Source organism: Plantactinospora veratri, assembly GCF_036421995.1.
Classification (GTDB): domain Bacteria; phylum Actinomycetota; class Actinomycetes; order Mycobacteriales; family Micromonosporaceae; genus Plantactinospora; species Plantactinospora veratri.
In genome coordinates this window covers 1-57,671 of sequence record NZ_JAZGQL010000040.1, presented here as the reverse complement: position 1 = coordinate 57,671, position 57,671 = coordinate 1, and the positions used below count along the sequence as shown (strand labels likewise).

Sequence of the window (57,671 nt, the reverse complement as noted above, 5' to 3'; positions counted from 1 at the left end):
GCTGGCCGTCGCCGGTGAGGTCGAACTCGGACTCGACGACCATCCGGGGCCGGGGCAGGGCCCGGTCCAGCCGGGTGGCCGCGGCGGCCCGGAGCGCGTCCAGGAAGGCCGGACCGCGCGCCTCGGTGCGGAGCGTCCCCAGCACGCCACCGCGAACCGGGCGCAGCAGCACGTCGTGGACCAGGTCCACGACGGCCGGCAGGGCACCGTGCGGGCTGCCGGAGCGGGGAGTGCCGGGCGGGTCGGGGAAGAGGCCGAGGCTGACCGGCTGCCGGTGGATCCGGCGTCGGGCGGCCGGATCGGGCAGCAGCGCCGGGGTGGCCGCGCCCGCCGCCAGCAGGACCACCGAGGCGTCCGAGGCGGGACCGTCGGTGGTGCGGAGCCGCCAGCCGTCCGGGATCGGGCTCAGCGCGCGTACCCGGGTCAGCCTGAGCGCGCCGCCCGCCCGCAGGAAGGCCCGGACCAGGGAGAGCAGCACGACCCGCGGGTCGGCGCAGCCGGAGTCGGGCTCGTACCAGGCCACGCCGGCCCCCGGGTCGTACCCGCCGGGGACCTGGGCCCGCTCGCACCGGCGCGGCCGGCTCCCAGAGCGCCCGGCGGCGGCCCGCCCGGCCCGGTCCGCCGCGTCGGCGGCCTCCGGCGGGGTGACCACGACGACGCCGCAGCGCAGCACGGCGGCCAGGGCCGGCGGCACCTGGTCGCTCCACCGCCGGTACCAGGAGAGCCCGTCGGCGGCCAGCTCCGGTTCGTCGCAGAGCGTCCGGAGCACCGCGGCCGACCCGGCGGTGGTGCCGCCGACCAGTCGTTCGCCCAGCAGCAGCACCCGGTGGCCCGCGGTCTGCAGCCGCCAGGCGGTGAGCGCCCCGATGATGCCGGCGCCGACCACCGCTACGTCGGCCCGTCCGGTACGCCGGTCCAGCGCCATCGGTCCCTCCCCACCGTCGAACCCTGGCCGTCGCAGCGGCCACTGAGCAGAATGCGGGTTACCGCGACTGTCGACAATCGCATCGGTGGTGTTCAGCATGGTGGTTCCGGCCCGGCCCGGCGATGCTCCGGCGAGGTGGCGGTGATCCGGGTGGTCGTGCTCGGCGGCACGGGTTTCGTCGGCGGTGCGATCGCCCGGCGGCTCGGCACCGGCGGTCGACCGGAGCCCGGGGTGGTGGCCGTCGGACTGCCGGGCAGCGGCGCGGCGGGTCCGCGTGGTGTGCCGGTGGTCGAGCGTGACCTGCTCGCCGACCCGGAGTCGGGCGAGGAACTGCTCCGGGGTGCCGACGCGGTGGTCTACGCGCTCGCGCCGGCCGGGCCACGCCGTACCGCCGGGGAGCGGATGGTGGAGGCCGCCGGCCGGCTCGCCTCGGCGGCGGCCCGGGCCGGGGTACGTCGCTGGGTGCAGGTGAGCAACGTCAGCGTCTACGGTCCGGGCGACGGCTGGGTCGACGACGACACCCCGGTCGATCCCCGGAATCCGCTCGGCGCGGCGACGGTGCGGATGGAGGAGACCGTGCGGCGAAGGCTCCCGGCCGGGCCGACCCTCGGCACCTTCCTGCGGGCCGGACCGGTCTACGCCGAGGACCCGGAGCGGACCGGGGTCTCGGCGTCCTATGTGGATCCGGGCCTGAACTGGCTGAGCTTCGTACGCCGGGACGACCTCGCCGGCGCCGTCCGGTTGGCCCTGGCCGGGAAGCTGCCCGAGGTGTGCGTGGTCTCCGACGGGGAGCCGCTGCGGGCGGTCGAGGCGGCCCGGCTCGCCGCCCGGTGGCGGGGGTGCACCCCGCGACCGGTACCCGACGCCACGGCGGCCCGGTTCGGCGCCGACGCGTACGCCGTGCTGACCTCGTCGGTGCGGTTGCGCCCGCTGGCACTGCTGGCGGTCGGATGGCGACCCTGTGCACCGCTGCGGGCGGCGACGCCGCAGCCGCACCCGGCCGACTCAGCGCAGGGCGGCCTCGAGGTCCGGCCGTAGCCGCCGGACCAGTCGCAGCGACCGCTCGCAGTAGGCCAGGTGGCTCGGTGGGGTGGCCCCCTGCGGGGCGTCGGTGCCGGCGAGCGAACGGATCCCGTCACGGAGCCGCTCCAGCCGCGCCTCGATCAGGTCGACCAGCCGGGACCGGTCCGCCAGCCCGTACGCGTCGCAGATCAGCCGTAGCCGGCGCGGCCGGTCCGGCACCGGCACGTCCGGGTTGAGCGGGACGAAACTGAAGGCCGTCCAGGCCAGGTCCCAGCCGCGCGACCCGGGGGCGGCACCGTCGAAGTCGATCATCGCCTGGGGGAGTCCGTCGACGAAGACGCAGTTGTACACCGCGAAGTCGTTGTGGCAGACCACCTCCGCCTCCGGATCCGCCCGCAGTTCCGGAGGCTCCTGGAGGAAGGGGTCCCACCCCGCCAGCGTGCGCAGCGCGGTACCGGCCACCGCGTCGTGGTACCGGCGCAACAGCCGGGCCGCCTCGACCAGTACCCGGTCGTCGCCGACCCAGCGCCACGCCCGGGGAACCTCACCCGGCAGATAGCTGAGCAGCTCGCGGCCCTGCCCGTCGACGCCGAGCAGTCGCGGTGACCGGTCGAACCCGACCGTCTCGAGGTGGGACAGCAGCGCGTGCACCGGTGGACTCCAGAAGCCCGTCCGGCGCCGTACGACGTCACCGCGCCGCTCCACCAGCGACATCGTGCCGCCGGACATCCGGTGCCAGCCGGCGTCGGTGGCGGAGGCTGTCCGCCGGTCGCCGGTCAGGAGGAGCCGACCTGCGCGCGAGCGGACTCGACGTACCCGATGATGCCGGACCGGCTGGCCCACCACTCGGCTCCCAGCGCCTCATCCTGGAATGGAATGGCGAGGTTCTGCTCGAGCAGGACGAGAAGTTCCAGCTTCTGCATGGAATCGATCGACCCGGTCAGGTCCTCGTCGTCCGGCGGCAAATACCCGAGGACCTCGCGCAACGCGTTGTCGACCTGTTCCGTCACGCCAACCATCTTGTCCGTCATGGTTTTTCCTTCCGGGAACGAGCGATCCGACAGCACGATCCAGCAGATGAGAGCCAACACCGCGACCGCGGCGAGGGCAAGTGGGATGTCGAACGTGAATGTGCATTTTCGGTCGTGCGGGTCGGCGGCGCCAAAGCTAGCATCGACCTTGCTCGCCGAGAGGAGGGCGACGTGTACGGCATGTTGCCTGACTATTTATCGGAGATCCGTCCACACACCACAGAAGACGGTCTGCGGGTCTTGTCGGCCCGGATATCGCCGGATCGGTTGTCGGCCGGGGCGGCGACACTCATCGGCCTGATCGCCGATCGGGTCGCCGGCAACTCGCTGTCGCTGATCGGCGACCACCCCGTATTCGCCAGCACACCGTACGAGGCCGAAGTCGTACTGGCCGAGTTCGCCGCCGACGGTGGATATCTGCACCGGATGAACCCGCTGCCGACCCGCCCCGTGGTCCTCGACGTCGGTGCGCACATCGGCCTCTTCTCGCTCGACGTCCTGCGCCGCCGTCCCGAGGCCCGGGTGGTCGCGGTCGAACCGTTCGGGTCGTCGCACGCGGCCCTGCTCCGCAACCTCGTGCTGCACCGGGGCCGGACGGAGCCGGTCGCGGTGCGCGCCGTACTGGCCCAACAGCCCGGCCGGGCCGAGATCGTCGGCTGTCGCGGCGGCAGCATGCTCGCCGCCACCACGGCCGGCGAGGATGCCCGGACGCTGGCGGAAACCGGTGCGGTGCTGTCCCGGTCACTGCCGCGGATGCTGCGGCACGGGCCGTGGGGACGGCAGGTGGCCGAGGCGGTGGCGACGGACCTGGTCGACCAGCTCTTCGCCCCGGCACGGTCCGTGGTGCCGCAGACGACCGTCTCGACGCTGATCGAGGAGTACGGGATCCGCCGCCTGTCGTTGCTGAAGGTGGACGTCGAGGGTGACGAGGTGCGGGTGCTGGCCGGGGTGGATCCGGCGCACTGGCCGCTCATCGACGCGGTGGTGGTGGAGGCGGACGTCACGACGATGCCGGCCGTCTGCGCCATGCTGGACCGGCACGGGCTGACCCCGGTGGTCGCCGGGGCGCCGCAGGCGCCCGGCGCGTTCGCCCGGCGGAGCCGGATCGTGCGGGCGGAGCGCGGCGGACCGCCAGGGGACGGCCGGGCGGACCCGTCGCCAGCCGGCGCCGGAGCGCCGGGGTCCAGGCACGGCGGTGCCGTCGCGGAGATCGCCGCGATCTTCGCGCAGTTGCACCGGCTCTCCCGGGAGTACTGGCCGACCGGACACGTGCTCGTCGACGCGTACGCGGCGCCGTACGCCGGGCCGCTGACCGAGCCCTGGCGGGAACGGGACTTCCGGCTCGGGCTGTCGCACGGCCGGGCGTGGGCCCGACACCTGCTGTCGGCGTACCCGCCGCCGGCCCCGGCGGAGAGTGATCTCCCGGCCGCACTGACCCGGTTGGTCGGCGGGGACTGGAGTTCGGTCGCGTCGCTGCTGGCCCGGCACCCGGTCGCCGACGTGCTGGCCGCCCGGATGGCCGCGCTCCAACTGATCCACCGAGCGGTCCGGTTGCCGCTCGGTCCCGGTGCCGGATCCGACGTGCGGATCCGGACCGAAGCTGACCGGCCCGGCGGGCCGGGGGAGGAGAGGACATGAGCGAGGTCGAGTCGCCGCGACAGCGCCGCTACGAGGTGGTCCGCAACCACGAGGGGCAGTACTCGATCTTTCCGCAGGGTCGGCCGGTACCGCCCGGCTGGGAACTGGTCGGCCGCTCCGGCTCCGAGGAGGAGTGCCTCGGCTACATCGACGAGGTGTGGACGGACATGACGCCGCTCTCGGTACGGCGCCAGCTCGACGAGGCGTCCCAGGGCCGGTAGGCCGGCGGTGCCCCGTCGGCGCGGTGTCTACCGGCGGGGCACCGCGACGGGATCGTCGGTCCTGCCCTCGGTGACCACCACCAGCGCGCGGCGGGCGCCGCGCGCCGCGGCCAGCGCCGGATCGTCCACCTCGGCGGCGAGCTGGCGCAGCGCCAACAGGCCGGCCAGTCCGGCGGCACCGGTGTCGCCGGCCGGTACTCCGTGCGCCCGCAGGGCGTCCCGGGCGATCAGCGCCCACTCGTCGGCGACGGTGAGGAAGCCGTCGAGCGCGGTCGAGAGGTCGGGCCAGGCCGCCGAGGACAACCGGCCCGCGTTCAGCCCCACCATCACCGACCGGAAGGCGGATTCGATCTGCACCGGAGTGGCCCGACCCACCGACGCCACGGCGCAGCCGGCGTCAACTGGTTCCACTCCGCAGATGAACGGCCGGCCCGGCGCGTGGTGCCGGAGGAACCGGGCCGTCGCGGCGGCCAGCCCGCCGACCCCGATCTGCACCGTCACCAGATCCGGCCAGGGATCTCCGCTCCGGGCGAACGCGTCACCGATCTCCCAGAAGATCGTGCCGTAGCCGTCGATGGTGGCGCGGGGGACCGGATCGGCCGGGTGGAACGCGGTGTCGGAGACGAGTACGGCGTCGGCCGAGGCGTCGGCGAAGTCGGCGGCGGCGCGCACCGCGTCGTCGTACGTCCGCTCCCGTGCGTCGATCTCGGCGCCCTCGGCCCGAATCGCCTCGACCCGGGCCGGCGCCGTGTCGGCGGGGACGAAGATGCGGGCGCGGCAGCCGGCCCGGCGGGCCACCCGGGCCACCGCGCGTCCGTGGTTGCCGTCGGTGGCGGCGACCAGGACCGGTTCGGCCGGTCGCGCGGCGAGCTGGGCGAGCGCGACCTCGCTGGCCCAGGACGCCCCGAGGATCTTGAAGGCGGGCAGCCCGAACCGACTGGTCTCGTCCTTGACCCAGAGCCGTTCCAGACCGAGCTGGCCGGCGAGGCCCGGCAGCTCCCGCAGCGGGGTGGCGGCGTAGCCGGGCAGGCCGCGGTGCCAGTCGTAGACGGCCCGGGAGGGCCGTTCCGGCAGCTCACCGGCGGTGGGGTTGAGCACGAACTCGGGCGCGGGACCGGTCGGTCGGGTTGGCATCCGGCCCGCCGGTCAGCCGACCAGGAACTGGCGGTCGTCGAGATCCTGCGGGGTGGTGGCCGTGCCGCCGTCGTCGTCGCGGTCGACCGCGACCGCACCGTCCGGGATGTACTGCACCACGTACGCCTTGCGGGTCGAGTCGCTCCGGTTCGGGTACGTCATGTGCGTCGTCACCGACGAGAAGATGGCCATGTCACCGGCTGACAGCGGCACCGGGACGGCGTCGGTCGGATCCTCGTCCAGGCAGACCCAGCCCTGCTCGCTCTGCCAGTGCCGCAGCGTACCCAGCCGGTGCAGACCGGGTGCCACGCTCAGGCAGCCGTTCTCCTCGGTCGCGTCGGTCAGCGCTACCCAGCAGGTGATGTACTGCTGCGGGTCGACGAAGACCTTCCCGTTGTCCTGGTGCCAGGCGAACGCCTGGGAGTACTCCGGGCGCTTGTAGACGGCCTGCTCCCAGAAGAGCCGTACCCTCGGGCCGAGCAGGTCCCGGGCCACGTCGGGCAGTACGCCGGTGGCGCAGAACTGCCGCAGCACGGGCGACCGGAGCACCAGGTTCGAGGCGATGGTGAAGCCCGGCCGGTCGCCGCTGGCCCGGCGTTCGAGCGTCGCGTTGATCCGCGCCTGGATCGGGTCGATCTCGGCGGCCATCCGGTTGACCTCGTCGGCGTCGTACGCGCCCGGAATAACGAAGAATCCCTGCTCGCAATACGAGTCGACCTGCTCGTCGGTAATGCGGCGGAAGGGGCCGTCCGGGCGTCGCCACTGAAAGCCCGCGTTGAATTCATGGACGCCTCTGTGTGCCATGTCGGCCAGTCTCATCCACGAATCGTCCGGCCGGCAACCATCAGCGTGAACGGGGTACCGCGCGACCCGGACTCGAACTGTGGTCGGTGGACGGTCACGCAAATATGCTGCGCTGACATGTGTGGAGACAACCGTCGAAGACGTACGGAGCCGTGATGATGAGGGTGGCGCTGCTCGGGGTGGGCTATTGGGGCGCCAAGCTCCTGCGCAACCTGGTCGGCCTGGTCGGCGCCGACCAGGTGACCGCCGTCGATCCCGATCCGGCCCGGTTGGAGTGGGTCCGCCGGCACTACCCGTCGGTGGCCCGCCGGGCGAGCCTGGCCGCCGCGCTGGCCGGGGGCGGCGTCGAGGCGGTGGTCGTGGCGACACCGGTGCGCACCCACCCCGGGTACGTCCGGACCGCGCTGGAGGCCGGCTGTCACGTCCTGGTGGAGAAGCCCCTGGCGACGTCGACGGCCGAGGCGGTGGCGCTGGCCGAGTTGGCCGACCGGGTCGGTCGGGTGCTGATGGTCGGACACACGTTCCTGTTCAGCCCCCGGGTCCGCTGGATCTTCCGCCGGCTGACCACGACCGGCATCGGCCAACTGCACTACCTGATGTCGTCCCGGCTCAACCTGGGTCCGCACCGCGACGACGCCAGCGTGGTCTGGGACCTGGCGCCGCACGACGTCGCGATCGTGCTGCGGCTGCTCGGCGAGACGCCGGTGACGGTCAGCGCCAACGCCCGCAGCGTGGTCACCGCCGGCATCCCGGACGTCGCGTTCGTGGACCTGACCTTCCCGTCCGGGGTGATCGCCTCGCTGGCCGTGTCGTGGCTGGCGCCGAGAAAGGTCCGCAACCTGGTCATCGTCGGTGACGAGAGCATGATCGTCTACGACGACATCGAGCCCGACGAGCCGGTGAAGGTCTACGACAAGGGGATGGCGCTGGAGCCGTCGCCGGACTTCGGCGCGGACCAGCTCACCTACCGGTACGGGGACACGGTGGCGCCGCACATCGCCGTGCAGGAGCCCATCATGGAGCAGATAACCCATTTCGCGGAATGCGTCGCCGCCGGTAAACGCCCGATCTCGGATGGCTGGTTCGCTACCCGCGTCGTCGCCGCGCTGGAAGCCGCGGACCGGTCCTGGCGCGACGGCGGCCGGGCGATCGAGGTCGAAGCGGTTACCGCGACCGAGTGGTCGACCTGAGTGAACAACTGCGGAAGTGAGCAATTGAACGCTCCCGCGGCGGCACTACCGCCTCGCGGAATCGTAAGAAACAATCGCAGCGCGTGCGGTCGCGGTGCGCCGCCCATTCTCGCCCATTCTCGGCCCGGAGGTAGGGACAGTGACCGACACTCGGACGGACAACCAGATCGGTGGGAGCACCACCGGCGCCTCGGCCCGGGACCCGTACGCGCCCGCCCGGTCGCCGTCGGCGCTGACCCGGGACCGGGCACTCGGTCTGGTGCAGGGACTGCTCGCCGACGGGATCATCAGCCCGACGGACCTGCGGGCGTACGTCCCCGAGGTCGCCGACCCGTTCGACCCGGAGAGCCTGCGTCAGGACTACGAGACCTGGTTCCGGGCCAACGGCATCGAGACGGTCACCGGCCGCAAGTTCTCGCTGGGGCCCTGCCCGTACACCGCCGAGGAGCTGATGCAGGCCAAGGCCGACGGCTGGATCCCGGTGGTCTCGCCCAAGGGTCTGTCGCTGACCGAGACCGCCCGGACCTTCCACTGTGACACCTGGGCCACCTCGGACCCGCTGGTGACCGCGCCGGCCGAGGAGGAGGACCTCTGGTTCCTCACCCCCGGCGACCTCGTGCCGCAGGACGCCAACGTCTCCGCGCGGGAGCTGCGGCAGCGGTACGACAAGGACGGTTCGCTCGGGCTGAGCCTCCAGCGGTACATCATCCTCACCGCGCGGCTGCGGCACCTTACCGGCCAGGCCCCGGACTTCCGCTGGTGGGTGTGGATCATGCGGGGCCGGTACGACCGTTCGGGCTTCATGATCGCCGGATTCGACCCCAACAACAGGTTCAGCGTGCACGCCTGGATGCCACAGTTCCGGGCCAGCTTCGTCGGCGCCCGGCCGATCCGGATCTGCCCCCGGATCGCCGGACCGTCCGACCACAACACCGCCGGCTGATGTCGGCCGCACCGGAGCCGGCCGGCACCCTCGCCGAGCTGATCTGCGGCAGCGGGTTCGTGCTGGAGACCGAACGCGGCGCCGTCACCGGCCCGGAGCTGGCCGGGACGGCACGCCGGTACGCCGCCGGCCTCGCCCGCTGTCCGCGCGGCGCCGGGGTGTCGATCGGGCTCACCGACCCGGCCGAGGCGCTGGCCGTCGCCGCCGGAGCGTGGTGGTCGGGGCTCCGGGTCGCCTTCACCCGCACCGACAGCCCGCACGATCCGGCCGCCCAGGCCCGGATCGTGGACGCCCTGGTGCAGGTCGTCGACCCCGGCGCCGAGTGCGCCGGGGCAGGGACCCGGCTGACCCCGGGGGAGCTGCTCGGCCCGCCGGTCGACTGGGCGCCGCGCTGCCGCCCGGAAGACCCGGCGCTGGACCTGCTCACCTCGGGCAGCACGGGCACGCCGAAGTGTGTGGTCTTCGGTCACGCGGCGATGGTGGCGAACGCCCGGGCGCTGGCCGCCGCCATGCGGATCGGCCGTACCGACCGGCTCTGGACGTCGCTGCCGCACGGCCTGCCCGGCGTACTGAGCACGGTGACCCTGCCGGCCGCGGTGGCCGACGCCACCGCGCTGCTGGTCACCCCGGAGGATCCGCTGGTCGCGGCGGACTCGCTGGTCGCGGCGGCCCCGTCGGTCGTGTACGCCGTGCCCGAGTTCTACGACGTGCTGGGCCGGATGTCCCCGGCCGCCGGATCGGCGCCGTCGGTGCGGTGGTGGTTGTCGAGCTCGTCGCAGCTCTCCGCCGGCCGCTTCGACCGGATGCGCGAACGCTGGGGTGCCGTGGTGCGCAGCTTCTACTGCGGCAGCGAGGTCGGCACGGTGACCTTCAACGACGACGACGATCCCGACACCGTCCGGTCCGGGGTCGGCCGCCCCCTGCCGGGGGTACGGGTCCTGGTCGAGCCGGACGCCTCGGGCGTCGCCGGAGTGCCGGACGCGGGCCGGCTGAGCATCGGCGGCGACCTGGTGGCCCTGGGCTACCGCGAGCGGGGCGTACTGCTGCCGTTCCCCTCCGAGGGGGTCCGCACCGGCGATCTCGGCTACCTCGACGACGATGGCGCGCTGCGCCTGGTCGGCCGGGTCGACGACCGGATCCACGTCGGTGCCGAGGTGGTCGACCCGCAGGTGGTGGAGGCGTGCATCAACGCACATCCGGCGGTACACGACTGCGTGGTGGTGCCGAAACCGCACGCGATGCTGGGCAGCGTGCTGGAGGCCCGGGTGGTACGCCGGGCCGGCAGCGCCCTCACGGAACGGGACGTGATCCTGGCCTGCCGCGCGCACGGGCTGCGCAACGGCTGGCTGCCCCGGGCCGTGCGGTGGATCGACACCGTGCCCACCACCCCGGTCGGGAAGCCGAACCGCGACCCGGCGTGGCCGGCGGCATAGCCACCGGATCGCTTCCGGCTCCGCCGGAACCTGCCCGAACTGTCCGGACTTTGCGCTGCTTGCACGGCCACGACCGATTGGCTTTGATGGACGGGCTTCCGCGACGACGGGGTCCGGTCCGCTACGAGCCGAGTCGAGAGGGTTCACATGACGGCAGTGGGTGCGGCCCCCGCGGGTGCGCTGCTCCGGTGGCTGGGCGCCGGTCGACATTCCACGGCCCGGGCCGTACCGGAGCTGTGGCGGGCGTCGTGGCGGGTCGGTCCGGTGCTGACCGGGACGGTGCTGACCCTGACCCTGCTGCTGGGATTCGCCGGCCCGGTGCAGTTCGTCGCGATGGGAGCGGTGGTCGGCGGACTGACCGCCGACGGTGTCGGGCTCTGGCCGGCGGTGACCTTCCTGATCGTCGTCGCGGCGGCCCGCACCGTGCTCCCCGTCGTCGTCGAGCCGCTGACCGGCGAACTGGTCCGCCGCATCGACCTCAACTTCCGCAACCGCATGGTGGCCTGCCTGACCGGGCCGTACGGGGTGGCACACCTGGAGGACTCCGCCACCCGTGACCTGATCTCCACCGCGCAGGGGATCGCCTCCCCGGGCCAGGGGCCGGGCAGCGGGGCGCGCGGGTACCTGAACCTGATCGCCCTCAAGGCCGGCGCGTTCGGGTCGATCCTGCTGCTCGCCCACTACCGCTGGTGGTTGGGGCTCGGCGTGGCGGCCGGGGCGATGCTGATCCGCCGGCACATCCTGGCGATCTGGTTCCAGACCGCGCAGGCGCTCAGCGGCGACGTGCCTGGGCTGCGGCGCTCGGAGTACCTGCGGGACCTGGCGCTGCGTCCGGAGACCGCCAAGGAGACCCGGCTCTTCGGCCTGGGTGGCTGGCTGGTGGGCCGGCACGACACCGCCTGGACGACGGCGATGGGTCCGGTGTGGCGGCGGCGCCGCAGCATCGGCTGGCGGATGACCGTGGTCGACCTCGCGGTTCTGGTGCTGGCCGCGCTGGCAGGTGTGCCGATCGTACTGGGTCTGATCAGCGGGGACCTCGACGCCGCCCGGGCGGTGGTGCTCGGCGGTGCGCTGACCGCCATCGTCGGGCTCGGCGGGTTCCTGCCGGACGCCGACTTCCCGATCCGGTACGGCTGCCTGACCCTGCCGTCGCTGCTGGAGCTGGAGGAGCGGATGCCGGCCGTCGCGGCTCCGGCCGGCAACCTCCCGGCGGTCGACGGCCAGCGGTCCGGGGCGGTGCCGCCGGAGGCCGCCCGGCCGGCCGGGCCGGTCGGCGACATCCGGTTCGAGCGCGTCGGCTTCCACTACCCGGGCGTCGACCGTCCGGTCGTCGACGGGGTGGACCTGACCATCGCCGACGGCAGCACCGTCGCGCTGGTCGGGGCGAACGGCGCCGGCAAGACCACCATCATCAAGCTGCTGACCCGGCTCTACGAGCCGACCACCGGGTCGATCCGGGTCGGCGGCACCGACCTGCGCGACCTCGATCCCGAGCAGTGGCGGGGGCGGCTCGCCGTCATCTTCCAGGACTTCGCCCGGTACGAGCTGAGCGCCCGGGACAACGTCGGCTTCGGCGCGCTCGACCTCCTCGACGACCGGACCGCGCTGGAGGAGGCGGCCGACCGGGCCGGGGTGCTGGCCGCGATCCGGGGCATGCCACGGGGCTGGGATTCACCGCTGTCCCGCAACTACTCCGGCGGGGCGGACCTCTCCGGCGGCCAGTGGCAGCGGATCGCCCTGGCCCGGGCGCTGCTGGCGGTGCGGGCCGGCGCCCGGGTGCTGGTACTGGACGAACCCACCGCCAACCTGGACGTCCGGGCCGAGGCCGAGTTCTACGACCGGTTCCTGGACCTGACCTCGGGCACGACCACCGTCCTGGTGTCGCACCGCTTCTCCACCGTGCGCCGGGCCGACCGGATCTGCGTGCTGGACGGCGGCCGGGTGACCGAGGACGGCAGTCACGACGAGCTGATCGCGCTCGGCGGGACGTACGCCCGGATGTTCCGACTACAGGCGGAGAGGTTCGTCGATGGGTGAGCGGCTCCAGGTGATCTGGCTGGGCACCCGCCTCGCCGTCCGGGCCGGCGGCTGGCGGGTCGGCGTCATCGCGCTGTGCAGCCTGTCGCTGGCCCTGCAACCGTCGGTCAACGCGCTGGCGTTGAAACTGGTCACCGACGGGGCGCTGGCCGGCGACTGGACCCGGGCCGGGATCGGCGTCGGCACCCTCGCCGCCATGATCGCCGTGATGTTCTCGGCGTACGGCATCTCCGTACCGTTGCAGACCACCGTCTCCGAGCGGGCCGCCCGGCTCTTCGAGCAGGACGTCATGCGGCTGGTCACCTCGATCCCCACCGTCGAACCGCACGAGCGGCCCGACTTCGCCGACCGCCTGGAGGTGCTGCGGAACAACTCGCGGCTGCTGGTCGGTGCACTCTGGACGGCCCTGTCCAACGTGTCGTTCTTCGTCGGCGCCGCCTCCGCGCTCTCGCTGCTCGCCGGTGCCGACCCGGCGCTGCTGCTGTTGCCGCTCTTCGGCATCCCGCTCTTCGTCACCTCGGCCCGGGCCGAACGGTTGCGGGACGGGGCGATCGGGCGGACCGCCGAGGCGTCCCGCACCAGCACCCACCTGTTCCGGGTGGCGACGACCCCGCAGTTCGGCAAGGAGATCCGGATCTTCCGGCTGCGCGACGAGATCGTGTCGCGGTTCGTCCGGGTCAGCGAGGACACCAACCGGGAGCTGTTCGCCGCCGACCTGCGCGCCGCGCTGCTGGCGGCCGGCGCCTGGCTGCTCTTCACCTCGGCCTGGGCCGGCGGCATCGTGCTGGTCGCGGCCCGCGCCGTGCGCGGCGAGGCCACCCCGGGCGACGTGGTGCTGGCGATCGCGGTGGCCGGGCTCGTCCAGGGGTACGTCTCCGGCGCCGTCGGACTGGTCCGGGAGCTGACCCAGACGCTGGCGATGGCCAGCCGGTACGTCTGGCTGGTGGAGTTCGCCCGCGGCCGACGCACCGGAACGGGCACCCCGCCGGCCCGGCTGACCCGGGGCATCGAACTCGACCGGGTCTCGTTCACCTACCCCGGCACCGACGACGAGGTGCTGCACGAGATCAGCGTGCGGCTGCCGGCCGGTGCGACCGTCGGGATCGTCGGCGACAACGGCGCCGGCAAGACCACCGCGGTCAAACTCCTGCTCGGCCTCTACCAGCCGAGCAGCGGGCGGATCACGGTGGACGGCGTGGACCTGGCCGAGCTGGACACCCACCGCTGGCAACGGAGTCTGGCCGGTGCCTTCCAGGACTTCGCGAGGTTCGAGTTCACCCTCGGCGAGTCGGTCGGCGTCGGCGACCTCGACCGGTGCGACGAGGCCGGCGCGGTCCGGGCGGCGCTCGCCCGCGCCGGCTCGACGATGACGATGCCGCTCTCCGAGCAGCTCGGCCGGGCGTGGGACGGTGCGGAGCTCTCCGGCGGCCAGTGGCAGCAGCTCGCGGTCGCGCGCGGGATGATGCGCGAGCAGCCGCTGCTGCTGGTGCTGGACGAGCCGACCGCGTCGTTGGACCCGGACGCCGAGCACGCCCTCTTCGAGCGCTTCCGGGAGGCGACCCGGCGCGGGACCGAGGGGAGCGGGGCGATCACCCTGCTGGTGTCGCACCGGTTCTCCACGGTCCGGATGGCCGACCTGATCCTCGTCTTCGACCAGGGCCGGATCGTCGAGCAGGGCTCCCACCCGGAGCTGCTCGCCCTCGGCGGCGTCTACGCCGAGTTGTTCGAACTCCAGGCGCGCGCCTACCGGTAGCCGCGGCTGGAGGAGCCGATCAGCCGGTGTATCGCGTCCACGGTCGGCACCACCCCGCCGTGCTCGTACGTCGACCGGTGCGCCGACGCGGCCGCGGACCGGATGTCGTCGTCGTCGAGCAGCCGCTGGAGGATCGCGGCCAGCCGGCTGGGCCGGAGTACCGCCAGGTCGCCGGTGACGCTGGTGCCCAGTTCGGCGAGCCGGGTGGCGTTGTACCGCCGCTCGTAGTGCCGGCCGGGCACGGCCAGCGCCGGTACGCCGTGGCAGAGCGAGGCCAGCGCCGTGGCCTGCCCACCGTGGAAGACGACCGCGCCGGCCCGGGCCATCAGCGCCTCGAACGGCAGGTAGGAGAAGACCTCGCAGTGCTCCGAGACGCGACCGGTGGGCCCACCGGCCCGGGCCACGCACCAGAGCACCGCCCCGGCCCGCTCGGCGGCGGTGGCCAGCGCCTCGACCACCCGGGGCACGCCCCACGGCGCGTTACTGGCGTAGGCCAGCACGAGGCGGTCCGGCACCGGCCGGCTCCACGGCGGCTCGGCATCCGTCATCGGGCGCAGGTATCCGGTGTAGACCGCGTTCGGCAGGTCGGCGAAGTCCGGCTCGAAGATCGGCACCGAGGTGACCATCCGCAGGTCGGCCCGCCAGAAGACGAGTTCGCTGATGGACCGTACGGTCAGTTCCGACCAGGCGCTGGCGAACTGACCGGCCATCTCGTCGAGCGGATGCGTACCGGACGCCTGGACGCGGGGATCGGTCGACCACCCGCCGCACGAGGCGAGCGGGATTCCGTGCCGGGCTGCCGAGATCGGCGCCGTCAGCCGCATGTGTGAGACCAGGGCGTCCGGCCGTACCGCGTTGACGGCCTCCTCCTCGGAGCGCAGTACCCGCTCCCAGAAGGCCCGGTCGTCGAAGCCGAGGGCGGTGCACACGTCGTAGAAGGTGTCGACGGCCCGGGGTGTCTCGCGGGGCCGGGCCCCCTCGACCGGAAGCACCTCGAAGCCCTGCCGGCGGAGCAGTTCGGCGGTGGGCGGGCAGGCGTTGAACACGGCCCGGTCGCCCCGGCTGCGGCACTCCTGGGCGAGGGCGACCAGGTTCATGACCGAGCCCCAGCTGCCCGACGTCGACGGGTAGGGCAGGAACAGGACGGTCGCGCCGGCCATCAGGGGCGTACCGGCGGCGGAGCTTGGCGGTGACGCATGGCGGGGTCCCTCGGCTCGTCCTGCCGGCCAGTCTCCGCCCCGGCGCGGCGCGGGACAAGGTGCGCGGAGATCGCGTTCAACTGCGGAAAGCGCCAGTTGGCGGCGGTTGGCGCGCCCCTATTGCACCGCACCGCCATGCGAAAGAATCGGCGGGCGCACGGCCGTCTCCGGGTGAGCCGACGGGCCGCCGCGTCGCGCTGCCGGAGCCGTACCGGTTGGTAGCGCTGGCCCGACGCCTGGGAGGTGGTCCGTCCGATGCGACCCGGTGCCGGTGCGTCACTCGACACCGCCGGCGATCCGCTCACCTTCGGCCAGGAACAGCTGCGGCTGGTCGAGCAGATGGGTGACCCGGAGACCCTGGTGTACCCGCTGCGCCTGCCGCTGCGGGACGGCGTCGGGCCCGAGCCGGTGCTGGCCGCGCTGACCCGGATCGTCCGGGCCCGCGACGCGTTGCGGATGTCGGTGGTGCCGGGGGAGCGGGAGACGCAGCTGACGTACCCCACCCGACCGGTGCGGCAGTTGCCGGCCGGCGCGGACCCGCGGGTCTACGGGGCGGTCGGCCCGTCGACGACCGCCGGCCGGATCCCGTTCTACTTCGGCATCGACGAGGGATCGGATCCGCCGAGGCTGATCATGCACCTGCACCACGTCTTCGTGGACGGCTGGTCGGCGTCGCTGATCGCCAAGGACTTCTACCGGTACCACGCCGCGCTCTCCACCGGCCGGCCCGTCCCGTCGGGTCCGCCGGCCGGCTCCTTCGGGGCGTACGCCCGGGCGTCCCGGCAGGCGATGACCGGGGAGCGGCTGGCGGGCCACCTCGCGTTCTGGGCCGAGGAGCTGCGCGACGCGGAACCGCTCCAACTGCCGTACCCGGTCCGGCCCTGGCAGCCGGGTGTCCGGACGGGACGGTTCCCGGCGCTGGTCTTCGAGGTCGACGGCTGCACCATGGCGGGGCTGGACACCTGCTCGCGCCCGCTCGGCGGGCACGGGTCGGCGGCCATCCTGGCCGGCTTCGCCGGTGCGGTCAGCGCGGTCACCGGGCAGCGGGACCTGCTGCTGCAGACGCCGCTCACCGATCGCGGCAGCGCCAGCCGGCGGAACCTGGTGGGGTCGCTGGTCAACCTCTGCGTGCTGCGGATCCGGATGCCGGCCCGCCCGGACCCGGAAGCCACGATCCGGAGCGCCGCCGCGGTGCTGAGCCGGGCGATGCGCCAGCAGAGCGGCCCGTTCCAGCGGGACGGCCGGCACACCGAGAGCGGCCGCGTCCTCAACCTCTCGCCCAAGGTGACGATCGCCTTCAACCAGGACATCGGCAGCCGGCTCCGGCTCGGGGTGGTGCTGCGCAGCGCTCCCGCCGACGCCCGTCGCGACGGGCCGTGCCTGGTCTGGGACGCCGAGAGCCGCTGTATCGACGATCTGCACCTGGAGGTCCTGGCGAGTCCGCCGGACCTGCCGCTGCGATTCAAGATCACTTATCGGGCCGACCTGTGGCGTCGGGACGGGATCAGGGCCCTCGGCACCGACCTCGCGCAGCGGCTGCTGCGGATGTCCGCCGACGACACCAGGGTGGGGGGTGTACGTCGATGACGGACCCGGGGTTCCGGTCCGCCGGTCAGCTCATCTCGGCCCGGGCGGCGCTGGTCCCGGACCGGGTCGCGGTCCGGGACGGGCACCGGACCCTGACCTACGCCGAACTGGACGCCCGGGCCGACCGCTGGGCCGCCGAGCTGCGTCGGCGCGGCCTCGGCCCGGAACAGCTCGTCGGGCTGCTGATGGACCGCTCGGCCGAGCTGGTCGTGAGCTGCCTGGCCGTGCTCAAGGCCGGAGCCGGGTACGTCCCGCTGGAACCCGGGCACCCGGTGGCCCGGCTGCGGACGATGCTCGACGACTGCGGCGCCCGGCTGGTGCTGACCCAGCCGGACCGCCGGCAGCTCGCCGACTCCCTCGGCGTACCGGCGCTCGCGGTGACCCTGGAGCAGGCCGACCCCGGTGCCGAGCAGGGCGACGGTGCCGAGCAGGGCGGTGCCGAGGTGGGGTCGGCCGGTCCGGGCAACCTGGCGTACGTCATCTACACCTCCGGCTCGACCGGCCGGCCCAAGGGTGTCCAGATCGAACACCGGTCGCTGCTGAACTACCTGGACTGGGCGAGCCGCGCGTACGGCCCGGACGGGATCGGCACGGTGCCGCTGCACTCGCCACTGGCCTTCGACTTCACCGTCACCAACCTGCTGCTGCCGTTGGCCGCCGGTGGCACCGTCGAGGTGGTCGCCGACTACCGGCGGCTGCTCTCCGACGAGGTCGGGCCGGACCGGCCGTACACCTTCGTCAAGCTGACCCCCGCGCACCTGGCCGTGATCGGCCGGGAGCTGCCGCCGGACCGGCTGGCCGCGCTGACCCGCCAGCTCGTGGTCGGCGGTGAGGCGCTGCTCGCCGACACGCTGGCTCCGTGGCGGGAGTCGCCGGAGCCGGTCGTGGTGGTCAACGAGTACGGCCCCACCGAGGCGACCGTCGGATGCTGCGTGCACCGGGCCGACGTGCGGGACGTGACCGGAGCGGCGGTGCCGATCGGGCGGCCGATCGCGAACACCGCGCTCCATCTCCTGGACGAGGAGCTGAACCCGGTACCGGAGGGTGCGGTCGGAGAGATCTTCATCGGCGGCGTCGGGGTGGCCCGGGGTTACCTGGGGCGGCCGGGTTTGACCGCGCGGTGCTTCCTGCCGGACCCGTTCGCCGCCCTGCCCGGGGGCCGGCTCTACCGGACCGGCGACCTGGCACGCCGCCGCCCGGACGGCGAGCTGGAGTTCGTGGGCCGCTCCGACGACCAGGTCAAGATCCGGGGCTGGCGGGTGGAGCCGGGCGAGATCGAGGCGGCGATGCTCACCCATCCGGACCTGGCCGAGGCCGTGGTCGTCGCGGGGCAGGACCGGCACGGCGACCGCCGCCTGGTCGGCTACTTCGTGCCCGCCGCCGACCGGGTGCCGGAGCCGGCCGCGCTGCGCGCTCATCTGCTCCGGCTGCTGCCGGAATACCTGCTGCCGGCCGCGTTCGTGCCGCTCGCCGCGTTGCCGCTGACCGACAACGGCAAGGTGGACCGGCGGGCGCTGCCGGAACCGGACGCCGGGCAGTCCGGGCAGGCCGAGGAGCCGCCCGAGCTGGCGACCCGGACCGAACGGACGGTGGCCGGACTCTGGGCCGAAGTGCTGGGGGTGTCCCGGGTGGGCCGGGACGACAACTTCTTCGAGCTGGGTGGACACTCCCTCACGGCGGCCCGGCTGGCCGGGCTGTTGCGGCGCACGCTCGGGTTGCGGGTCCCGTTCGGTACCCTTTTCGAGCACCCGACGCTGGCCGCCTTCGCCGCCGAGCTGGACCGGGCCGGTCGGCCGACCACCGCCCACCAGGTGCGGCCCACCGGATCGCCGGGGCCCTTCCCGCTCTCCTTCGCCCAGCAGCGGCTGTGGTTCCTGGCCCAGCTCCAGCCGGAGTCGGCGGACTACAACGTGCCGCTGGTCATGCGGCTGGGCGGGCCGTTACGGGTCGCCCAGCTCCGCACCGCACTGGACACCGTGATCGAGCGGCACTCGGTGCTGCGCAGCGTCTTCCCGGTCACCGACGGCCACCCCCGGCAGGTGGTGCGTCCGGCGACCGCGAGCACCCTGTCGGCGGTCGACGTACCCGCCGACGAGGACACCCTCCGCCGACTGGTCTCGGACGAGGTGGCCCGGCCGTTCGACCTGGCCGAGGAGCCGCCGCTGCGGGCCCGGCTGCTGCGGGTCGGGCCCACCGACCACGTACTGGTGCTGACCCTGCACCACATCGCGGTGGACGCGCGATCGATCGAGCTGCTGCGTACGGAGCTGGCCCGGGCGTACTCCGCGGCCTGCCTGGGGCGTCCGGCCGACCTGCCGGAGCTGCCGGTGCAGTACGTCGACTACACGGTGTGGCAGCGCCAGATGGTGCACTCCGGCGCGCTGCGCGGCCAGCTCGACCACTGGCACCAGCGGCTCGCCGGACTACCCGTCCTCGACCTGCCCGGTACCGGTGCGCGCAGCCGGATCCGCTCCGGGGCGGGGGCGGCGCTGAGCTTCGCCGTCGAACCCCGGGTGGTCGAGGGCCTCCGGACGTTGACCCGGACCGCCGGGGTGACGACGAACATCGTCGCGCTGGCGGCGTTCGCGGTGCTGCTGCACCGCCTGGCCGGGCAGGACGACATCGGGATCGGCTCGCCGGTGGTGCGCCGGGCGGAATCCGGGGTGGACAATCTCGTCGGCTGCTTCCTCAACATGGTGACGCTGCGGGTCGACGTCTCGGCGGAGCCGACCTTCACCGAGTTGCTGCGGCGGGTCCGCGAGACCACCGCGACGGCGATCGAGAACGCCGACGTCCCGTTCGAGCTGGTCGTCGACGAGGTGGTGGTGGACCGGGACACCAGCCGGCCGCCGCTGTTCCAGGTCTCCTTCAGCCACCAGCTGGAGCGCCCGGTGACGGAGGAGGAGTTCCACGACCTGGCGGTGCTGCCGTTCCGGGTCGAGCAGCGTACCGCGAAGTTCGAACTCACCCTGGCGGTCACCGAGTCCGCCGCCGGGCTCCGGGGCAGTTGGGAGTACAGCACCGAGCTGTTCGACGAGGCGATGGTCCGGCGGTTGTCGGCGTACTACCAGGCGATCCTGCGGGCGGTGGTACGTGACCCCGGGCAGCCGGTCGGTGCCCTGCCCGTCGCCGAGGAGTCACCGAGCGGACCGGCGGTGTACGGCCCGGTCGTCGAGATCACGCCCCGGTGCGCGCACGAGCTGGTGGCCGAGCAGGCGGCCCGTACCCCGGATTCCACGGCGGTCACCTCCGGCGGCCGGTCGTTGACGTACGCGGAACTGGAACGTCGGGCCGCTGCGCTGGCCGCCCGGCTGGCTCGGCGGGGCGTCGGGCCCGGAAGCCTGGTCGGGATCTATCTGGAGCGCGGACTGGATCTCGTGGTGGCCCTGCTCGGAGTCTGGAAGGCCGGTGGTGCGTACGTTCCGCTGGACCCCGGGGTACCGGCGGAACGGGTGGCCCAGGTGCTGGCGGACACCCTGGCGCCGATCGTGGTGACCCAGCGTGCCCTGGCCGGGGCCCTGCCCGACGGCGGCCCCGCGCCGCTGCTGCTCGATGACGCCGACGCCGACGCCGTCATTGCCGTCGGTCCGGCTGGCCCCACCGACCTCGCCTACGTGATCTTCACGTCGGGCTCGACCGGGCGACCGAAGGGGGTGCAGGTCGGTCACGCGGCGGTGGTGAACCTGCTGACGTCCTTCGCGGAGCTGCTCCGACCGGGACCCCGGGACGGTCTGGTCGCGGTGACCACCCTCTCCTTCGACATCTCCGTGCTGGAACTGCTGCTGCCGCTGGTCACCGGAGGTCGGGTGATCGTCGCGCAGCGCGCCCAGACCACCGACCCGCTGGCGCTGCACGCCCTGGTGTGCAACGAGGGCGGCACCGTCATGCAGGCCACCCCGGCGACCTGGCGGATGCTGACCGATTCGGTCGGGGTGCCGGCGGGGCTGCGGATCCGGCTCTGCGGCGGCGAGCGGCTGCCGACGGACCTGGCCCGCGAGCTGCTCGCCCCGGGGAGCACGCTCTGGAACGTGTACGGGCCGACCGAGACCACGGTGTGGTCCACGGCGGGCGTGGTGGACGGTACGGCGGCACCGATCACCATCGGCGCCCCGATCGCGAACACCGGGCTCTACGTACTGGACTCGCGGCTGGCCCCGACGCCCGTCGGAGTGGTCGGCGAGATCTACCTCGGCGGCGCCGGCGTGGCGCGTGGCTATCACGGCCAGCCCGGGCTGACCGCGGCGCGCTTCCGGCCCGACCCGTTCGCCGGTGCACCGGGCCGGCGGATGTACCGCACCGGCGACCTGGGCCGGCGGCGCCCGGACGGGACGGTCGAGTTCCTCGGCCGGGTGGACCAGCAGATCAAGATCCGTGGGCACCGGGTGGAGCCGGCCGAGATCGAGCTGGCGCTGCTCGGGCACCCGGCGGTACGCCAGGCCGTGGTGCTGGGCCGGACCGACGACGCGGGCGGCGTACGGCTGGTGGCGTACCTCGTCGCCGACGGCGGCCGGCTGCCCGACCCGCCGGCCCTGCGCGACCATCTGCGGCACCGGCTGCCCGACTACATGGTGCCGGCCGCCTTCGTCGGCCTGCCGGCGCTGCCGTTGACCCCGAACGGCAAGCTCGACCGGGCGGCGCTGCCGGCGCCCGACCAGAGCGTCGGGCAGCCCGCCGGATACACCCCGCCGTCCACCCCGACCCAGGAACTCCTGGCCGGGATCTGGGCGGACGTGCTGGGACTGGACGACGTCGGGGCCGAGGACAACTTCTTCGAGCTGGGCGGCGACTCGATCCTCGGCATCCAGGTCGTCTCCCGGGCCCGCGACGCGGGACTGTGGCTCGTCCCCGCGCAGGTCTTCGAGTTCCAGACCGTGGCCGAGCTGGCCAGGATCGTCGACGGCGACGCGGCGCCGACCGTCGTACGCGGCGCGGCGGCCGGTCCGGTCCCGCCCACGCCGGGGCAGCGCGACCTGGTCGACCCGACCGGGGCGCCGATGGTCCGGGCCGTCGCCGTCGAACTGCCGCCCGGCCTCGGCGAGCGGGCCGTGGCGGAGGCCCTGGCCGAACTCGCCGAGCAGCACGACGTGCTCCGGGCCCGGCTGCTCGCCGACGCGCAGGGCCGGCGACTGTCGGTGCCGGCCGCCGGGCCGGTGCCGCTCTCGGTCCGACAGGTCGAGGGCGGGTCGGCGGCCGTGCCGTCGGCGCTGCGCGACGCCGCCGAGACGCTCGCCACGGCGATCGTCGAGACCACCGCGGCGGCACTGCCCGACGGCACCCCGGCCGGTCCACTGGTCCGGGCCGCCCTCGTCAGCGGGCCCGCCGGAGAGCGCCACCTCGTGCTCGTGGCACTCCGCCGGCTGCTCGACCGGGCCTCGTGGCGGATCGTCACGGCGGACATCGGCGCGCTGTGCGCACGGATCGCCGCCGGTCGGCCGGCCCGGCTGCCGGAACCGACCACCTCCTACCGGTACTGGGCCGAGCGGATCAGCCGCTACGCGGAATCCGGCGCGGCCCGGGCCGAGGCCGACTACTGGCTGATGGCGGACGAGCCCGCCCCGACGCTGCCCCCGGACGGCCCCGACGTCACGGCCCACCCGGAGACCGTCCCCGCCCGGTCGGTGGTGGCGGAGCTGAGCGCGGCTGAAACCGCCGGGCTGACCGGTGTCGCGGCCGAGTGGTTCGGGGTGAGCGCACCGGAACTGGTACTCGCCGCGCTGGTCCTGACGGTGACGGCGGAGACCCGGGGCAGCGCGCTCGCGGTACGCCTGCGACACGACGGACGCGACTCGCCGTTCCCCGAGGTCGACCTCACCCGTACGGTGGGGCGGTTGACCAGCGGCTATCCCGTACGGCTGCCGGCGGTCGCCGGTGACATCACCGCGACGGCGCGGGCGGTGGCGCAGGAGCTGCGCCGGGTTCCCCACGCCGGGCTGGCGTACGGGGTGCTGCGGCACCTGTCACCCGATCCGGACCTGCGGGCTCGGCTGGCCCGGGCCGGTGCCGACACGGTCGGGTTCGCGTTCGACGGCGTACCGCTCGACGCCGGTGTCCGGATGCTGCCGCTCGGCCCGGCCGAGCCGGTACCGGGGCTCGACGTCCGGTGCGAGCTGGCCGCCGGTCGCCTGCGGATCACCTGGGCGTACCCGGCGGGCCGGCACCGGGAGAAGACGATCCGGCGGCTCTGTGCGAATCTCGTCGACCGGCTGCGGGCCGCCCTGGCCCTGGGGCTGGCCGGTCGCGTCGACGGGCCCGCCGTACCGGCGCGGCACCCGCTGGCGACCCTGACCGGCAACCAGCTCGACGACGTCTGCGCCGAGCCCGGCGTACGTGAGGTGTACCCGCTCACGCCCGCCCAGCACGGGATGCTCTTCCACTCCCTCTACAGCCCCGGCGAGGGCATGTACCTCAACCAGACCAGCTTCACCCTGACCGGAGAGTTCCACCCGGAACTGTTCCGGGCCGCGTTGACGGCCGTGGCCCGCCGGCACGACGTGCTGCGTACGGCGATCCGCTGGCGGCGGCTGGCCGAACCGCACCAGGTCGTACACGCCGAGGTGGCGCCGCCGCTGACCGTCGTCGACCGGTCCGGGGCGGCGGCGTCGTTCCGGATCGCCGACATCCTCGCCGAGGAGGGGCGGCTCGACCTGGAGTTCTCGACCGCGCCGCTGTACCGGGTCACCGCCGTCCGGCTCGCCGACGACCTGCATCACGTGGTCTGGACCAACCACCACGCGATCATGGACGGCTGGAGCAGCAGTCTGGTGTTCACGGAGTGCTTCCAGGCGTACGCGAACCTGCTGGCCGGCCGACCGGTGGACGACGAACCCGCGGCACCGTACCGGGACTACGTACGGTGGATCCAGACCCGGACCCCCGGGCCGGAGCGACGGTTCTGGCGCGACCTGCTGGCCGATCTCCCGCACCCGGCCGGCCTGCCGAAACCCGTCGCCGAATCCGCCCCGCCGGCCCGGACCGGCCCGGGCGGTGCCGGTCCGACGGCGGAGCGGGTGCTGCGGCGGGAGCTGTCCGCCGAGTTCACGACCGAGGTGGAGCTGTTCTGCAAGCGCCGCCGGCTGACCCTCGGCGCGCTGGTCTACGGCGCCTGGGCGGTCGCGCTCGGCCGGGTCACCGGCGAGGATGACCTCGTCTTCGGGGTGATCCTCTCCGGCCGGTCGGCACCGCTCCCGGGCATCGAGCGGATGGCCGGGCTCCTCTCGACCACCCTGCCGATGCGGGTACGGCTGCCCCGGCACGACGACGTGGCGACCTTCCTCAAGGAGGTCCAGTCGACCCTGATCGGCCTGGGCCGGTTCGAGTACATGTCGGTGGCCGAGGCGCAGCGGGCGGCCGGGTCACCGCCGGGCCGGCCGCTCTTCGACACCACTGTCGGGGTGCAGAACTTCCCGCTGTTCAAGGGCGGACGGTATCCGGCCGGGGAGACCCTGTCGGTGCGCCGGGGGCCGGGAGCCGGCCGGAACAACTATCCGCTCACCGTGGAGGTGCACCCGGACGCCCGGCTCGGGCTGCGGGTCCGGTTCGACCCGCTGGCGGTGGCGGAGGCGGCGGCGCGGCAGGTCACCGACGAGCTGTGCGCCGCCCTCGCCCGGCTGGTGGCGGAGGATCCGCGTGCCTGGTGAGCCGGTGCGGGTGACGACGACGGGTGGTCGGGTCGACGAGGACGGGGGCAGCGTGGACGTGCTGGAGACGTACGAGTCGAGGGTCCGGTACTACTGCCGGCGGTGGCCGGCGGTCTTCGCCCGGGCCGAGGGTGCCCGGCTGTACGACGAGGACGGCCGGGAATATCTGGACTTCTTCGCCGGCGCGGCGACCCTCAACTACGGGCACAACCCACCGGAACTGGTCGAGGCGGTGATCGACTATCTGCGCTCCGGCGGGCTGGTGCACGGTCTGGACACGGCCACGGTGGCCAAGCGCGAGTTCGTCCGGGCACTCTCCGACGTGGTGCTGGCGCCGCGCGGGCTCGACTACCGGATCCAGTTCACCGGGCCGACCGGCACCAGCGCGGTCGAGGCGGCGCTCCGGGTGGCCCGGAAAGCCACCGGGCGGCGCCGGGTGGTCTGCCTCACCGGCGCCTACCACGGGATGACGGTCGACTCGATCACGGTCTCCGACATCCCCGGGCCGGCCGGCCTGCCCACCCTGGACCCGGCCGGGGTGACCCGGGTGCCGCACGAGATGGACACGCCCGGCACCGACCACGCGCTGGCCGCCCTGGCGACCGCGCTCGACGGCCCGGACGGCGCACCGGCGGCGTTCATCGTGGAGACCCTCCAGGGCGAGGGCGGGGTCCGGCCGCTGTCGGCGCGCTACCTGAGCGAGGCACAGGCGCTGTGCCGGCGTACCGGGACGGTCCTGATCGTGGACGACATCCAGGCGGGCGGCGGGCGTACCGGGCCGTTCTTCTCGTTCGAGTCCGCCGGCCTGCGGCCCGACGTCGTCTGCCTGTCGAAGTCGATCAGTGGCCTCGGGCTTCCGCTCAGCCTGGTGCTGATCGGTCCGGAGCTGGACGTGTGGGCCCCCGGCGAACACTCCGGAACGTTCCGGGGCAACCAGCTCGCCTTCGTCACCGGCGCGCTGGCGCTCAGGCGGTGGTGGCGCACCGAGCACCTGCGCCGGGAGGTGGAGCGCAAGTCGGCGCTGCTGGCGAAGGAACTGTCCATGCTGGACGCCGGGGGCGGGTGCCTGGCCGGGCCGGTGCGGGGGCGCGGACTGCTGCTGGGACTGCCCTGCCGCAGTCGCGCGGTGGCGGACCAGGTCGCCCGGTACGCGTTCGAGCAGGGCCTGCTGCTGGAGACCTGCGGTCGGGACGGCGAGGTGTTGAAGCTCTGCCCGCCGCTGACGGTGACCGACGCGGAGCTGCGGCGCGGCGTCGAGACGCTGGCGGGGGCGCTGCGCCGGGCGGGCGACCGACACGGCGCCGGCCAGGTGGTCGCGGTACGGCCCGGTTGACCGCCGGACCCGGCCGTGACGCCGATGCCGGTGACCGGGCCGGGGCCGGCGGGCAACGCAACGCCTCGGCGAGCCCGAGGGAGGACGTGTCGAAGGGGGAGACCCGAATGTCGTCGTCGCTGACCGCCGGATCGACCGGCCAACTGGCCGGTGCGCCGGGCACCGTCTGCGATCTGCTGTGGCGGGGGACGGCCGGCCCCGGGGCGTCGGTGCCGGACGGACCGGCCGGCCGGTACGAGCAGACCGCGCGCGGGTACGGGCGGGGCTTCGCCGAGCAGGGCTATCCGGACGGGTCGCTGGTGCTGATCGCCCTGCGGCGGCCGGCGGAGATCGTGGCGCTCACCCTCGGCGCGTGGTGGGCCGGGCACCAGGTCGCCTACGCCGCCGAACCGGACCATCGACGCCGGGACCGGATCGCGCTCGACCTCGGTGCGGCACTACAGGTCTGCGACCCGGGGGACATCGTCGACGAGGAGCACTTCCGGCACCGCGACGTGCCGGCCGTACCCCCGGAGAACCTGGCCCTGCCGCCCGCCTCCTGGCCGGCCCGCTGCCGGCCCTCCGATCCCGCCCTGACGACCTGGCACGGCTTCCCGGCGGTGCCGACCGGCACCTGGTCGCACGCCGACCTCATCGAGACGGCGTCCGGCCCGGACGGCGACACCGGCCCGGACGGGACCGTCACCCCGCCCGCCGAAGCCCCGGCCGAGCAGGTGCTGCACGCCCTGCTGCGGTCGCTGCTCACCGGGGCCCGCCCGGCGCCGGCCCCGAACGGCGGCGCCCGGCACCGGCAGGGAGCGCTGCGATGACGGTGCCCTTCCTGGACCTGCGTGCCGGGTACGCCGAACTGCGCACCGAACTGGACGCCGCCTACGCCCGGGTGCTGGCCTCCGGGCGGTACGTGCTCGGACCGGAGACGGAGGCGTTCGAGGCCGAGTTCGCCGCCTTCTGCGGCGCACCGCACTGCGTCACCGTGGGCAGCGGATGCGACGCGCTGGAACTGGCGCTGCGGGCACTGGACGTCGGCGACGGGCACGAGGTCATCGTGCCGTCGCACACCTTCGTCGCGACCTGGCTCGCGGTGTCGGCGGTCGGCGCCCGGCCGGTCCCGGTCGAGCCGGACGAGCGGACCGGGACCATGGACCCGGCCCGGATCGAAGCCGCGGTCACCGATCGCACCAGGGCCGTCATCCCGGTACACCTCTACGGCCACCCGGCCGACCTGGACGGGATCACCGAGGTGGCCGCCCGGCGGGGCCTGGCGGTGGTCGAGGACGCGGCGCAGGCCCACGGTGCCCGGTACCGAGGCCGTCGGGTGGGCGAGGGCTCGACCGCGGCGGCGTTCAGCTTCTACCCCGGCAAGAACCTCGGCGCGATGGGCGACGGCGGAGCGGTGGTCACCGCCGACGCCGGCCTGGCCGAGCGGGTACGACTGCTGCGCAACTACGGCTCGCGGGTCAAGTACCAGCACGAACTGCGGGGCACGAACTCGCGGCTCGACGAACTCCAGGCGGCGTTCCTGCGGGTCAAACTGGCCCGCCTGCCGGAGTGGAACCGCCGCCGCGCCGAGGTGGCGGCCCGGTACCTGACGGAACTCGCCGACCTGCCCGGGCTGGCACTGCCCCGGGTGTCGTCCTGGGCCGACCCGGTGTGGCACCTCTTCGTGGTCCGGACGGCGGCCCGCGACCGGTTACGTGCGGCACTGCACCGGTCCGGCGTGGAGACGATCATCCACTACCCGGTGCCGCCGCATCTCGCGCCGGCCTACGCCGGCCCCGACCTCCCGGCCGGCGGATATCCGGTCGCCGAACGCCTCGCCGACGAGGTGCTCAGCCTGCCGATCGGCCCGCACCTGCCGGCCGAGCAGGTCGAGACGGTGGTCTCCGCCGTCCGCGCCGGGCTGTGACCGGGGCGCGGTCGCCACGGGCGAACCGGTCGGCCCGGCGCCGGGCCGCGCCGGGCGGTCAGGTCCCGATGACGCCGCCGTCCTCCTTGCGGATCACCAGGGTGGCGGAGCGGGGCCGCCCGGCGGGGTCGAAGTCGGGCCAGTTGCTGACCGCGCGGGGGTTCTCGGGTGTCGGGCTGCCCCACGCCGGGGTCAGCTCGCCGGGGTGCTGCACGTTGACGAACATCGTCCGCCGGTCCGGCGTCACGGTGATCCCGGTGATCTCGCAACCGCGCGGGCCGACCAGGAACCGGCGGATCTCGCCCGTCTCCGGGTCACACGCCAGCATCGCGTTGTTCCCGATCCGGTCGTACCCCCAGCCGGGGGAGTTCAGCACGTAGTTCGACACGTCGGTCTGGATCCACAGCCGGCCGTCGGGGTCGAACCACAGCCCGTCCGGCGAGCCGAAGATGCCGGCGTCGTCCAACCGGACCCGGTCGTCGTACGCGGGGTCGCCGCCGAGTACGAAGACGTCCCACTCGAACGCCGTGGCGGTGTTGTCGTCACCGTCCTCCCGCCACCGGATGATGTGCCCGTACGGGTTGGGCGTCCGTGGCGTCACCGCGTGCGGCCAGCCGGAACCGTTGGAGAGGCTGGCGTAGACCGCCCCGTTCTCCGGGTGCACGCTGATCCACTCCGGTCGGTCCAGCGGGGTCGCGCCGAGCGCGTCGGCGGCCCGCCTGGTCCGCAGCAGCACGTCGGCCTGGTCCGACCAGCCCTGCGCCGGGGTGAGCGGCCCGTGCCCGAAACGCAGCGGCAGCCAGCGGCCGGTGCCGTCGTCGTCGAACCGGGCGACGTAGAGGGTGCCCTCGTCCAGCGGGCTGCGACCCCGGGCCCGCATCGCCGCCCAGGGGGCCGCGCTGACGTACTTGTAGATGTATTCGCCGTCCTGGTCGTCGCCGCTGTAGACGACGAGGTGGCCGCGTGACTCGGTGACGGTGGCGCCCTCGTGCTTGAACCGGCCCAGCGCCGTACGCTTCACCGGGGTCGAGTCCGGCCGGAACGGGTCGATCTCCACGACCCAGCCGAACCGGTTCGGCTCGTTCGGGTTGCGCGCCAGGTCGAACCGGGGGTCCGCCAGGTGCAGCCGGTAGTCCAGGCCGGTACGTGAGATCCCGTAACGGTCCTGCTCGGGGCCCGGTGCCCAGTCCGGGTCGGCGGTGCCGAAGTAGATGTTGAAGTTCTCCTCGCAGGCCAGGTAGGTGCCCCACGGGGTGACCCCGTGCGAGCAGTTGTTGAGCGTTCCCCGGGGGATCCCGACGGCACGCAGCGCGGGATGGCGCCGCGGGACCGGCCCCGAGTACGTCATCGGGGTCGTACCGTTGATCCGCCGGTTGAACGGTGAGTCCACGGGCCGCCAGGCGCCGTCGCGCTGCGCGATCTCCAGCACGGTCACGCCCAGGGCGGCCAGCGTCTTGTCCGACTTCTCCCGGGTCATCACCGCGTCGCCGTCGGCGTGCAGCAGCGTCCGGTCGGTGTACTCGTGGTTGACCACCAGGAGACCGCGCCGGTTGCCGGCCGGGCCGGGGCCGTGCGGGAAGAAGTGCATGCCGTCGTGCTGCATGCCGACCTGTTCGGCCTGCTCGGCCGCGCTGTTGGTGCCGTCGGGACGCCAGGCCGGGCCGGTGGAGCGGATCGGCGTCCCCCACGGAATGATCACGTCAGCCCGGTAGCCGGCCGGCAGCGTGACGGCGTCGTCGGCGTTCGCGGCCACCGGGGCGAAGCCGAGCAGGCTCCGGCCGGAAGCGCCGGCCGCCGGGACGCCGAGGCTACGCACCAGCGGTGCGCTGTCGGCGACGGCGAGGAAACTCGTCGCGGCGACCACGGTGCCGCCGCGAACGAGGGCGCGTCGCGAGACCCGGGCGTTCAGGAGGTCCCGGAACGGCCTGCTGGTCGACGGGTTTGAACGACGATCGTCCGGGTCCGGTACGGACTGGGCTGCATGATCGATCGACATGACCGAAGGGTACGGCGAGGCAGCGCCACGGTGAACGGTGCGAAAACCGCCGGCGAACCCGGTTACCGGGCCAGCCGGGCGGCCAGTTCGGCGGTGCTGCCGGCGAACTCGGCCCAGTCGGGCGGGGTGGCGTCGAGGTACCGGCGGGCCCGCTCCAGAGTGCACGACCGCTGGCTCCAGTCGCGGAGCCGTCCGGCCCGGACCTGGAAACGCACCAGCAGGTCGTCGGCCCACCCGTACGCGTCGAGGTCGTCGGGACGGGCCAGGGTGACGCGCTGGGTGCAGGTGATCCAGTCCACGGCCTCGATCTCGGCCTGTAGCCGGCCGGCCAGCTCGAACGCCAACCGGCCGGCGGCGTCGTCCCGCCGTTGGCACAGCCGGTCGCGTGCCTCCCGCACCGCGCCCGGCTCGCGGGACAGGACGGCGACCAGCGAGTCGACGAGCCGCGCCCGATGGCTCGGGTCGATGCCCAGCTTGCCGGCGAGGTCGAGGTCGAGGCCCGTGATGCCGGTCCCGGCGTACGCCAGCGGCAGCACCCGGTGCAGTGCGGAGGCGGCCAGCCGTACCCTGGTGCCGCCGAGGTAGGGACCGAAGTGCCGCAGCTGCGACGCCGGCCCGAGGTGGTGCACGACCTTGAGACCGGGGGTCTCGGGCCCCGGGTCCAGCCGGAGGTGGACCGGAACCTCCTGTCCGCCCCGGGTGCGGTTGGCGGTCGGCAGGTGCGCCTCGAGCAGGTTGCGTTCCAGCCAGGCGGCCTCGTGCTCCGACGCGCAGCTCACCGCCTCGATCCGGGCGATCCGACCGACCATCGTGCTCAGGTGGGGGCGGTCCCGCAGATCGGACCAGTACGAGGCGACGCGGCGCCGGAGATTGACGGCACGCCCGATGTAGAGCACCCGGTTACGGCCGTCGCGGAACCGGTAGACGCCGGGGGTGTCGGGCAGGCGGGGGATGGCGGCCCGGGGCGGGGCGCTGGCCGGCGGCTTCGTCGGTTCGACCTCCTCGGGACGGGCAGCCCGGGCCGGCGCGCTCACACCGACCCGCCCGTCGCCACCATACCGGGCACGCCACCGGCCGGATCGGCCCGGCGGCCGGGTGTGCAACTGGGCGGGCCACCCGGTTGAACGACCGGTGCAGCGGACCCGTCGCCGCCGACCGCCGCGTCCGGGCGACGGCGCAGTTTCCGGGCGACCGTCGCGAGCGAGGCCAGGCTGACGAAGTCGGCCGGCTCGGCGCCCTCGAATCCGGCCTCCCGGAGCCCGACCATCATCGACGGAACCAGCAGGTACTCGCCGCCCGCCTGGGCGTAACACCGTGCCGGGTCGCAGGCCGAGCCCGGGTGCCGGCTCTCGAAGACCCGCACCAGCGCGCGGATCCGCTCGTCGTCGTCGACCGTCGGTCGGTACCCGTCGCTCGGGCGCAGCTCCGCGGTGGCCTCCCGGGCGAGCCAGCCGGCCTCGCCCGCCGCCTCGTCCGGGGCGGTCCGGACCAGCCGGTAGGAGGTGGGGAGGTGGATCAGCGGGCTGCCGGCGGCGGCGAGCATCATGTGTTCGTGCAGTCCGGTCAGGTCGACGGCGGACCCGGCCAGGTGCGCCCGGACCGGCGAGCCGGCCGAGCCGTCGACGAAGACCCCGGCCTGCTCGACGCCGTGGAACTCGGCCATCCGCCGCCGGATCAGTTCGGCGTCGAACCGCGACTCGCCGAGCCGGGCCAGACCCTCGACGCCGCGCGGCGGCCCGAGGGTGACCAGGCGGAGGAGGTCGGCCACCGGCATCTCCGGCTCGTCGCTGACGGTACGCAGCAGTTGCGCCAGCAGCCGCAGCGCGCTGGCCGCCTCCTCGGGCGAGAAGGCGGACGTGTCGGCGGTGAGTTCGATCCGCAGCCCCGCCCCCTGCGGGGTCAGATGGAAGTTCGACTCGTTGGCGCCGCCGTCGCGGGTCTGCACCGTCACCGTCTCCTGGTCGACGTGCTGAGCGCGCTCCGGGGGCCCGCCGAGCCCGTCGGCGTAGTCGACCACGACGGGTAGTGCGAAGCTGCTGCCGAACTCGGCATCCTCCCGGACCCCGTCCATCCGCCACGCGCCGAAGTCGCGCTGGCTGTGCCAGTAGGCCTTCAACAGGCCCTTGTGCGTCTCCACCAGCAGCCGCCGCGCCGTCTGCGCCGGGTCCGCCCGGACCTCGCAGATGACTACCGTGGCTGCCCGACCGACCATGTGCAGGGTCTCCGGCTGCCAGCGGTTCGCCACCTCGGAGTAGAGGTACACGTCGTTCCGGCGCAACCACCCCGCCAGCAGCAGCCCGATGACCGCGTGCACGACGGTCGGCACGGTGACCCGGCACCTGCGGGCCAGCGCCTCGACCCGGGGAAGGATGTCCGGCACCCGCGCCACCGCGACGACCGAGCGCCCGGCGTCGCCCGCCGGGTACCCGTGCTGCCGTACCGGCATGACGTTGCGCGGTATGCGGCGGCGGAGGTCCCGCATCCACTCGATCCGGCGTGTGCTCTGCGCGACCTGCCCGGATTCCCACCGGGCCAGGTCGATGTTGTGGAAGCTGGCGTTGAACTCGGGCGCCGGCCCCTGCCGCCCGCGCGCCAGGTCGCACTCGACAAGTCGTTTCACGATGGCGAAGGAGAGCCAGTCGAGGTCCAGTTGGTTCACCACCAGATAGGCCCTGCCGACCTCACGGTGCGGGTCGGGCACCGCCACCCGGACGGCCGGCCGGTCGAAGATGGAGAATTCTTCGCGGCGCGCCTGCTCGAAGCTCAGCACGGGTGGCTCGTACGACGCCAGCACGTGCTGCCGTGGCGGTGCGGTGTCCGGTCTGGAATATGTCGTGCGGAGGGATTCGAATTTCTGTACGCACCTGTTGAGCGCATCCTGGAGTGCGGACACGGTGGTGCCCTCGGGAATCTCCAGACTCCGGCTGAACTCCGGTGGCTGGTGACTCTTCTCCCGCCACGGGTGGTTGTAGAACCAGAAGATGTGCTGTCCCCAGGTCAGGGGACCGGTGCGGACACCCGTCATCTCGTACCCTTCTCGTGTGGTGGCTGTCGGCCGTACGGAGACGGGGCGCCATCGAGCCGGCGTGGCGGTTCCGGTGGCCCGTCGTGCGACTCTTCAGTCGGACCGTGGCGGCCGGACGCCGTCGACGCAGGTCACGAGCGCGTACGACATCGGCAGCGGTCATTTCTCCGAGGCTAGCGCAGCAGCGCCGTACGGTCGCGACCGCGTTGCCGTGGGCATTCGGCACAGCCGCGACGCCGGCGTACAAAGCTGCTCTTGCCCGCACCACCGGCGTGGGTAGCATGAGGCGGCGAGTACATCGGACAGGAGTACGGACCGGAGGTCTCGAAAGAATCACGGCAGCGAATTCCTGACACGACACCGGCGTCACCCTGGCAGCCTCACCCATTGTGTGAAAGGTGGGACCGGGCGTCGCGGTGCTTTTCGTGTCCGTGGGTGCGTTCATCACGGGGGTGGCCATTGCGGGGGCCAGGGGCCGTTCGGAAAATGCCGACCGGTGAATGTCGGGGAGTTGGGTCGCGGGCTTTACCGCCAGGTTCCGCGCAACGGTCCGGATGCCGTATCGGCGGCGGGACACCGTGATGGGCACGCCGCAGACCCTGAGCGGTGCCCTGGACATCTGCGCGAGGACCGCCGGGGACGAGGTGGCGCTCATCGGCCGCGACGGTTCCACGCTCAGCTACGGTGAGTGGGACCGTCAGGCAGACGTCCTGGCGGGCCTGATCAGTGCGCGTACGCCCGTCGGCGGTACGGTCATCGCACGCCTCGGCGAGCGCTCCGACGCGCTCGGCGCCGTCGCCCTCTTCGCCGCGATCCGGGCCGGCCGCTTCCTGTTGCCGATGTCCGGGCGATTCTCCGACAGCGACCTGGAGCGCGCGGTCGAGCGGCACCGGGTCGGCCTGGTGCTGGTCGACGACGAGACCCGGGCGTGGAAGGCGTCCCGACCCGGCGCGGAAACCCTCTGTTTCGACGGTTCCTCGACGAGCTCCGACGGCTCCGCCACGAGCGTCGACGACTCCACCGTGGGTGCCGAGGTACGGCAGCCGGGCACGACGCCGGCTCCGCCGGGCGGGGCCGTCACCTACACCCTCGGCACGACCGACCGGCCCGCGGCGATCCGCTGGACCCACTCCGACCTGCTCAGCTGGCTCACCGGCTGGACCGGTGCCCCGGCCCGGCGGCCGCACCTGCACGAGTTCCCGCCGGACACCGGGGACGCGCTGGGGCGCCTGGTCCGCACCCTGCTGCGCTATCCCGGGGTACGGAGCCGACCCGGAGAGCCGGCGGCACTCGTCGAGCTGCTGAACCGGTACCGGCCGGCGGACCTGCTGCTCGTGGCCGCCAGCGCGCGGGCGCTCGTCGACGGCACCGTGCCGAGACCCGACCGGGAGGCTGCGGCAGCGGTCCTCTCCATCTACCTGACGTCCGACTTCTCCGACAGCGGGACGATCCGTTCGCTGCGGGCCCGCTTTCCCCGGGCGGCCGTGACCAACGTCTACTCGGTGGCGGAGGCCGGGCGCGGGCAGGTCTGGCAGCGCTACCCGCCGCTGCGGGAGTCGTCCGACGACGCGGCGGAGCCCCGGTACGCGCCCGGCGACCCCGTACCCGTCGGAAGCCCCATCTTCGGCACCGAGGTCCGGATCACCGATGCCGCCGGAAGGCCGGCGGACGCCGGATCGGTGGGAAGGATCTGGCTGCGTCCCGGGCTGCCCAGTTCGCTCGGCTACTGCGACGGCGAGGGCCGGCCCGACGTCTTCGCCGACGGCTGGGTCCGCACCGACGACCTCGGCCTCGTCGACGACACCGGACGCCTCCTCCTCGCTGGCCGGGCCGACGACGTGCTGACGCTGCCCGGCGGTCAGGTGACCGCTCGCCAGGTCGAGGCGGTGCTGGCGGCCGAGCACCCGGTCGACGACGTCGCGGTGCTGGTCGAGGCCGACGGTTGCGACCCGGGCCGGGAGCCGGTAATGGTGGCCGCGGTGGTCCCGGCCGGGCCGGACCGGGCCGGCCGCGTACCGGAGGTCGCCGGGACCGGGTCGGAGCCCGGCGGGCTTCCCGCGACCCTGTCCACGCTGCTGGCGCAGCGGTTCGGAGCCGACGCCGGACGGATCCGCGTCGTCGCCGTCGCCGAGGTGCCGAGGAACGCCGCCGGCAAGGCGGACCGTCGGCGGCTGCGTGCCCTCCTTCCGGAACTGCCGGCGGGTACCCCGGACCGGGTGCCGCCCCCGGCGCCGGGCCTCGTCTCCCGGGCCGGACTCTGCTGGGGCCAGCGCTGGAGCTGGCACCAACAACAGCTCCCACCCGGGCGCAGAGCCCCGACCCTGCTCTTCCGGCGGATGATCCGGATACCCGACGGTGTCGGTCCGGAACTGGCCCGCCGGGCCGTCGCCCTCTCCGTCGCCCGCCACTCGTCGTTGCGCAGCACCTTCTCGGTGCAGGACGGGCAGCCCTGCCAGCAGGTGTGGTCCGCCGACGGCGCGCGCTGGGAGTTCCGGGAGTTCCCCGGCCAGACCGGGTGCGAGAGCTGGCTGGCCGGCGACATCGACATCGAGGCCGGCTGGCCGATCCGGGCCGCGCTCGCGGGATCCGCACCGGGCGCGACCTGGCTGGGCGTGGCGGTGCACCACATCGCGACGGATCTCTACGGCTTCAACCTGCTCTGCACCGAACTCCAGACCGCCGTCCGGGCCTATCTGGCCGGCGGCGAGCCGAGCCTGCCGCCGGTCGGCCGGCACGCCGTGGACATCGCCGCGTACGAGAGTTCACCGCAGGGAGTCGCGACCAGCGCCAGGACGATCGCGTACTGGCAGCGGCACGCGGGCGAGATGGCAAAGGTGATCTCGACCATCACCCGGGGCGCCGGGCAGCCGGCCGACGCCATGCACGTGGCCCGGGCGACGGCCGACATCGGCGGGGAACAGCTGGACACGATCGCCCGGGGGCGGGGTCGCGGCGCCGTACTGCTGGGCGCGGTGGCGATCTCACTGGCCCGGTTCCTCGGCTGTGCCCAGGTCCCGATGATGCTGCTGGTGCCCAACCGGCACCTGCCCGGCGTCAAGCACTCGGTCTGCGCGCTCGCCCAGGCCGGCCTCTGCGTCGTCGAGGTACGCCCGCACGACTCGCTGCACGCCGTGGTCGGGCGCGCCTGGTCGGGGCTGGTCCGGGCGCAGGCGTACGGGTACTGCGACCACGACGAGCTCACCGAGCGGATGACCCCGGCCCAGGTCGGTGAGCACGGCTTCGTCGTCACGCCGCCGGGCGTGAACGTCATGCAGGCGGCGGCGGTCGGCGATCCGGGACTCGTACCGGCCACGGCGGACGCCTTCCCGACCGTCGCCGTGCACACCCTGGACCGGCCCTGCCTGGGCACGAACTTCCACCTGGCGGTCTCGGAGTCGACCCTGACCGTCGAGTTGCGCGCCGGAGTGCACCTGCTCTCGGCGGAGGACTGCCGGGACCTGGTCTCGGCGACCGTGCGGTCGATTCTCGATGCGTGAACCACGTCGAGGGAGCGCCCGAGGATTGGAGGAGCCGTGATGGAGCTGGCCGAGACGTTCACCGGCCAACTGCTGCGCCATGTCCGGGACCGGCCGCACCACCCGGCGGTGGTCTACACCGAGGATCCGCGCTCACCGGACGCCGAGTCCCTGCTCAGTTACGGGCAGCTGCACGACGCCGCGACGAGGCTGGCGGGGCGGCTGCGCGCGGATCATCGGCCCGGTTCCCGGATGCTGCTGCTCTACCCGTCGGGGCTGGAGTTCGTGGTGGCCTTCGTCGCCTGCCAGTACGCGGGACTGGTCGCCGTACCGGCCCCCGAGCCGGACCGCCATCCCTACCGGCGGCAGCGGCTGCTGGGCATCCTGGAGAACAGCACCAGCGCCGCGGTGTTGACGACCGACGCCCGGGCGTACGAGGTGCGGGACTGGATGGAGGCGGTCGGGGCGAGCCTGCCCGTCGTCACGACGGACCGGGAGGTCCCGGACCGGCAGGCCGGGAGCCCGGAGTCGACGGGGCACGACGCCGCCGACCGGACGCCGGAGGAGCCGCGCGCCGAGGCGCTCTCCTTCCTCCAGTACACCTCGGGTTCGACGGCGGCGCCGCGCGGCACGATGGTCAGCCAACGCAACCTGGCACAGCACTCCCGGATGTTCCTGGCGATGCTCGGGGTCACCGGACCGGTGTCGATCGGCGGCTGGTTGCCGATGTTCCACGACATGGGGCTCGTCGGTCACGTCGTCACCCCGCTCTTCTCCGGCGGCACCAGCGTGCTGATGTCCCCGACGTCGTTCCTGCGCCGGCCCGGCGCCTGGCTCAACCTGGTGGACCGGTACGGGCTGTACATGTCGGCGGCGCCGAACTTCGCCTACGACATGTGCGTCGCCCGGGTGTCCGACGAGGAGATCCGGCAGCTCGACCTCTCCAGGTGGATCGTGGCGATCAACGGCTCGGAGCCGGTGCAGGCACACACCGTCGAGGAGTTCACCCGGCGTTTCGCGGCCGCCGGGCTCCGCCCGGAGACGGTGTGCCCGGGGTACGGCCTCGCCGAGGCCACGCTCGCGGTGAGCCTGGAGTGGCACGCCAACCGACCCACGGTGACCCCGGTGGAGGCGGAGCCGCTCACCCGGCACGTGCTGCGCCCGCTCGCCGACGCCCGCCCCGACGCCGGGACGTACCTGCCCCGGCTCGTCGGCAGTGGCCAGGCGGCCGGCCCGGAGGTGCGGATCGTCGACCCGCAGACCCGGGAGGTGATGCCGGAACGGACCGTCGGCGAGATCTGGGTGCGGGGCCCGAGCGTCGCGGAGGGCTACTGGGCGGCCCCCGAGGACAGCACGGCGACGTTCGCGGCGGTGACCGCCGACGGGGAGTCCGGCTTCCTGCGGACCGGTGACCTCGGCGTACTGCACGGCGACGAGCTGTACGTGACCGGACGGATCAAGGAAGTGCTGGTGGTCTTCGGCCGCAACCTGTACCCGCAGGACATCGAGGCCGAAGCCCGGGCGTACCACGAGTCCCTCGTCGGGCTCGTCGGCGCCGCCTTCACGATCCCGGTGCCGCACGAGGAGGTGGTCCTGCTGCACGAGTACCGGCACGGCAAGGTCGACGGCGACCGTGACGACGAAGCCCCGCGACGCCTCGCCGACGCCCTCCAACTGCACCTGTCCAGGGCCTTCGGCGCCGCCGTCAGCGTCGTACTGGTACCGCCCCGGACGATCCCGCGCACGACGAGCGGAAAGGTGCAGCGCCACCGGGCCCGGCAGTTGTTCCTCGACGGTGCGGTACGACCCGTCGCGGCGAACCTCACCACCCTGGCCCGGCGCTGCGACGTCGGCAGCAGGTATCCGGCGGAACCGTTGGCGGCGGCCCCGACGGGCGGAGCGGCGGGATGACCGCACCGGTGCCGACCCGGGCCGAGCCGCTGTACCCGGGGGTGGCCGGCATCGTGTCGGAACTCGGTGCCTTCGCCGACGACACGGGCCGGTTCTCCCGGGCCACCGCCACCGCGCTCGACGAGCGGGAGACCTTCCCGGTCGACGCCTGTCGCTGGCTCGACAGTCTGGCGGTACCGGCACACTACGTACCGGCCCGGTACGGCGGCGCCTGGCGCGACCACGACGAACTCGTGCACCTGGTCAGGGCGATGAGCCGGCGCGACCTGACGGTGTCGGTGGCGCACGCGAAGACGTTCCTCGGCGCGGCCAGCGTCTGGGTCGGCGGCGATCCGGAACAGTGCCGGCGGCTCGCCGGCCGGGTGCTCGCCGGGGCGCCGGTCGCCTGGGGCCTGACCGAGCCCGGCCACGGCAGCGACCTGATGGCCACCGAGATGACCGCCGAGCCCACCCCGGAGGGTTTCCGGTTGACCGGCCGGAAGCGCCCGGTCAACAACGCGACCCGCAGCGAACTGGTCTGTGTCCTCGCCCGCACGGGTGCGCAGCGGGATCCGCGCGGACTGAGCGTGCTGCTGGTCGACAAGCGGGGGCTGCCGGACGGGAGCTTCCGCTGTCTGCCGAAGGTCCGCACCCACGGCATCCGGGGCGCGGACATCAGCGGTATCGACCTGGTCGCGGCGCCCGTCGGGCCGGAGGCCCTGATCGGGCGGCGCGGCACCGGGCTGGAGACGGTACTGCGTGCGCTGCAACTGACCCGGGTGGTCTGCACCGGCCTCTCGCTCGGCGCGGCCGACCACGCGCTCCGACTCACCTGGGATTTCGTGACCCGGCGCCGGCTCTACGAACACCTGCTGGTCGACATGCCGCACGTCCGGCGCACCCTGGGCGAGCTCTGTGCCCGAGCCTTCCTGGTCGAGTCGGCGAGCATCCTGGCGGCCCGGTTGACCCACACCGCGACCGGGGAGATGCCGGTGGTGTCGGCGCTGGTGAAGGCGTTCGTGCCGACCGTGGTGGACGAACTCGTCGCCGGCTGTGCCGAGTTGCTCGGGGCCCGGGCTTTCATGACCAACGTCTACGCGCACGGTGCCTTCGCGAAGCTGGAGCGGGACCACCGGATCGTCGGCATCTTCGACGGGAACACCGCCGTCAACCGCAGCGCGGTGGTGAACCACTTCCCGGTACTGGTCCAGGCGTGGCGGGCCGGCACCGTCGAGTCGCAGGCGCTGCGAACGGCGGCGACGTTGCGCCCCGGGCTGGGCGAGATCCGTGAACTGGTCCTGACCTCCCGTACCGGATGCTCCGTGGTGCAGTCCCTGCCGGCCGCCGTCGCCGAACTCGACGAGCCGCTGCGGCCGCTCGGTACCGCGCTGCTCCGGCTGGCCGACCAGCTCCACCAGGAGATGGCCCGCCAGCGGCAGCGGGTGTACGGCCACTCGGCGGAGGCGTTCGAGCTGGTCGAGCGGTACGAGTGGTGCTTCGCCGGTGCGGCGGCGATCCAGCTCTGGCTGGCCAACCGGGCGAGCCGGGCACCCCAGCGGGACGTCGCCGGGGACTGGTGGCACGAGGCACGGTGGCTGCGTGCCGCGCTGACGCTCGCGCTGTCCCGGCTCGGGCACCGCCCGCCGGCACCGGCCGGGGCGGTCTTCGACGAGGTGGCCGGTGCGGTCCGCGACGCCGGCCTGCCGACCCTGCTCAGCGTCGCCGACGTGGAAGGCGAACTGGCATGACGGGGAACGGGAAATCCCGGGTCGAGGGGCTGGAGGAGCTGTTCGGCGATCCGTGGGCGCCGGATTCGCCACTTCCGCACGCCACCGTGCTGCGGGCCGACGAGCGGGCGGAGACCTGCGCCGAGGGCGAGCGGATCCTCGACGACTACGGGTTCAACGCCGAGTTCGTCCCGACGGCCCACGGTGGCCGCCTGGCCCGGCTGGACGATCTCATCGAGCTGACCAGGGTCATCTGCCGCCGCGACCCCGGGCTGGCCCTGGGGTACGGGCTGAGTTCGTTCATCGCCGGTGCGAACGTCTGGGCGGCGGGGCGGCCCGACCAGTGCCGGCGGGTGGCGGAGTTGCTGCTCGGCAACCGCCGGGTCGCCTCGGTCTATCACGAACTCGAGCACGGGAACGACTTCTCCCGGATCGAACTGACCGCACTGCCCGACGGCGACGGGCGGCTGCTGGTCAACGGCCGCAAGGAGATCGTGACGAACGTCGCCCGGGCCAGCGCCCTGGTGGTGCTGGCCCGGACCGCGACGGAGCGCGGCAGCCGGAGCCTGTCGCAGGTGCTGGTGGACCGGGCGGTGGTGCCGGCCGACACCATGAAGGATCTGGGCCGGTACCCCAGCGTCGGGATGCGCGGCGTGCAACTCGGCGGCGTGGAGTTCCGCGACTGCCCGGTCGACGAGACGGCGGTGCTCGGCAGCGCCGGGCACGGCGTCGAGGTGGCACTGCGCTCGTTCCAGATCACCCGGGCCTGCCTGCCGGCGATGCTCATCGGAGCCCTCGACACCGCGATCCGGACGGCGCTGCGGTTCGCCACCGGCCGCACGCTCTACGGCCGGACGGTTGACGCCCTGCCCACCGTGCGCGCCACGCTGGTGGACGTCTTCACGGACCTGCTCGTCGCCGACGCGATGGGGCTGGTGACCGCCCGGGCGATCCACCTCGTACCCGAGGAGACGAGCGTGGCGGCGTCGGCGTCCAAGTTCTTCGTCGGCGGGCGGGCGATCGACGCCATGAACCGGCTCTCCCTGCTGCTCGGGGCGCACTTCTACGTCCGGGACGGCGAGTACGGGATCTTCCAGAAGCTGCTCCGCGACGTACCGCCGGCCGGGTTCGGCCACGCCGCGCGGGTCGCCTGCCTGATGACGATGCTGCCGCAGCTACCGATCCTGGCCCGCCGGGCCTGGGTCCAGGAGCCGCCGACGGTACCCGGGCAGCTGTACCGGCGCGGTGCCCCGCTGCCGCCGCTCTCCTTCGACCGGCTGACCGTCCGGACCGGGGGTCGGGACACCCTCGCCGGGGCACTCGGGCGGGCCCGGGAGGCGGTGGTCGAGTCCGGTGACCCGGCACTGCGCCGGCTCACCGAGGCGTTCGGCGCCGAACTGGCCGACGTGGCGACGCAGTGCGGCCAGCTCCGTCCGGGTGACCTCGGCCCCGGTGCCCGTCCCGAGGCGTTGGAGCTGGCGGCGCGCTACGCCACCGTGCTCGCCGCGGCGGCGTGCCTCAACGTCTGGTCGCACGAGCGGGACGACCGGTTTCTCGGCGACCCCGGCTGGGTGGTGGTGGCCCTGCACCGGCTGGCCCGCGACGCCGGGCTGCCGGTCGCGGCCGATCCGGCGCCGGCCGCGGCCCGCCGCCCGCTGCTCTACGCCGAACTGGCCGCCCGGTTCGCCGACGGACGCTCGTTCGACCTGGCCGACCGGCCGTTGCGGACATGACCACAGCAGAGAACCGAGGGAGCGCAGTGACCAGCTTTGCCACCAGTGACGACACCGATACCCTCCGCGCCTGGCTGATCGAGCGGGTCGCCAGCTACCTCGAGTGCGGACCCGCCCAGGTCGACCCGGCCCGGTCGCTGGCGGACTACGGCCTGCACTCGGTGCTGGCCCTCTCGCTCTGCGCGGATCTCGAGGACCACCTGCACGTCCGGCTGGAACCGACGCTGGTCTGGGACCACCCGAGCGTCGACGCGCTGGTCGCGCACCTGTCGACCGTGGTCGGCCGGGGCGAGGGTCCGCCGTGACCGCCCTGGCGGCGGTGTCGACGTTCACGCCGTCGAAGCGGGCACCGATCGGCGAGCTGGCGCAGTGGCTGGGAATCGACGACCGGCAACTCCGGGTGTTCCGGAGGTTCTACGGCCTCGGCGAGGTCTGCCTGCACCCGACCGGCACGCTGGCCGACCTGATGCTCGCGGCGGCCGGAAAGCTCGACGCGCTGCGCGGCGCCGAGGACCGGGTGCGGTACGTGGTGCAGGCCCGCACCATCGAGGCGGTGGAGCCGTACCCGGTCTCCGCGCTGCGGGAGGTCTGCGACGCACTGGGGCTGGGCCACGCGACGGCGTTCACGGTGACCCAGCACGGCTGCGCCTCCGGGCTGCTCGCGGTCGACCTGGCCGGCCGGCTGCTCGCCGAGGACGGCGACCCCGACGCTCTGGCGCTGGTCTTCGCCGGGGAGAAGGCCTTCACCCCGGGCGTACAGCTCATCCCGGAGACGTCGGTCATGGGAGAGGGCTCGGCCGCGGTGCTCGTCCGGCACGGCGGTCCCGGCGACCGGATGCTGTCGTACGCCACCCGCACCCACGGGCAGTTCCACAGCGGGCTGTACCTGGCGGGGGAGCTGGCCGAGGAGTTCCGGCTCCGGTACTTCGAGTACCTGGCCGAGGTCATCCTGGCCGCCCTGCACGAGGCCGGGATGGGGCTGCCCGACCTCGACCTCGTGCTGCCGCACAACGTCAACCGCTACTCGTGGGCCCGGGTGTGCCGGCACCTGGGTTTCCCGGAGGACCGGGTGCTGCTGGCCAACGTGGCGAGCCTCGGGCACTGCTACTCCGCCGACCCGTTCATCAACTACACCACCGCCGTCGAGACGGGCCGCCTCCAGCCCGGGAACCGCTATCTGATGGCCTCGGTCGGTCTCGGCGCCACATTTTCCGCAATGGTCTTCCAACACTGAAACGGTGGTTCGGGCTCTTGGTTGACGTGCATCGGTCGAGTGACGACTTCCTGAGCAGGCTGAAGGTGTCCCTGGTGGGCCAGCGCCGCACGCCGTTCGTCGTACTGGGGAACTTCGAGGTCGAGCAGTGCTGGGCCGACGGCGAGCACGGCCTGCCGAGGGCCAGGTTCAGCACGGCCGGCGCGGTGGTGAACCGGATGGACGAGTTCACGCTGCTGCTGGCCGGCCCGGACGACCACGTCGTACTCAAGGAGGCGCCCGACCCCGACTTCCTCGGCTATCTTTCCGCGCTCGGTGTGGCGCTGCCCGGTCTGCTGCACCCGGAGCGCCAGGATCCCGAGCGGGTCGTGACCGCGGACGTGCTCGACGACGAGCCGGCGCTGGCCCGGCTGCGGGCGCTGGCCGCGACCGGCGCGCACCTGCTGCCGCACGGCGTCTCGGTGCTGGAGGAGCGGCTCGCCCGAGCCGGCGGCCTGCCCGTCGCCGGCAGCCCGGCGACGCTCTGCAAGCAGGTGAACAGCAAGATCTACAGCCGGAGGCTCGCCGACGAACTCGGCCTGCCGCAGCCGGCCGGTTGGACCAGCGAGACGCTCTCCGAGTGGGCGGCGGCGGTCGGGCGGGCCCGGCAGCTCCTGGCGGCCGGCGGAACGGTCGCGGTGAAGGACGCCTTCGGGGTCTCCGGCCGGGGCATCCTGGTGCTCCGGGACGAAGCCCGGCTCGACCATCTCGACCGGATGCTGCACCGGCGGGCGGAACGCACCGGCGACGACCGGTTGGCGCTGGTCGTCGAGGAGTGGGTCGGCAAGCGTACCGACCTGAACTACCAGCTGACCGTCGGCCGTACCGGCACCGTCCACTTCGACTTCGTCAAGGAGGCGATCACCGAGGGGGGCGTGCACCAGGGACACCGCTTCCCGGCCCGGCTCACCGCGGCGGAGCACGACCAGGTGCGGGACGCGGGCGAACTGATCGGGCGGCGGCTGGCGGCGGAGGGCTACCGGGGGGTGGTCGGGATCGACGCGATCGTCCGGGACGACGGCCGGATCCTCCCGGTCATCGAGATCAACGCCCGGCACAACATGTCGACGTACCAGGCCCGGGTGCAGGAACTGTTGCTGGCACCGGGCCAGCGGGCCATGGCCCGGCACTACCCGGTGCGGCTGCGTACCCGGGTGCCGTTCAAGACCTTCCACGACCGGCTGGACGACCTTCTGCTCTCCGGTGCCGGCGGTACCGGAGTTCTGGTGACCAACTTCGCGACGGTGAACGCCGCCGCCGGGCGGTCGGGGGCGGAGACCTTCGACGGCCGGCTCTACACGCTGCTGATGGCCGACTCCACGGACCGGCTCGGCGCCGTCGACGCCGAGGTCGCCCGGCGGCTGCGCACCCTCGCGGAGGTGACCGGGTGAGTGTCGAGTTCGAGATCCAGGGGTTCACCGTCAGCGAGCTGGCGGAGCGGTTCGGCACGCCGATGTACCTCTACGACGGCGCCGAACTCCGCCGGCGGTTCACCGAACTCCGCGCCGGCCTGCACCCCGCCCTGGAGGTCTTCTACTCGCTCAAGGCGAACCCGAACGTGTCGGTCTGCGCGCTGCTCCGCTCGCTCGGCTCCGGAGCGGAGGTGTCGTCGCTGGCCGAGCTGGTCACGGCGGACCGGGCCGGCGTCGCCGCCTCGGACGTCATCTTCCTCGGGCCGGGCAAGACCGCCGAGGAGGTGGACGCCTGCGTACGCGGCGGCGTCGGGGCGATCGTCTGCGAGTCGTACGGCGAGCTGGACCTGATCGACCGGCGGGCCCGGGCGCACGGTGTCGTCGCGCCGGTGGTGCTGCGGGTCAACCCCAGCTTCTCGGTGAAGGGCTCCGGACTCACCATGGGCGGCCGGCCGCGCCAGTTCGGCATCGACGAGACCCAGCTGCGCGACGGTGACCCCGGCCGGCTGCGCAGGCCCGGCATCCGGGTGATCGGAATCCAGGTGTACGTCGGTACCCGGATCCTCAGCGAGCAGGTGATCGTCGAGAACACCCGTCGGATCTTCGAGCTGGCCGAGCGGATCAGCCGGCACTGCGACTTCCCGTTGGAGATCGTCGACGTCGGCGGCGGGCTGGGGGTCGCCTACTTCGACGGCGAGGACGACCTCGACCTGGATGTGCTCGCCGGGCTGCTCAACCCGGTGGTGGCGGACTTCGTCCGGCGACACCCCCGGACGAGGGTGCTGCTGGAGGTCGGCAGATACCTCACCGCACCGGCCGGCGTCTACGTCACCAGGGTCAACTACGTCAAGTCGTCCATGGGCGAGAACTTCGCGATCGTGGACGGCGGGACCAACCACCACATGGCGGCGGTGGGGATCGGCTCCTTCGTCAAGCGCAACTACCCGCTGGCCCTGCTCAACCGGGTCAAGGAGCCGGCCTCGGAGTCCTGGCACGTCACCGGGCCGCTCTGCACGCCCAACGACACCCTCGGCAAGGCGGTACGGCTGCCGCCGGTGCGGGTGGGCGACCTCGTCGGGGTCCTCCGGTCCGGTGCGTACGGGCCGTCCGCGTCACCCGTGCTGTTCCTCAGCCACGGCCATCCGGCGGAGGTACTGGTGGACGCCGGCCGGGCCCACCTGGTCCGCCGCCGGGACACCGTGGACGACCTGCTGAACCCGCAAGTTCTGTACACCGAGCCGGCCGGCGCCGGGTCCGATCAGGGAGTACCAGGATGACGCACAGTATCCCGACCTCGTACGTCGAACCGGGTGAGGAGCTTCTCGACCTGGTCCGCCGGGCCATCGCCCAGGTGCTCGAGCGGGACCCGGCGGAGATCGGGCCGGACTCCCGGCTCTTCGACGACCTCGGCCTGGACTCGACCAGTGCCCTCGAACTGCTGATGGAGATCGAGGCCGACTCGGGTGTCGAGTTCGACATGGACACCCTCGAACAACACCACTTCACCAGCGTACGGGCCCTGGCCGGCTACGTGCGGTGCCAGCTGGACGGCTAGCGTGCTGGTCACCGTCGCGCCGCCGATGGCCCGGGCGGTCCGGGTCGACCCCACCGTCCGGCTGCCGCTGCGGCTCGTCTCGGCCCGCCACCGCGCCTTCGGGCCGGACGCCGGTGCCGACGGCGGTGCCGGAACCGGTGTGCCGCCCTCCGTCGAGCGCTACCTGCGCGATCTCGTGGCGAGCCGGGGCGGTACCTTCCGACCCGAGGCGCTGCGGGCCGGCGCCGGCACGTCGTTCACGGCGATGGCCCACGGCCTGGTGGCCGAGATCGGCCCGGAATGGCCCTCGGTCGACCTGATCGTGCTCTGCCACGCCGTACCCGAGATCAATCCCGGGACGTCCCCGGCCTGCTCGCTGGTTGACGCCGCCCCCGGCACGCCGGTCGCCTTCACCGTCTGCGACCAGGGGCGGGTCGCGCCGTTCAGCGCGCTGCGGGTCGCCGGGGCGTACCTCGGCAGTGTGCCGCTGCGCCGCGTCCTGGTGCTGGTCCTGGACCAGGGCACCGTGCCCTGGGAGGTCGACGATCGGGCGGATCTGCCGAACAGGGACCTCGGGGTCGCGCTGGTCCTGGACCGGGTGCCCGCGCGGCGGGACTGCGGGGTGCTGCTCCAGCAGCATGCCGAGGTCGACCCGGGACAGGTCGGCGAACTCCTCCGGGCCCGGCTTCCCGCCCTGACCGCGCATCCGGGGCCGGTACGCGTGGTCGCCGGGTCGGGGGTGCCGCCGGGGCAGCTGACCGGGCTGGACGTGCCGGTGGTGGCGGCACCGGCGGGCCTGCTCTGCACCTCGGGCTGGGCGTACCTGTCCCAGGCCAGCCGGTCGACCGCGACCCCGGGCGGCGGCGACCCGGCCGGTACGGCCGACCCGGCCCGGCTCGTCCTCGTCGAGTACGAGTCCCGGCTGCGCCACCTGTCGCTCGCCGCGGTGGACCTCTGCGCGACCTCCGGGCCCGGCGGGCGGGACCGCTGATGGGCCCGCTCGGCTGCGACGGGGATCGCGTCGACCTGTGGGCGCTCGACCTGACGGCGGGTGCCGACGACGTGTGGCGGCTGACCGCGCTGCTCGACGCCGTCGAGCGGGATCGGGCCGCCCGACTGGCCGGGCCGCTCCGGCGGCGCTTCGTCGTCGCGCACGGACTGACCCGGACCGTGCTCGGTGGCTACCTCGGCCGCGCCCCGCACCTGGTCGTGCTGCGGCGCGGCCGGCACGGCAAGCCCGGACTGGACGGGCTGGAGCACAACGTCTCGCACCACGGTGACGTGGCGCTGCTGGCGGTGACGGCGTACCGGCCGGTGGGGGTGGACGTCGCCGACGGCCCCCGCCCCCGGTCGCCGGAGGCGTTCGCGCGGCGGTTCTTCGCCCCCGACGAGGTCGACGCCCTGCGGGTGCCGGACGCGGCCGACCGGCGACGGAGATTCCTGCGGATGTGGACCCGCAAGGAAGCCTGTGTCAAGGCGGACGGCGCGCGGCTGCGGCACGGGCTCGGGCTGCGGGTCGACGGCACCGGGACGGCGGCACCGACCAGCGGCACCGTCGTAGCGGGTGGTCCGGCCGGCCTGCCCGGACCCTGGTGGGTCGCCGACCTGCACCCGCCGCTGCCGGGTACGGCGGCCGTGGCGGTACGCGGCGCGGATCCGTGCCGGGTCGCCTGGCGGGAGACCGTGCGGGTGCCGAGGTCGTCGGATTGGGGGAGCCGTGGGCACACCGGTTGACTCCGCGGCGTTCGCGCTGCGGTTGTATCGACGGCGGGCGGTGGTCGCCTTCCACGGCTTCGCCCGCCGCGACCCGATGGCCCTGCTGGAAACCCGCCCCGGGCGGGTCGAGCCCTACCGCCTCTACGACCGGATGCGGGCGGTGGGGCCGATCATCCCCACCGTGCTGGGCAACTGGGCGGCGACCGGCCACCGGGTCTGCAACCAGGTCCTGCGCGACCGCCGGTTCGGCGTGCAGGGGCTCGGCGCCACGGTCGGTACCAGCCCGACCGACCTGTCGTTCGTGGACCGCGACCCGCCGGACCACACCCGGCTGCGCCGGCTCGCCGCGCCGGACTTCAGCCAGCGGCGGGTCGCCGGGTACCGTCCCCGGATCGAGGAGACCGCCGCCCGGCTCGTCGACCGGGCCGCCGGCCGTGGCACCTTCGACTTGGTCAGCGCGATCGCGGCGCCCCTGCCGATCACCGTGATCGCCGATCTGCTCGGCGTCGCGGGGGTCGACGAGGCCGCCTTCGCCCGCTACGGACTCGCGATCGGCGGCGCACTGGACGGCGTCCGCTCGGTACGCCAGGGCCGGCGTCTGGTGGCGGCGAGGGCCGAGGTCGACGCCATCTTCACCGAACTGGTGGCGCGGCGTCGCCGTGAGCCGGGCGACGACCTGGTCAGCCGGCTCGTCGCGGCCGAGGGCCGGGAGATCACCTCCGCCGAGCTGCTCGCGATGTGCACCCTGCTGCTCATCGCGGGCTTCGAGACGACGGTGAACCTGATCGGCAACGCCGTGCACGCACTGCTCGGCCATCCGGAGCAGTGGGCGCTGCTCCGCGAGGATCCGTCGCTGGCCGCCGCCGTCGTCGAGGAGACACTGCGCTACGACGCCCCGGTGCAGCGCGCGGCGCGGGTCGCCCACGAGGAGGTCGAGATCGCCGGTGCCCTGGTACGGCCGAACGACTGGGTCATCACCCTGCTGGGTGCCGCCAACCGCGACCCGGAGGTCTACCCGCACCCGGACCGGTTCGACATCACCCGGGGGCACGGCACCGACCACCTGGCCTTTTCCAGCGGCATCCACTACTGCCTGGGCGCCTCGCTGGCCCGGCTGGAGGGCGAGGTGGCGCTCGCGACCATCGCCGAGCGGCTGGACCTCGTCCCCGCCGGTCCGGTCAGCCGGCGCCGGAGCGCGACCATCCGCGGCTTCCTCCGGCTGCCCGTCGCCGTACGCCCGCACCGGGGCCGGTCCGCGTCGCGCCCGTGGATCGTCGGGTCCGCCCGGCCGTGGCGGAAGGCGACCGACGGAGAACCTGGGCGGAGTACCCGTGGCACGACTCGTTGACCGGGTGGCGCTGGTGACGGGCGCGGCCGGCGGCATCGGCCGGGCCACCGCGCTGCGGTTGGCCGACGAGGGCGCGGCGGTGCTGGTCACCGACATCCACGACGAGCCGGGGGAGGCCGTGGCCGCCGCGATCCGCGACAGCGGTGGCCGGGCGGCCTTCCTGCACCACGACGTCACCGCGGAGCCCTCCTGGCAGGCCGCCGTCGCGCGGGCCGTCGACCTCTTCGGCGGGCTCGACATCCTGGTGAACAACGCCGGTGTGCTGGACCTCGTCGGAATCGAGGAGACCACCCTGGACGATTACGAGCGGACGATCGCGGTGAACCAGACCGGTGTCTTCCTGGGGCTGAAGGCCGCCGCGCCGGCGTTGAAGGCCTCCGGGCACGGTGTGGTGGTCAACGTGAGTTCCATCTTCGGCGCCTCGGGTGGCTTCGGCACCTCACCGGCCTACCACGCCAGCAAGGGCGCGGTCCGGGTCATGACGAAGAACCTGGCGCTGCGCTGGGCGCAGCACGGGGTGCGGGTCAACTCCGTACACCCCGGGTTCATCGACACACCGCTGCTGGACTTCGTCCGGGGTACCGACGCCGAGGCCGGGATGGTCTCGCTCACCCCGATGGGCCGGCTGGGCCGCCCCGCCGAGGTGGCCGCCTGCGTGGCCTTCCTGGCCAGCGACGACGCCTCGTTCATGACCGGTTCCGAACTGTACGTCGACGGCGGCTACCAGGCCCGCTGAGCCCGTACCGTCCGGCGACCTGCCGCACCCCGCAGCGCACCGACCGAGGATGCCCATGACGACGAATACCTCCGACACCACGAGCGGGCCCGGCGACCACGTCGACGCCGTCGTCGTCGGGGCCGGCCTCGCCGGCCTGTACATGCTGTACCGGCTGCGGCAGCTCGGCCTCGTCGTCCGCGCCTTCGAGGCCGGCGACGACGTCGGCGGCACGTGGTACTGGAACCGGTACCCCGGAGCGCGCTGCGACGTGGAGAGCATGCACTACTCGTACTCCTTCTCGCCCGAACTGGAGCAGGAGTGGAACTGGTCGGAGCGCTATCCGGGCCAGCCGGAGCTGCTGCGGTACATCCGGCATGTGGCCGACCGGTTCGACCTCCGCCGGCACGTGCGGTTCGGGACCAGGGTCGTCGCCGCGCACCACGACGAGCTGACCCGCACCTGGCGGGTGCGCACCGACCACGGCCAGCCGGTCACGGCGCGGTTCTGCGTGCTGGCCACCGGCTGCCTGTCGGTCGCCAAGGCACCGGAGATCCCCGGCCTCGACTCGTTCGCCGGGCCGGTGCACCACACCGCGCGGTGGCCGCACGACGGGGTCGACTTCACCGGGCTGCGGGTCGGGCTCGTCGGCACCGGGTCCTCAGGGGTGCAGTCGATCCCGGTCATCGCCCGGCAGGCCGCCGAGCTCACGGTCTTCCAGCGGACCCCGGCGTACAGCATGCCGGCGCAGAACCGGCCGCTGACCGACGCGGAACGCGATCAGCTCAAGGCCCGGTACCGGGTGTTCCGCCGGCAGCAACGCGAGTCGGGCTTCGGCGTGCCGAGCCCGCATCCACCGGCGACGCGGTCGGCGCTCCAGGTCGGGGCCGACGAACGGAACCGGACGTACCAGCAGAGGTGGGAGTTCGGCAGTGTCACCGCCCTGATGAGCGCCTACACCGACCTGGCGGTCGACGAGTACGCCAACGACACCGCGGCCGAGTTCGTCCGGTCGAAGATCCGCCAGATCGTCCGGGACCCCGTGGTCGCCGAGGACCTCTGCCCCCGCTACCCGTTCGGTACGAAGCGGCCCTGCCTCGACACCGACTACTACGCCACCTTCAACCGCGACAACGTACGCCTGGTCAACCTGCGCCGGACCCCGCTGGTGGCGGTCACCGCGCGGGGTGTCCGGACGTCGGTCCACGAGTACGAGTGCGACGCCCTCGTCCTCGCCACCGGCTTCGACGCGATGACCGGCGCCCTGACCGCCATCGACATCCGGGGTCGGTCGGGGCGGTCGCTCCGGGAGAAGTGGGCCGCCGGACCCCGTACCTACCTCGGGCTCGCCACGTCGGGCTTCCCCAACCTGTTCATGATCACCGGGCCGGGTAGCCCTTCGGCGCTCAGTAACATGATCGTCTCCATCGAGCAGCACGTGGAATGGATCGCCGACTGCGTCCGGTGGCTTCGCGAGCACGGCCTGACCACGATCGAGGCCACCCGGTCGGCCGAGGACGACTGGGTCGACCACGTCGACGCCGTCGCCCGCGGCACTCTCTACCCGAGGACCGACTCCTGGTATCTCGGCGCGAACGTGCCCGGCAAGGCCCGGGTCTTCATGCCGTACGTCGGCGGGGTGGGCGCGTACCGCAGGATCTGCGACGGTGTCGCCGCCGACGGGTACCGGGGCTTCACGGCGACCCCCTGAAGGGCCGACAGCCCGGTCCCGGCTGGACCAGGGGTGGATGAATCCGCCGTACAGCGCCGGCTCCTGCCACGAACCGAGGGCTCCCCGAAGCGGCCGTTCAGGATCGGCGAGCAGGGCCGGCCCCAGCCCCAGTCGCTGCCGTTCCAGCCCCAGCCCTGGTACGACTCGGGGTGGGACATCCGGTCCCAGGGGACCCGGTGCGACATCATCGGGCCGTCCTGGCGGCCGGACCGCACCGAGAAGACGTAGCCCCAGTCACCGTCGCGCTGCATCGTCCACATCTGGAACGGGTCGGTGTTGCCGCCGTTGTTCCACCACTTCAGCGGCGTACGGACGAAGTCGTTGCCGTTGTCGGAGCAGGCGCGGCCGGCATAGCGGGTCCGCCAGTGTGGCGCGTTCCAGTTCTCGATGCTCAGGTAGGAGATCAGTTGCCGGCCGGTTTCCGGGAAGCTGATCCCGTCGTTGGGGATGACGGTCGGTGCCGGCCACCCGCCATTGGCTGTTGGTGTCCAGGTCCGCCCCGGTCAGGCGCTTCTTCCAGGTGGCGGCCTGGGCGGTGCCGGGCAGTGCGGGGGTGGCGCGACGGCAGCTCTGAAGAAACCCTTCGTCGGCTCCGCTGATCAAGTCAAGTACTTGCATGTCCGGGACACCGCGCTCCGGCGCCGCCTCTGGTGCAATCCTTCGACCGGGCTCAGGTGGGCCTTCGACCAGGCTCAGGTGGCCAGGTGGCGCGCTCGGCGGGTGTCGATGAATACGCGGGAACCGGCGGCGAGATCCGTAGCGGCGGGGCCGGCGGTGGATGCCACCCTCTGCTGGGCCGACGGCGCAGTGCGGGGAACGGTGGTTTCGTTCGACGGCCGGCGGAGGTGGGGGGCAGGATCGACGGATGCGGCGGCCATGCAGGCGCGTCACGCGACGGAGAAGGTCACCGTGCCGGTGTATTCACCGGCCACGGCCGCGAGCGGGATTTCGACGGAGACGACTGGATCCCAGGTGGCGGAGGTGACGCCGCTACCGTCGGTGAGTGTGTAGGCGGTACGTTCCACGTCGAGGGTCTGAGCGTCCTGCGGGGTGGGTTGGCCCGAGGTGAAGGTGCCGGTCCCGGTGGTCGAGGTGGCCGGCCCGGACCAGTACGACACGTTGACACTGGCCACGGTCCAGACGGGGCTGCCGGTGGTGACAAAGTCCGTCGCGACCACCGTCGCGGTCCAGCTCGCGTCTGCGAGTCCACGCTCGTCGGTCACCGTCACCGGTCCGAGATTGCCGGAGACGGTACCGCCGGGAGCGGCGCTGCCGAGCTCGGCCGCCGTCGGTGCGCTGATCGACAGCTCCCCCGGTTCGGCGCAGGTCGACCGGGTGATCGTGTCGGTGTCCATGGTGACCGCGCCGTTGATCGCCATCGTCCGGCCGTCGACCACCAGCCCCGCCCCGACGGTGATCGAGGTGAAGGCCAGGACGTTCCCCCGCAGGGTGGAGTTGGCGCCGAACGTTGCGGAACTGCCGACCTGCCAGAAGACGTTGCACGATTGCGCACCGTTGATCAGGTTCACGGTGCTGTCGGCGGCAGTGATCAGGGTGGAGACGGCCTTGAAGATGAAGACCGCGTTCGGGTCACCCTCGGCGTCGAGAGTGAGCGTGCCGGCGATCCCGAAGGTGCCGCTGACGGAGCTGTACACGCCGGTGGTCCGGGTGGTTCCACCCAGGTCGCCCGAGATGGTGTCCGTGCTGGTCCGCGACACGGCGTTGTTGTAGGCGATGGCCAGGTCAGCCTGCGCCTGCACGGCGGGGCCGTCGTTCGAGTGGATCGAGCCGTTGACCTGGCCAGGAGGGAATCCCGTCACGGCGCTACCTGGGCTCACTCCGATGTCGCCGGTGACCACCGAGAGGCCGGTGTTCGTGACCGTCGTGCCGGCGAGGACCGCGAAGTCGGCGGCGGTGCCCAGCGGCACCGGCACGGTTTCCGCCCTCGCGCTGCTGGGCGCGATCACATCGACCAGCAGAGCGGTCGCGCAGGCCAGGGTCAGCGCCATAGCGGCCCGGCCGATCGCGGTGAGGCTACGGCGAGGGACCGCCGGACCGAGGCTCGTCATGGATCCTTCCTGTGGACTGAGATGTCGAGGAATAGACGAACTCCCAATGACTGTCCATAACCCCTGGGTCGGGCTGGGATCAACCAAGACGCCTTTCACGCGTAACAGGCCGGTGCCTTTCGACAGCATGGTGGGAATCCGTGTCGGCAGGGACGCGTCGTTTCAGCACTTCCCAACTCGGGCGGCACCTCTGACGGCCCGGTCGGCGACGTCCATCGAATCAGGTTTTACGGGGCAAAGTGGCCGAAACGTACCAATTTCTCAGAGGCTCACCTTCAGGTTGGGCCCGCGACGCCGACCTGATCGACTACCTGCCCATGGCTGCGATCGACATCACTCCGCTACCCGAAGGAACGGCACCGCCGCCGCCATGACGCCTTCCACCCGGAGATCCGCTACCACGTCGCCACCCACAGGGTCACCCTCCGGGTTGCCCTCGACGCCGAGACCACGGCCGCGCCCGTCGACATCCTCGGTACGGGGAGTCATCCGTCGAACAGGCTCCCACCAGCAGAAACGCAGAAGCCGGGCGCAGTGGGCCAACTGGCCCGTGCGCCCGGCGGGAAGTCGGGTGGGATCTTCTGAGTGCCCCCGGTGGGATTCGAACCCACACTGTCGATCTTTTGAGAATCGCGCCTCTGCCGTTGGGCTACAGGGGCCTGGCGTCGATAAGACTACCCACTACGCTGAGGGCGGCGACACCCGGCTGGGCAGGTGTCGGAAACGTAGTTGGGGGTAGGGGCTCGTGGCCGACATTCAGGCTGGTACCGAGCGTAGGCGGGTGTTGATCGCCGAGGACGAGGCGCTCATCCGGCTGGACCTGGCCGAGATGCTGGTCGAGGAGGGCTACGACGTCGTGGGGGAGGCGGGCGACGGCGAGACCGCGGTGCGCCTCGCCGAGGAGCTGAAGCCCGACCTCGTCATCCTCGACATCAAGATGCCCATCATGGACGGGCTGGCCGCGGCGGAACGGATCGCCGGTGGCCGGATCGCCCCGGTGGTCATCCTGACCGCGTTCAGCCAGCGGGACCTGGTGGAGCGGGCGCGGGCGGCCGGCGCGATGGCGTACCTGGTCAAGCCGTTCCAGAAGAGCGACCTGGTGCCGGCGATCGAGATCGCGTTGTCGCGCTACTCGGAGATCGCCGCCCTGGAGGCCGAGGTGGCCGGCCTGACCGATCGCCTGGAGATCCGCAAGACGGTCGAGCGGGCCAAGGGCGCGCTGATGACGACCTACGGGATGACCGAGCCGCAGGCGTTCAAGTGGATCCAGCGCACCGCCATGGACCACCGGATGACGATGCGTGAGGTGGCCGAGCGGATCCTCGCCGAGGGCACCGGCACCGAGCCGGCCGAGGCGGGCTGAGGCCGACGCCTCGCGAGAGCGGCCGCCCGGTGCTGGCGACCGGGCCGCCCGGTGCGGGTCCGGCGCCGGCCGGGAAGTCGAGCGCCGGAGGGGACCGGCCGGGAGTACCGGATTCGCGGGATGGCATCCCGCGCTCACCGGCACCTAGGATTCGCCACATGTGGATCCGGCGTCCGCGCGCCCGTCGTCGGCCCGGCCGCCTCCGCCGCCCGGGTGCCGCCGCCCTGCTCTGCCTGGTGCTGGTCGCGGCCGGCTGCGACCGCCCCCAGGAGGAACCGGACGCCGCCCTGACAGCCCGCTGGCAGCCGGTGACCCTGCCCGCACCGTCCGGTATGTCGGGCCGGTTGATGATCCGCGACATCGCGACGTGTGCCGGTCGGTGGTACGTCGTCGGCGCGCTCGCCAACGCCGAGGACGGTGTCCGGGACGCCGACACCCGCCCCGTCGCCTGGACCAGCCCGGACGGGCGTTCCTGGACCTCACTCCGGCTGACCCCACGGACGTACTACGGCGAGCGCAGCGTCCTCTACTCGGTGGCCTGTGCCGACGGCGGCGCGGCGGTGATCGGGGCGAAGCGCGGTGGTGCGCACGCCAACCCCCGGGTCAGCACCTGGCGGCAGGTTCCGGACGGGTCGCTGGTCGAGGTGTCGGCGCCGTTCGAGCTGTACGGCGGTCCGCAGGCGATGGACGTGGCCCGGATCGGCGCGGGTCCGCAGGGCTGGCTGATCGCCGGCAACCGGATGAGCGGGGCCGCTGTCTGGCTGTCGCCGGACGCCGCCCGGTTCGAGATCCTGGAGGCCGCGCCGGGCCTGGCCAACGACGGCGGCGGCGAGACGTGGGCCTTCGAGGGGATCGCCACCGCACCCGGCTGGCTGCTGGTCGGTGGCATCGTCCGGGCCGGCCGGACCGATCGGGATCCGCTCGCCTGGACCTCGCCGGACGGGCGGCGGTGGCAACGGCTCGACCTTCCGTTCACCGACGAGTACGAGGAACTCCAGCGGGTCGTCCTGCTCGGCGGCACCCCGGTCGCGGTCGGGTTGCGGGGCGGCGCCTTCGGCGCCTGGCGTGGCGCCGCGTCGTCGGCGGGTGTGACGTCCGCCGCCCCGCCGTCCGCCGGCTGGAGCGCGGTCGGGCGGTTCGGGACCGCCGGCCAGGGCGGTGTGCCCCGGGTGCGCGCGCTCACCACCGCCGGAAACCGGCTGCTGGCCGCGACGTCCAACGGGAGCGAACACGGCCTGTGGTCATCTGATGACGCAGGGTCAACATGGCGGGTGGTCACCGCCCCGGTTCGGATGCCCGCCGGGGTCTATCAGGACGTCGTGGTGCGCGCCGACGAAGCGCGGATACTGCTGGCCGTGGACGACGGGGAACGCGGCGGACTGTGGATCACAGATGCCCTGTCCAGCGGTGAATAGGGACCTGTGGATGGGTCATATGTTACGGACGAGGGGCCTGTTGCACTCGTGTTCGTAACGGTTTGGCAAGCCCGCCCATTAGCTCTTCCGGGACGGATTACGCCTCCGCTACGCTGCGCCATCACGAGCCGTAGCGCAGGTGTGCGGTTCAGGTTCGGGACGGCGACGCGGAGGTCATGCCGTCACCGATGCCGCACCCTGCATCTGGAGGAGGTCAAAAGCCGTGAGGCGAAAGAATGTACGGGCCGTCGGCACCGCCGCGCTGGCGGTGATGGCGATGCTCGCCGCAGCCGGTTGCCAGGATTCCGGCGGCGGCACCGCGGAGGGCGACAAGGAGTGTGGTGGCAAGATCGCCATCTTCGGCGCTTTCACCGGTCCGAACGCCGGTCTGGTGACCCCGTCGCTGAACGGCGCGAAGCTGGCCGTCAAGGAGCACAACGCCGCCAACCCGAACTGCAAGGTCACCCTGCAGGACTTCGACACCCAGGGCAACGCCGACCAGGCCACCCCGGTCGCGAGCCAGGTCGCCCAGGACGCCAGCTTCACCTCGGTGATCGGCGGCCACTTCTCGGCTGAGACCAAGGCGACGATGGGCACCTACCAGGCCGCCGGCCTCGTCATGGTGAGCCCGTCGGCGACGGCCGCCGAGCTGACCACTCTCGGCAACAAGAACTTCTTCCGGGTCGTCGGCAACGACAAGACCCAGGGCGGCGCCGCGGTCACCTACATCAAGGACGTACTCAAGGCCCAGAAGGTCTTCGCGATCGACGACAGCCAGACCTACGGCGCGGGCATCATCGCCGAGGTGAAGGCCGGCCTCGGTCCGATCGTGGTGGCGGAGGACAAGGTCCAGGCCGACCAGCAGAACTTCGACGCGACCATCTCGAAGATCAAGTCCGCCGCGCCGGACGTCATCGCCTACGCCGGCTACACCAACGAGGCCGCCCCGCTGCTCAAGCAGGCCCGGGCTGCCGGTGTGACCGCCAAGTTCCTCGGCTTCGACGGCCTCTACGACCCCGGCTTCCCGAACGGTGCCGGCGAGGGTGCCGCCGAGGGCGCGATCGTGACCTGCCCCTGCCTGCCCGCCGACAAGGCCGGCGGCACCTTCGCCGCCGACTTCCAGAAGGAGTACGGGCTCGCGCCGGGCTCCTACGGCGCGGAGGGCTACGACGGGGCGAAGATCCTGCTGGAGGGCTACGCCGCTGGCAAGACCAGCCGCGAGGAGCTGCTCGAGTGGGTCCGCAGCTACGACAAGCAGGGTGTCTCGAAGTACCTGAAGTTCGACGCGAACGGCGACGTCGACCGCTCTCGCGTGGTCATCTGGGCGTACGAGGTCAAGGCCAAGCAGTTCGTGGCCCAGCAGGAGATCAAGCTCAGCTGAGCCAGACAACCGACGTGGGGGCGGGGGGGGCCCCCCCCCCCCCCCCGGGGGCGGGGGGGGCGTAGTGGAACTGGCTGTACTCATAGGGGCTAA

At 73.2% G+C, this 57,671-nt stretch carries 41 protein-coding genes, 1 tRNA gene and 2 pseudogenes (1 of these 44 running past the window's edge); 31 read left to right on the top strand and 13 right to left on the bottom strand.

What is annotated here, in order from left to right; all coding sequences use genetic code 11:
* Window positions 1–925, bottom strand: partial view of an NAD(P)/FAD-dependent oxidoreductase gene (locus V1634_RS34930; protein ID WP_331211895.1) — the 5' portion only. 194 nt of this gene lie to the left of the window's left edge; 925 of the gene's 1,119 nt are visible here — the first part of the coding sequence; its start codon is at window positions 923–925; its stop codon lies off the left edge, out of view.
* A 135-nt stretch (window positions 926–1,060) separates the two neighbouring features.
* Between V1634_RS34930 and V1634_RS34925 the strand changes: the two genes are divergently transcribed.
* On the top strand, window positions 1,061–1,963 hold the full coding sequence (locus V1634_RS34925) for an NAD-dependent epimerase/dehydratase family protein (protein ID WP_331211894.1): 903 nt from the start codon (window positions 1,061–1,063) through the stop codon (window positions 1,961–1,963).
* On the opposite strand, the gene V1634_RS34920 is transcribed toward V1634_RS34925, so the two are convergent.
* A complete protein-coding gene (locus V1634_RS34920; protein WP_331211893.1) occupies window positions 1,931–2,677 on the bottom strand; it encodes an aminoglycoside phosphotransferase family protein in 747 nt (248 codons plus the stop codon). The two genes, V1634_RS34925 and V1634_RS34920, sit on opposite strands and share 33 nt — an antisense overlap.
* Window positions 2,678–2,724: 47 nt before the next feature.
* Window positions 2,725–2,979 carry a hypothetical protein gene (locus tag V1634_RS34915; RefSeq protein WP_331211892.1) on the bottom strand — a complete coding sequence of 85 codons (255 nt, stop codon included), beginning with the start codon at window positions 2,977–2,979 and terminating at the stop codon, window positions 2,725–2,727.
* Between the two features lie 267 nt (window positions 2,980–3,246).
* Between V1634_RS34915 and V1634_RS34910 the strand changes: the two genes are divergently transcribed.
* On the top strand, window positions 3,247–4,617 hold the full coding sequence (locus tag V1634_RS34910) for an FkbM family methyltransferase (RefSeq protein ID WP_331211891.1): 1,371 nt from the start codon (window positions 3,247–3,249) through the stop codon (window positions 4,615–4,617).
* Window positions 4,614–4,838, top strand: a complete 225-nt coding sequence (locus V1634_RS34905; protein ID WP_331211890.1) for an MbtH family protein — start codon at window positions 4,614–4,616, stop codon at window positions 4,836–4,838. The genes V1634_RS34910 and V1634_RS34905 overlap by 4 nt, the downstream gene beginning before the upstream one ends.
* Window positions 4,839–4,865: 27 nt before the next feature.
* Here the strand turns inward: V1634_RS34905 and V1634_RS34900 are convergent, their stop codons facing one another.
* Together V1634_RS34900 and V1634_RS34895 are read right to left on the bottom strand one after the other, a co-directional pair.
* Window positions 4,866–5,972, bottom strand: a complete 1,107-nt coding sequence (locus V1634_RS34900; protein ID WP_331211889.1) for a pyridoxal-phosphate dependent enzyme — start codon at window positions 5,970–5,972, stop codon at window positions 4,866–4,868.
* 12 nt (window positions 5,973–5,984) lie between these two features.
* Window positions 5,985–6,776, bottom strand: a complete 792-nt coding sequence (locus V1634_RS34895; RefSeq protein WP_331211888.1) for a phytanoyl-CoA dioxygenase family protein — start codon at window positions 6,774–6,776, stop codon at window positions 5,985–5,987.
* A gap of 155 nt (window positions 6,777–6,931) precedes the next feature.
* Here V1634_RS34895 and V1634_RS34890 point away from each other — a divergent pair, with 155 nt between their 5' ends.
* From V1634_RS34890 to V1634_RS34870, 5 genes are all read left to right on the top strand, one after another.
* Window positions 6,932–7,966 (top strand): Gfo/Idh/MocA family protein, encoded by a 1,035-nt coding sequence (locus V1634_RS34890; RefSeq protein ID WP_331211887.1) that lies wholly within the window; start codon window positions 6,932–6,934, stop codon window positions 7,964–7,966.
* A gap of 139 nt (window positions 7,967–8,105) precedes the next feature.
* The gene (locus V1634_RS34885) at window positions 8,106–8,909 is read left to right on the top strand and encodes a hypothetical protein (RefSeq protein WP_331211886.1); all 804 of its coding nucleotides are present in this window, start codon (window positions 8,106–8,108) and stop codon (window positions 8,907–8,909) included.
* Entirely contained in the window at window positions 8,909–10,342 is a 1,434-nt protein-coding gene (locus V1634_RS34880; RefSeq protein ID WP_331211885.1) for a class I adenylate-forming enzyme family protein, read from the top strand. Before V1634_RS34885 ends, V1634_RS34880 begins: the two co-directional genes overlap by 1 nt.
* Window positions 10,343–10,498: 156 nt before the next feature.
* On the top strand, window positions 10,499–12,379 hold the full coding sequence (locus V1634_RS34875; RefSeq protein ID WP_331211884.1) for an ABC transporter ATP-binding protein: 1,881 nt from the start codon (window positions 10,499–10,501) through the stop codon (window positions 12,377–12,379).
* The gene (locus V1634_RS34870; RefSeq protein WP_331211883.1) at window positions 12,372–14,132 is read left to right on the top strand and encodes an ABC transporter ATP-binding protein; all 1,761 of its coding nucleotides are present in this window, start codon (window positions 12,372–12,374) and stop codon (window positions 14,130–14,132) included. Before V1634_RS34875 ends, V1634_RS34870 begins: the two co-directional genes overlap by 8 nt.
* Here the strand turns inward: V1634_RS34870 and V1634_RS34865 are convergent.
* Window positions 14,123–15,292: a glycosyltransferase gene (locus tag V1634_RS34865; RefSeq protein WP_331211882.1), complete on the bottom strand. Its 1,170-nt coding sequence runs from the start codon at window positions 15,290–15,292 to the stop codon at window positions 14,123–14,125. The genes V1634_RS34870 and V1634_RS34865 overlap by 10 nt on opposite strands.
* Window positions 15,293–15,586: 294 nt before the next feature.
* On the opposite strand from V1634_RS34865, the gene V1634_RS34860 reads away from it, so the two are divergent.
* From V1634_RS34860 to V1634_RS34840, 6 genes and pseudogenes are all read left to right on the top strand, one after another.
* Window positions 15,587–16,918 carry a condensation domain-containing protein gene (locus V1634_RS34860; RefSeq protein WP_331211881.1) on the top strand — a complete coding sequence of 444 codons (1,332 nt, stop codon included), beginning with the start codon at window positions 15,587–15,589 and terminating at the stop codon, window positions 16,916–16,918.
* A pseudogene (locus tag V1634_RS35605) lies at window positions 16,915–18,180 on the top strand (amino acid adenylation domain-containing protein); the annotation flags it as partial. The gene V1634_RS34860 and the pseudogene V1634_RS35605, both read left to right, overlap by 4 nt.
* A complete protein-coding gene (locus V1634_RS34855; RefSeq protein WP_456238625.1) occupies window positions 18,178–24,555 on the top strand; it encodes an amino acid adenylation domain-containing protein in 6,378 nt (2,125 codons plus the stop codon). The pseudogene V1634_RS35605 and the gene V1634_RS34855, both read left to right, overlap by 3 nt.
* Window positions 24,556–24,559: 4 nt before the next feature.
* On the top strand, window positions 24,560–25,888 hold the full coding sequence (locus tag V1634_RS34850) for a diaminobutyrate--2-oxoglutarate transaminase (RefSeq protein ID WP_407951911.1): 1,329 nt from the start codon (window positions 24,560–24,562) through the stop codon (window positions 25,886–25,888).
* Window positions 25,889–25,995: 107 nt separating this feature from the next.
* On the top strand, window positions 25,996–26,697 hold the full coding sequence (locus V1634_RS34845) for a hypothetical protein (protein WP_331211878.1): 702 nt from the start codon (window positions 25,996–25,998) through the stop codon (window positions 26,695–26,697).
* Window positions 26,694–27,794: a DegT/DnrJ/EryC1/StrS family aminotransferase gene (locus tag V1634_RS34840; RefSeq protein ID WP_331211877.1), complete on the top strand. Its 1,101-nt coding sequence runs from the start codon at window positions 26,694–26,696 to the stop codon at window positions 27,792–27,794. The genes V1634_RS34845 and V1634_RS34840 overlap by 4 nt, the downstream gene beginning before the upstream one ends.
* Window positions 27,795–27,852: 58 nt before the next feature.
* On the opposite strand, the gene V1634_RS34835 is transcribed toward V1634_RS34840, so the two are convergent.
* From V1634_RS34835 to V1634_RS34825, 3 genes are all read right to left on the bottom strand, one after another.
* Window positions 27,853–29,790, bottom strand: coding sequence for a PhoX family protein (locus V1634_RS34835; protein WP_331211876.1), 1,938 nt, complete (start codon window positions 29,788–29,790; stop codon window positions 27,853–27,855).
* 62 nt (window positions 29,791–29,852) lie between these two features.
* Complete coding sequence (locus tag V1634_RS34830; RefSeq protein WP_331211875.1) at window positions 29,853–30,824, bottom strand: GIY-YIG nuclease family protein; 972 nt, start codon at window positions 30,822–30,824, stop codon at window positions 29,853–29,855.
* Complete coding sequence (locus tag V1634_RS34825; RefSeq protein WP_331211874.1) at window positions 30,821–32,815, bottom strand: condensation domain-containing protein; 1,995 nt, start codon at window positions 32,813–32,815, stop codon at window positions 30,821–30,823. Before V1634_RS34825 ends, V1634_RS34830 begins: the two co-directional genes overlap by 4 nt.
* Window positions 32,816–33,396: 581 nt before the next feature.
* Here V1634_RS34825 and V1634_RS34820 point away from each other — a divergent pair.
* From V1634_RS34820 to V1634_RS34755, 14 genes are read left to right on the top strand one after another with little or no spacing between them, the layout of a single operon-like run.
* Window positions 33,397–36,312, top strand: a complete 2,916-nt coding sequence (locus V1634_RS34820; RefSeq protein ID WP_331211873.1) for an AMP-binding protein — start codon at window positions 33,397–33,399, stop codon at window positions 36,310–36,312.
* Window positions 36,313–36,351: 39 nt separating this feature from the next.
* A complete protein-coding gene (locus V1634_RS34815) occupies window positions 36,352–38,202 on the top strand; it encodes a fatty acyl-AMP ligase (RefSeq protein WP_331211872.1) in 1,851 nt (616 codons plus the stop codon).
* A complete protein-coding gene (locus tag V1634_RS34810; RefSeq protein ID WP_331211871.1) occupies window positions 38,199–39,929 on the top strand; it encodes an acyl-CoA dehydrogenase family protein in 1,731 nt (576 codons plus the stop codon). Before V1634_RS34815 ends, V1634_RS34810 begins: the two co-directional genes overlap by 4 nt.
* Entirely contained in the window at window positions 39,926–41,641 is a 1,716-nt protein-coding gene (locus V1634_RS34805) for an acyl-CoA dehydrogenase (RefSeq protein WP_331211870.1), read from the top strand. Before V1634_RS34810 ends, V1634_RS34805 begins: the two co-directional genes overlap by 4 nt.
* A gap of 26 nt (window positions 41,642–41,667) precedes the next feature.
* Window positions 41,668–41,946, top strand: a complete 279-nt coding sequence (locus tag V1634_RS34800; RefSeq protein ID WP_331211869.1) for an acyl carrier protein — start codon at window positions 41,668–41,670, stop codon at window positions 41,944–41,946.
* Window positions 41,943–42,875 (top strand): 3-oxoacyl-[acyl-carrier-protein] synthase III C-terminal domain-containing protein, encoded by a 933-nt coding sequence (locus V1634_RS34795; RefSeq protein WP_331211868.1) that lies wholly within the window; start codon window positions 41,943–41,945, stop codon window positions 42,873–42,875. Before V1634_RS34800 ends, V1634_RS34795 begins: the two co-directional genes overlap by 4 nt.
* A 26-nt stretch (window positions 42,876–42,901) precedes the next feature.
* Window positions 42,902–44,284, top strand: coding sequence for a preATP grasp domain-containing protein (locus tag V1634_RS34790; protein ID WP_331211900.1), 1,383 nt, complete (start codon window positions 42,902–42,904; stop codon window positions 44,282–44,284).
* Window positions 44,281–45,582, top strand: coding sequence for a diaminopimelate decarboxylase (lysA, locus tag V1634_RS34785; protein ID WP_331211867.1), 1,302 nt, complete (start codon window positions 44,281–44,283; stop codon window positions 45,580–45,582). Before V1634_RS34790 ends, lysA begins: the two co-directional genes overlap by 4 nt.
* Complete coding sequence (locus V1634_RS34780; RefSeq protein ID WP_331211866.1) at window positions 45,579–45,860, top strand: acyl carrier protein; 282 nt, start codon at window positions 45,579–45,581, stop codon at window positions 45,858–45,860. The genes lysA and V1634_RS34780 overlap by 4 nt, the downstream gene beginning before the upstream one ends.
* 1 nt (window position 45,861) lies before the next feature.
* A complete protein-coding gene (locus V1634_RS34775; protein ID WP_331211865.1) occupies window positions 45,862–46,830 on the top strand; it encodes a hypothetical protein in 969 nt (322 codons plus the stop codon).
* A complete protein-coding gene (locus V1634_RS34770) occupies window positions 46,830–47,573 on the top strand; it encodes a 4'-phosphopantetheinyl transferase family protein (protein ID WP_331211864.1) in 744 nt (247 codons plus the stop codon). Before V1634_RS34775 ends, V1634_RS34770 begins: the two co-directional genes overlap by 1 nt.
* Entirely contained in the window at window positions 47,557–48,903 is a 1,347-nt protein-coding gene (locus V1634_RS34765) for a cytochrome P450 (protein WP_331211863.1), read from the top strand. Before V1634_RS34770 ends, V1634_RS34765 begins: the two co-directional genes overlap by 17 nt.
* Window positions 48,887–49,639, top strand: a complete 753-nt coding sequence (locus V1634_RS34760) for an SDR family NAD(P)-dependent oxidoreductase (RefSeq protein ID WP_331211862.1) — start codon at window positions 48,887–48,889, stop codon at window positions 49,637–49,639. Before V1634_RS34765 ends, V1634_RS34760 begins: the two co-directional genes overlap by 17 nt.
* Before the next feature lie 55 nt (window positions 49,640–49,694).
* The gene (locus tag V1634_RS34755) at window positions 49,695–51,329 is read left to right on the top strand and encodes a flavin-containing monooxygenase (protein ID WP_331211861.1); all 1,635 of its coding nucleotides are present in this window, start codon (window positions 49,695–49,697) and stop codon (window positions 51,327–51,329) included.
* A gap of 18 nt (window positions 51,330–51,347) precedes the next feature.
* Here V1634_RS34755 and V1634_RS34750 read toward each other — a convergent pair.
* The 4 genes and pseudogenes from V1634_RS34750 to V1634_RS34735 form a co-directional block, all read right to left on the bottom strand.
* A pseudogene (locus tag V1634_RS34750) lies at window positions 51,348–51,826 on the bottom strand (DUF4185 domain-containing protein); the annotation flags it as partial.
* 411 nt (window positions 51,827–52,237) lie between these two features.
* Window positions 52,238–53,548 (bottom strand): ice-binding family protein, encoded by a 1,311-nt coding sequence (locus V1634_RS34745; RefSeq protein ID WP_331211860.1) that lies wholly within the window; start codon window positions 53,546–53,548, stop codon window positions 52,238–52,240.
* Between the two features lie 204 nt (window positions 53,549–53,752).
* A complete protein-coding gene (locus V1634_RS34740; protein ID WP_331211859.1) occupies window positions 53,753–53,908 on the bottom strand; it encodes a hypothetical protein in 156 nt (51 codons plus the stop codon).
* A gap of 97 nt (window positions 53,909–54,005) precedes the next feature.
* Window positions 54,006–54,078: transfer RNA gene (locus tag V1634_RS34735), tRNA-Leu, on the bottom strand.
* 86 nt (window positions 54,079–54,164) lie between these two features.
* Between V1634_RS34735 and V1634_RS34730 the strand changes: the two genes are divergently transcribed.
* The 3 genes from V1634_RS34730 to V1634_RS34720 all read left to right on the top strand — a co-directional run bounded on the left by V1634_RS34730 (window position 54,165) and on the right by V1634_RS34720 (window position 57,578).
* Complete coding sequence (locus V1634_RS34730; RefSeq protein ID WP_107263441.1) at window positions 54,165–54,782, top strand: ANTAR domain-containing response regulator; 618 nt, start codon at window positions 54,165–54,167, stop codon at window positions 54,780–54,782.
* A 158-nt stretch (window positions 54,783–54,940) separates the two neighbouring features.
* The gene (locus tag V1634_RS34725; protein ID WP_331211858.1) at window positions 54,941–56,197 is read left to right on the top strand and encodes a hypothetical protein; all 1,257 of its coding nucleotides are present in this window, start codon (window positions 54,941–54,943) and stop codon (window positions 56,195–56,197) included.
* 223 nt (window positions 56,198–56,420) lie between these two features.
* Window positions 56,421–57,578, top strand: coding sequence for a branched-chain amino acid ABC transporter substrate-binding protein (locus V1634_RS34720; RefSeq protein ID WP_331211857.1), 1,158 nt, complete (start codon window positions 56,421–56,423; stop codon window positions 57,576–57,578).
* Window positions 57,579–57,671 lie beyond the last annotated feature (93 nt).

Bases quoted from the DNA above. Each gene is read 5' to 3' on its own strand.
- V1634_RS34920 (WP_331211893.1), bottom strand. From the start codon at position 2,677: ATGTCCGGCGGCACGATGTCGCTGGTGGAGCGGCGCGGTGACGTCGTA.
- V1634_RS34915 (WP_331211892.1), bottom strand. From the start codon at position 2,979: ATGACGGACAAGATGGTTGGCGTGACGGAACAGGTCGACAACGCGTTG.
- V1634_RS34905 (WP_331211890.1), top strand. From the start codon at position 4,614: ATGAGCGAGGTCGAGTCGCCGCGACAGCGCCGCTACGAGGTGGTCCGC.
- V1634_RS34900 (WP_331211889.1), bottom strand. From the start codon at position 5,972: ATGCCAACCCGACCGACCGGTCCCGCGCCCGAGTTCGTGCTCAACCCC.
- V1634_RS34895 (WP_331211888.1), bottom strand. From the start codon at position 6,776: ATGGCACACAGAGGCGTCCATGAATTCAACGCGGGCTTTCAGTGGCGA.
- V1634_RS34890 (WP_331211887.1), top strand. From the start codon at position 6,932: ATGATGAGGGTGGCGCTGCTCGGGGTGGGCTATTGGGGCGCCAAGCTC.
- V1634_RS34880 (WP_331211885.1), top strand. From the start codon at position 8,909: ATGTCGGCCGCACCGGAGCCGGCCGGCACCCTCGCCGAGCTGATCTGC.
- V1634_RS34870 (WP_331211883.1), top strand. From the start codon at position 12,372: ATGGGTGAGCGGCTCCAGGTGATCTGGCTGGGCACCCGCCTCGCCGTC.
- V1634_RS34865 (WP_331211882.1), bottom strand. From the start codon at position 15,292: ATGGCCGGCGCGACCGTCCTGTTCCTGCCCTACCCGTCGACGTCGGGC.
- V1634_RS34860 (WP_331211881.1), top strand. From the start codon at position 15,587: ATGCGACCCGGTGCCGGTGCGTCACTCGACACCGCCGGCGATCCGCTC.
- V1634_RS34845 (WP_331211878.1), top strand. From the start codon at position 25,996: ATGTCGTCGTCGCTGACCGCCGGATCGACCGGCCAACTGGCCGGTGCG.
- V1634_RS34840 (WP_331211877.1), top strand. From the start codon at position 26,694: ATGACGGTGCCCTTCCTGGACCTGCGTGCCGGGTACGCCGAACTGCGC.
- V1634_RS34835 (WP_331211876.1), bottom strand. From the start codon at position 29,790: ATGTCGATCGATCATGCAGCCCAGTCCGTACCGGACCCGGACGATCGT.
- V1634_RS34825 (WP_331211874.1), bottom strand. From the start codon at position 32,815: ATGACGGGTGTCCGCACCGGTCCCCTGACCTGGGGACAGCACATCTTC.
- V1634_RS34820 (WP_331211873.1), top strand. From the start codon at position 33,397: ATGGGCACGCCGCAGACCCTGAGCGGTGCCCTGGACATCTGCGCGAGG.
- V1634_RS34815 (WP_331211872.1), top strand. From the start codon at position 36,352: ATGGAGCTGGCCGAGACGTTCACCGGCCAACTGCTGCGCCATGTCCGG.
- V1634_RS34810 (WP_331211871.1), top strand. From the start codon at position 38,199: ATGACCGCACCGGTGCCGACCCGGGCCGAGCCGCTGTACCCGGGGGTG.
- V1634_RS34805 (WP_331211870.1), top strand. From the start codon at position 39,926: ATGACGGGGAACGGGAAATCCCGGGTCGAGGGGCTGGAGGAGCTGTTC.
- V1634_RS34780 (WP_331211866.1), top strand. From the start codon at position 45,579: ATGACGCACAGTATCCCGACCTCGTACGTCGAACCGGGTGAGGAGCTT.
- V1634_RS34770 (WP_331211864.1), top strand. From the start codon at position 46,830: ATGGGCCCGCTCGGCTGCGACGGGGATCGCGTCGACCTGTGGGCGCTC.
- V1634_RS34755 (WP_331211861.1), top strand. From the start codon at position 49,695: ATGACGACGAATACCTCCGACACCACGAGCGGGCCCGGCGACCACGTC.
- V1634_RS34745 (WP_331211860.1), bottom strand. From the start codon at position 53,548: ATGCTGTCGAAAGGCACCGGCCTGTTACGCGTGAAAGGCGTCTTGGTT.
- V1634_RS34740 (WP_331211859.1), bottom strand. From the start codon at position 53,908: ATGACTCCCCGTACCGAGGATGTCGACGGGCGCGGCCGTGGTCTCGGC.
- V1634_RS34725 (WP_331211858.1), top strand. From the start codon at position 54,941: ATGTGGATCCGGCGTCCGCGCGCCCGTCGTCGGCCCGGCCGCCTCCGC.